The following is a 41,790-nucleotide window of genomic DNA, read 5'->3' as shown; positions in this document are numbered from 1 at the left end:
ACCCCGCAACCACCAATCTCACGAACCAAACGACATCCCCCAGGGAGGGACACATGAGCATGAAGACCGTCCTGTTCGCCGCCGGCCTCGCCGTGCTTGCCGGCCCGGCGCTGGCGCAGAGCTACCCCGACCGCCCGATCACGATGGTCGTGCCGTTCGCGGCCGGCGGCCCGACGGACACGGTGGCGCGCCTGGTCGCCCAGTCGATGAGCCAGACGCTGGGCCAGCAGGTGGTGATCGAGAATGTCGGCGGCGCCGGCGGCACGCTGGGTGCGGGCCGCGTCGCCAAGGCCGATCCGGACGGCTACACCCTGCTGCTGCACCACATCGGCCAGGCGACCTCGGCGACCTTGTACCGCAAGCTGCCCTACAAGACGCTGGAGGACTTCAAGGCGGTGGGTCTGGTGACGGACGTGCCGATGACGATCGTCACGCGCAAGGACTTCCCGGCGAAGGACCTGAAGGAGCTGATCGCCTACGTGAAGGCGAACAAGGACAAGGTGACGCTGGGCAACGCCGGCGTCGGTTCCGCGTCGCATCTGTGCGGCATGCTGATCCAGGAGGCGATCCAGACGCAGCTGGTGACGGCGGTGTACAAGGGCACGGGCCCGGCGATGAACGACCTCGTCGGCGGGCAGATCGACCTGATGTGCGACCAGACCACCAACACGACGGGTCAGATCAAGGGCGGGGCGATCAAGGCCTACGCGGTGACGACGCCCAAGCGCCTGCCGTCGATGCCGGATCTGCCGACGACGGCGGAAGCCGGGCTGCCGAACCTGCAGGTCGGCATCTGGCACGGCATCTACGCCCCCAAGGGCACGCCGGACGCGGCCATCCAGAAGCTGTCGGAGGCCCTGCAGAAGGCGCTGGCGGACGAGAACGTCATCAAGCGCTTCGCCGAGCTTGGCACGCTGCCGGAGCCGAAGGAGCGCGCCACCCCGGCCGCCCACCAGCAGCATGTCGCATCGGAAATCGCCCGCTGGAAGAGCGTCATCGAGGCCGCCGGCGTCTTCGCCGACTGATCCGCTGATCGGGACGCCTGAAAGCCGGTGCGGGGTCGCCCCCGCGCCGGCTTTTTTGCTTTTTGCATGCGTCCGCAGACAGACCACGGCGCGCCGACAATGCGCGGAAACAGAAAGGGCCTGGCCGCGTCGGCGGCCAAGCCCTTGGGAATTCTGGAAACTGGCGGACCCGGCGAGATTCGAACTCACGACCTCTGCCTTCGGAGGGCAGCGCTCTATCCAGCTGAGCTACGGGTCCCGCGACAGCGGAAGCGCACCATAGGGCAAAGCCCTGCCGATGGCAAACCCTTTAGTGAAGCTCCCGGTCGCTTTTTTGGATGGCCGGGTTCCGGCGCGCTCTTAGGTTGGCCTTAACGAATTCCCTGCAAGTTCGTGGGGAATCGTTCCATCAGCACGGCTCGGATGCGCTTTTTCCCCATGACATGGCGGCCGGTGTCGCGGCTCGGCCTGAGCGTCGGCGTGATGGGGGCGCTGCTGATCGCGGCTGTCTGGGTGGTGGTGACCGCGCTGATCAGCCAGCATCACGAGCAGGCCGTCGTCCAGACGCGCCGCGACGCCACCAATCTGGCCCTGGCCTTCGAACAGCATGTCATCGTCTCCCTGACCGCCGTCGAACAGGCGATGAAGCTGATGGAACTCGCCCTGCGCGAGGAGACGGAGACGCGCGACCTCAGCCGCTGGGCGGAGCGCTTCAATTTCCTGGGCAACGTCCATCTCCGGATCTCGGTAATCGGCCCCGACGGCCACCTCAAGGGATCGAGCCTGCCGCATGAGGGAGGGCGGGTCGACCTGACCGACCGGCAGCATTTCCGGATCCATGTCGAGCAGCCCGGATTCGGCACCTTCATCAGCCGTCCCCTTCTCGGCCGGGTGTCCGGGGAGTGGTCGATCCAGGTCACCCGGCGGCTGGAGCGGGCGGACGGCGCCTTCGCCGGCGTGCTCGTCTTTTCCATCGACCCCAACTATTTCGCGCGCTTCTACAAGACGGTCGATCTCGGCCGGCAGGGGGTCGTCACGCTGATCGGGCGCGACGGGGTCATCCGCGCCCGAAGCTCCGGCGAGGACCCCGCCGGCCTGCAGGGGCTCGGGAAGCTGATCAACCTCGGCGCCCTGTTCCATCGGCTGGCCGAACAGCCCTCGGGCAGCTTCATCACCAACGCCACGGTGGACGGCGTGGAGCGGATCGTCGGCTACCGGGCGGTGACGGGTTATCCGCTGTTCGTCATGGTGGGCTACGGGCTGGACGAGGTGCTGGCCGACCCGGGGCAGGACGCCGACCGCGTCATCGCCATCGCCATCGGGGTGACGCTCGTCCTGGCGGTCGTCCTGCTGCTCCTCGTCTCGGAGATCGAACGGCGCGGCCAGCGCGAACGCGAACTGGCCGCGGAGCGCGCCAAGCTGCGCTCCGCGAACGCCGAACTCGACCTCCGCCACTCCCGGCTGGAGCAGACCAACGCCGACCTCCTGATCAGCAAGGAGAGGGCCGAGGCGGCCACCCGCAGCCGGGCGGCCTTCCTGGCGATGGTGAGCCATGAGCTCCGCACGCCGCTCAACGCGGTGATCGGCTTCTCCGACCTCATGCGGCAGGAGGCCACCGCCGGGCATCTCGCGCCCTGGGCCGATTACGCCGCCTCCATCAACGAAAGCGGCCAGCACCTGCTGGAGGTGATCAACAACATCCTCGACCTGTCGAAGCTGGAGGCCGGGCAGACCGAACTGCTGCGCGAACCGGCGGACCTCGTCCCGCTGACGCGCACCGTCGTCCGCATGCTGGCGCACAAGGCCCAGGACAGCGGGCTTTCCCTGACGGTCGAGACGCCGGACGAGGCTGTCCTCTGCGACGCCGATCCCCGTGCGATGAAGCAGGTCCTGCTGAACCTCCTGTCCAACGCCATCAAATTCACGGTGAGGGGCGGCGCCATCCGCGTCACCGTCCGGTTCCAGGGGCTGGGCGCCGCCGTCACGATCGCCGACACCGGCATCGGCATCGCGCCCGAGGCGATGGAGCACATCTTCGAGCCCTTCACCCAGGCCGATTCCCGGGCCAGCCGACGGTTCGGCGGCACCGGGCTGGGGCTGACCATTGCCAAAAGGCTGGTGGACCTCCATGGCGGGCGGCTGACAGTCGAAAGCGAACAGGGCGTCGGCACCGTCGCCCGCGTCTGGCTGCCCACCGGTTCCGGAGCACTCCCGCAGCGGCCCGAAGCGCGGCGGCCCGAATCGCAGCAAAGCGCCGCCGTCACCGCGTGACGGCGGTTCCCGGACGGGCCGGGCCGGGCGCCGCCCTCAGCGCCCGGCGAAAGCGTCCAGGATCTTGTGGGCGACCAACTCCGACGACATGGGATTCTGCCCGGTGATCAGGTTGCCGTCCTGCACGGCGTAGGGCTGGAAGTCCGGCCCGCATTCATATTTGCCGCCAAGCTCGCGCAGACGCGTCTCCAACAGGAAGGGCACCACCTGCGTCAGTCCGACGGCCTCCTCCTCGCCGTTGGTGAAGCCGTTCACGCGGCGGCCCTCGACGATGGGCCGGCCGTCCTTGCGCTTCGCGGAAACCAGCCCGGCAGGCCCATGGCAGACGGCGGCGACGATCTTGCCGGCATCGAAGGCGTTGCCGACGAGCGTCGCCAGCGCCGCGCTCTCCGGCAGGTCCCACATGGTGCCGTGGCCGCCGGGCAGCATGATGGCGTCGAAGCCGGCCATGTCCAGCCCGTCCACCGAGGGGCTGTTCTTCGCCGCCTTCATCGCCTCCGGGTCCTCCAGGAAACGGCGGGAGACGGCGGGCATCGGCTCCTCCCCTTCGGGCGGCGCCTCGCCGGGGGTCTGGACGCTGCGCGGGTCGAATGGGATCTCCCCGCCCTTCACGGAGGCCAGCACGATCTCGGCGCCCGCGTCGCGCAGGACGTAATAGGGGGCGGCGAGCTCTTCCAGCCAGACGCCGGTGCGGTGTCCGGTCTGGCCCATCTCCGAATGCGACGTGGCGACGATGAGGATCTTGGGCATGGGATCTCCTGTACCGATGGGCTCTGTTCACGAATGAGAGCCCTAAACATAGGAGAGCCGCCGCCCGCGTCCACGGGGCAGCCTGCCGAGCGTCCGCCAGGCGTCCCCCAGGTGTCCCCAAATGTCCTAAGATCCCTGCCCTACTTCGCGGCGGCCAGCTCGCGCGGGGTCCGGTCGGCGCCGCTCGCCAGCGGCGTCCGCGGGTCCTCGATCCAGGAGACGATGTCCTTCACCACCACCCCGCCGTTCAGGTCGCGCAGCAGCATGTGGTAGCCGTCCGGATAGACCGCGACGACGTGCCGCCCGGCCGCCTCGAACTCTTCCATGGCGCGCCGGACCGGCTTGGGCGGCAGCACCTGCTCGTGCGCGCCGTAGAGCACCAGCGACGGCACCTCCAGCCGCTCGCAGGCCTCGAGCGCCGCGCCCATCAGGTCGGTCAGCCCGGCCAGCGCGTCGACGCGCGAGCCCTTGATGACCAGCGGATCGCGGGACAGCGCGCGCAGCATCTCGATGTTGTCGGAGGGGCGGATGCCGAGGTCCCTGGGCGGGTGAATCACCCAGCCCGGCACGAGGTTGTAGCTGAGCCACAGTGCCGCGCGCGGGACGAAGCCCATGGCCTGCCGTCCCCAGACGGCCGGCGCCACGAGGATCGTTCCCTTCACCGGCGGCGCGTCCGGCCCCGTCATGGCGGCCAGCACGACGGCGCCGCCCATGCTCTCCCCCATCAGGTAGACGGGGACGCCCGGATGCCGCTCGCGCAGCTGGGCCACCGCCGTCTTCAGGTCGGAAATCAGCGTCGGCGTGCCCGGCCAGACGCCGCGCACGCGCGTCTCCCCGAAACCGCGCTGGTCGTAGGCATAGGTCGCGATGCCGGCCCCGGCGAAGGCCTTGCCAGCCCCGTCGAAGGCGTTGGAGTAATCGTTGTAGCCGTGCAGGGCCACCAGAACGGCGCGCGGCTTCTCCCGGCCCGCCTCCACCGCCGGTGGCAGCCAGCGGCGCAGGGGCAGCTCGTAGCCGTCGGCGGCGATGATCGCCCGCTCGTTCAGCACCGGCGCCGTGGTGGCGGGACCCATGGGCTGATAGGCGGTGGAGCAGCCCCCGAGCGCCAGGCCGGCCGCGAGCAGCAGCCCGGCGGCCAGGGCACGCGGGGACCGGAGCGCCTCAGGCCGCATGTCCGGCGTTCCCCTGGGGCGATATCGCCTGGGCGTGCGCGCCACCCGTCAGCTGGAGGAAGATGTCCTCCAGGTCCGACTCCTCGGTGGACAGGTCGGCGATGCCGACCCCGGCGGCGGAGAGTGCGGCGAGGATCGCATCCACGCGCTGCCGGCTCGGCTTGTAGCGGACGCAGAGGCGGCGCGGCCCTGACAGTTCGGCGGTGAAGCCCGCCAGTTCGGGCGGCACGGCGGTCAGGTCGCGGTCGGTCTGGACCATCAGCGCCTTGTTGTCCACCCGCCGCAGCAGGGTTTCCGTCGGCTCGCAGGCGACGACGCTGCCGTGGTTGATGATGGCGATGGTGTCGCACAGCTCCTCCGCTTCCTGGAGGTAGTGCGTGGTGAGCAGGACGGTGACGCCCTCGCGGTTCAGCTTGCGCACATGGTCCCACAGCAGGCGGCGCAGCTCGATGTCCACGCCGGCCGTCGGCTCGTCCAGCACCAGCACGGGGGGCGTGTGCACCATGGCCTTGGCGACCATCAGGCGCCGCTTCATGCCGCCCGACAGCGAACGCGCGTAGGCGTCCGCCTTGTCGGCCAGCCCGACCGCTGCCAGCAGTTCCTCCGTCCGCCGCTCGCGCTTGGGCACGCCGTAGAGGCCGGCCTGAAGCTCCAGCATCTCGCGCGGGGTGAAGAAGGGGTCCATGTTCAGCTCCTGCGGCACGATGCCGATGCTGGACCGCGCCTGGCGCGGGTTCGCGTCGGTGTCGTTGCCCCAGATGGCGACCGAACCGGAGGTCTTGTTGACCAGCCCCGCCATGATGTTGATCAGGGTGGACTTGCCGGCCCCGTTGGGTCCGAGCAGGCCGAACAGGGAGCCGCGGGGAATCGCGAGGTCGATCCCCTTCAGAGCGAGCTTCTCGCCGGACTTGCCGGCGGCGGCGTAGGTCTTGGTGAGGCCGCGAACCTCGACCGCGTGGGCCGGCAGGTTGACGGAGGCGATCGGGGAGGCTGTGTCGACCATGGGCGTCGGTACCGTGACCTTCATGCGAGGACGTGCAATCCCGTTGATCGGCGGCACGCAATGCGTATCATCCCGCACGCGAACATGACCCGTCAGCGGGGGCTATCCTTCGGTTGGTAATCCTAGACGATGGCTGTGTCACGATCGTGTGTCAAAAGGAAGGATTTCTGCCATGCAGCCGGACCATACCCCAAGCGAGACGATCGAAGTCGAAACCGCCACGGTCGGATGCGACGGCGGCGGCGGCGCCCTGGGCCACCCGCTGGTCTATCTGCCGCTGAACCAGGAAGGACGCTTCGACTGCCCCTACTGCTCGCGCCGCTACGTCCTGAAGGAAGGCGTCAGGCTCGACGGCCACGGCCACTGATCGGGAATTCCCGATCGGGAGGCAAGGAACCGACAGGACCCTGCCCGCTTTTTGGGCGGACGCTTAAAAGAAAAAACAGTTCAGAAGGCTGCTATGCCCCCTCTCCTTTTAGGAGAGGGTTGAGGTGGAGGGGTTTGCCGGGGTCCCCATGAGGGCCGACATCCGCGGCCCCCTCACCTTCCCGGGGAACCCGCCCCGGGCGAAGAGGCGATAAAAACCCAGCCTTTCGACACCTCCTTCCTTGCCGAAGCCTGCCGCCACGGCATGGGGCACCGCGACGGCAGGCTGTCCGCCGGATCGCTGACGCCAATCCCGATCCTGCGAACGATTATCAGGATCATTCCAAACTGATGAGCTGTCAAGCCTGCGCTTGGCGAAGCGGCCGTTCATGACGGTTTGATGCCCGCCAAAAGGACAAATGCTCATAATACGTTCAGCATAAAGTCGAATGCAGATTCCCTTGACCAAAAGGATAGCAGTGGCGTCTACTCAGGATTGATGCCGAAGTGATTTCCGGTTCGGTGATTGGGTGTTCGGGTGCTTGCATGTTGTTGGCTGAAGGCATCGCCGTCGCGTCGGAAGGATCTGGCAAGATGAGCCAAGAGACGGAAGAACAGTACCGCAGTATCTTCGAGAACGCCGTCGAGGGCATCTACCAGACGACCGTGGATGGGCGCTACCTGCGCGTCAATCCGGCCCTGGCGCGGATCTACGGCTATGCCTCGCCCGAGGACCTGATCTCCAACCTGACGGACATCGAGGGGCAGCTCTACGTCGATGCCGGCAAGCGCGAGGCTTTCGCGGCGCTGATGCGCGGCCAGGACGTCGTCCAGAATTTCGAGGCGCGCGTCTACCGCCGCGACGGCTCGGTGATCTGGATCGTCGAGAACGCCCGCTGCGTGCGCGACCAGGCCGGCGCCATCCGCTATTACGAGGGCACGGTCCAGGACGTGACCGAGCGCAAGCGGAACGAGGAGAAGATCCGCCTGCTGGCGACCGTCTTCGACAGCGTCGCTGACGGCACCCTGATCGTCACCTCGGGCCTGCGCGTGCAGGCGGCCAACCCGGCCTACGAGAACATCACGGGCTTCGGTGACGAGGACATACTGGGCCGCCCCCTGACGCTTTTCGCCCCCGGCTCGCACGAGCGCGGCTTCATCGAGGACATCTGGCGCACCGCGCGCGACAGCGGGCGCTGGCAGGGCGAAATCACCAGCCTGCGGCGCTCCGGCGAGCCCTTCGCCGCCGCCCTGTCGGTGAACAGCGTGCGCGCGCCCGGCGGCGCGCTGGAGCATTACGTGCTGACGCTGGCCGACATCAGCCAGCGCAAGTACCAGGAACACCAGATCCGCTATCAGGCCAGCTTCGACCGGCTGACCGACCTTCCGAACCGCTGGCTGGTCTGCGAGCGGCTGGAGGAGGCCATCGCCCGCGCGCAGCGCTCGCGCACGAAGGTGGCCGTCGCCTTCCTGGACCTGAACCGGTTCAAGCAAGTCAACGACACCATGGGCCACCACGCCGGCGACGAGCTGCTGAAGCTGGTGGCCCGGCGCCTGCGCAACTGCACCCGCGTGACCGACACGGTCGGGCGGCTGGGCGGCGACGAGTTCCTGATCGTGGCCCCCGACGCGGCTGACCGCAACGCGGGCGCCCGGCTGGCCGAGAAGGTGCTCTATTCGATGAGCGAGCCCTTCGGCGTCTTCAACCAGGAGCTTTTCTGCGGTGCCTCCATCGGGCTCGCCTTCTTTCCCGACGACGGGGACACGGCCGACCAGCTGCTGCGCAACGCCGACTTCGCCATGTACCACGCCAAGCGCAACCCGGAGCAGCGCTGCGTCTTCTACGACGCGACGATGCGGGAAAGCACCAGCTTCACGCTGGGGCTGGAAAGCGACCTGCGCCGCGCTATCGGCAGCGACGAGTTCGTGCTGCACTACCAGCCCAAGGTGGACGCCACCGACCGCCGCATCGTCGGGGCCGAGGCGCTGATCCGCTGGGTGCACCCGACGCGCGGCCTGGTCAGCCCGGCCGAGTTCATCCCGCTGGCCGAGGAGACGGGCCTGATCTGGGACATCGGCGCCTGGACCCTGCGCGAGGCCTGCCGGACCTTGGCCGCATGGGACGAGCGGAAGCTGCCCATCGGCTCGGTTTCGGTCAACCTGTCGCCGCGCCAGTTCCAGGACCCGCGCCTCGTGTCGCTGGTGCAGACGGTGGTGCGGGAAACGGGAATCGACCCCAGCCGGCTGGAGCTGGAGCTGACCGAGAGCGCCATGATCGGCGACATCGAGAAGGCCGTAGGCGTGCTCTGCGCGCTGAAGGACACCGGCGTGCGCCTGTCGATCGACGATTTCGGAACGGGCTACAGCTCGCTCGCCTATCTGAAGCGCTTCCCCATCGACACGTTGAAGATCGACCGCAGCTTCGTGCGCGACATCGTGCAGTCCGCGACCGACCCCGCCATCGTCGGCACCATCGTGAACCTCGCCAACAGCCTCGGATTCGACACCATCGCCGAGGGGGTGGAGACGGAGGCGCAGCTCGACGTGCTGCTCCAGCAGCGCTGCCGCCGCATCCAGGGCTTCCTCATCAGCCGCCCGCTGGACGGCCGGTCCTTCGAATCCTTCGTGCGCGAGGCCAACGTCCCGGCCTGACGGGGTGCCTGGGCAAGGCGCATGCCTGCCCGAAGGGCGGCGCCCGAAAATCCCGCTGGCGGGAAGCCGGAGCGGGGCGGTAGGTTGGGCGACCGACAAGCCGGCGTGAAGGACGGGCAGGAAGCATGGCAGGCAAGATTGCCCTCATCGGCGCCGGGCGGCGCAAGCCCGCGGCCAAGGCGTCGGCACCGGCGGCCGGGGCCGACGCCCTGCCCACCTTGCCTGCGGCGGCGGCAGCCTATCCCGAGCTGCGCTACATGGGCTCCAAGAAGCGGCTGCTTCCCTGGATCCACCAGGTGCTCTCCACGCTGGACTTCGAGACGGCGCGCGACCCCTTCAGCGGCACGGGCTGCGTCGCCTACCTGATGAAGGCCATGGGCCGGCGCGTCATCGCGTCGGACTTCCTGAACTTCACGAGCGTCGTGGCCCGCGCCACGGTGGAGAACAACAGCCGCCGGCTGGACGGGCGCGCCGTGCGCCAGCTGCTCGACCATTCGCCGGACCCGCACGACTTCATCGAGCGGACCTTCGCCGGGGTCTTCTTCACGCCGGACGACCTGCGCTTCCTCGACCGCGTGTCGGGCAACATCCGGCAGCTCGACGACCCCTACCAGCAGGCCATGGCGATGGCCGCCCTGTTCCGCTCCTGCCTGAAGCGGCAGCCGCGCGGCGTCTTCACCGTGTCGGGCGACCTCAGCCGCTACGACGACGGGCGACGCGACCTGCGCCTGTCGCTTGAGGAGCATTTCATCGAGCAGATCGAGGTGTTCAACGCGACCGTCTTCGACAACGGCCGCCGCAACAAGGCGATGCGGTTGGACGTGTTCGAGATCGACGGCCCGCCGGTGGACCTCGTCTATCTCGACCCGCCCTACGTCCCGCGCTCCGACGACAACTGCTACATCAAGCGGTACCATTTCCTGGAGGGGCTGTCCTGCTACTGGCAGGGGCTGCCCATCGACATGAACACCAAGGTGCGCAAGATCGCCAAGCGCTACACGCCCTTCAGCTACCGCTCCAGCGCGGTGGAGGCCTTCGACCGGCTGTTCGCGCGCTTCGCCCGCAGCACCATCGTGCTGTCCTACAGCTCCAACGGCTTCCCCGACCTGAACCGCCTGGAGGAGCTGATGCGCCGGCACAAACCCTCCGTCCGTGTCTTCGAGCGGCCACACCGCTACCATTTCGGTACGCACGGCGGCGTCGGCCGCGCCCAGGTCACCGAATACCTCATCGTCGGCCGCTGACCCCGGACGCCAGGGCAGTTCTCCCATGGAAGTCATCAACCAGACGATCGACGCTCTCGTCGAGAGCCTGAGCCCCCTCCAGGCCGCCTGGCAGGACGCGACGGCGACCCGCGTCATCGCCATGCTGGCCGAGCTGCCCGCCAAACCCGCCTATGACTGGACCGACGCCAACCGCCTGCTGTCCCGGGACTTCGACGCCGCCCTGATCGCCTTCCAGCTCTTCCTGGAGCTGTCGCGCGACGAGCTGGACACGGCGCTGGCGGAGGAGCTGGGACCGGGCGGCATCGGGGTGAAGCGCTACCAGCGCGACCGCGACGACTATCTGAAGGCCTTGGAGACGCTCGGCCTGCTCGACGCGATGGCGATCGCCGTGAACCGCCCGGTGACCTGGAGCGACCTGCTGGTCGAGCGGCTGCGCAGCGGGCGCGGCAAGGCCATCCGCGGCCAGCTCCGCGGCCGGGGGCTGGAGAACTTCGCCGAGACCATCGTGCGCGAGGTCTTCGGCGACGCCTTCGACGTGCGCTGCCAGTTCACCGGCGCTGGCGGCAAGTTCGCCAAATGCGACCTCGCCATCCCCAGCCGCACGGCCCCCCGCATCGTGATCGAGGCCAAGGGCTATGGCGCCACCGGATCGAAGATGACCGACATCATCGGCGACGTGGACGCCATCATCGAGGCCAAGCGCAACGACACCAGCTTCTTCCTGGTCACCGACGGCGTGACCTGGCGCCGCCGGATGGCCGACCTGCAAAAGCTCGTCGAACGCCAGAACGACGGCCGCATCACCCGCATCTACACCACCCGCATGGCCGCCCAGTTCGCGGAAGACCTGCGGACGTTGCGGCGCGAATACCGGCTGCCGGGCCCGGAGGAGGCGCCGGGGGGTGATGGGAAGGTGCAGGGGGATTTGTTTGGGTGAGGCCCTGACGCTTTCCGCCAAAACCACCGATGCGGTTGTTTTCAGTTGCCCGCCCCCCATCTTCATGACAAGACAGGTTCATGAAGAAGCGGAAGCCAACCTATGATCTGGACAGCTTCAAAGCCGTGGTCGCTCGCGCGATCAAGAACCCGAATGACGCCGGCGTCATTGCAGGCAGCGCGCTGAAGGGTGCTCGTTCTATCGGGTTCGGCGTCGCAAAAATGGGAAAGGCCATTGCCTCGTTGGACCGGACGCACTTCAAGCATTCGGTGACCAGCCACGCCAACAGCCAGGAATGGCAGGACGTGTACCACCTTCCCCATGAGGATGGCCTGATCATCTACATCAAATTCCGCTCAGACAAGGTGTGTGAATTCCGCTTGTTGTCCTTCAAAGATAAGGACGAGGAGTGAACGGCATGATCGGAAGCATGAACAACAACGAACCGGATCGCCGAAGTGCCCCAAGCTGTGAATGCGGCAGCGATATGGTACGGGACACGCGGCCCATGGAGTTTCAGTATCGCGGCCATTCCATCACTCTGGAACAGCCGGGATGGTACTGCACCGCATGCGCGGAAAGCGTCATGTCGGTAGCCGATGCCCTTGTCACCGAACCGGCCTTCATGGACTTCAAGGCAACCGTGGACGGCTCTCTTCCTGCCACTGAGGTCAAGCGGATCCGCAAGAAGCTGAAGTTGACCCAGCAGGAGGCTGGGCGAAAACTCGGCGGAGGACCTGCCGCGTTCAACAAGTACGAAAAGCGGCGGGAAATCCCCAGCAAGGCAATGGCGAACTTGCTCCGATTGTTGGACCGCGACCCCGCGCGATTGCAGGAACTGGAAGCGGCTAGTCAACCGGTGTCTGGAGGAGAGCAGCCTCAGGCCGTAGGCCTTGATTGACTCCCGCACCCTGCCTCTCATTCAAGCCATAATGGCCACTTTGCGAGCGCACTATGGCGACGCGCTGGTTGCCGTCTACCTGTTCGACAGCCGCGCTCGCGGCGATCATCGGGAAGACAGCGACGTCGATCTTGCCGTGGCGCTGCGCGATCCGAAGCAGCCCTTGGTTTATGCCGACATGGAACTGGTCGATCTGACCTACGATCTGCAAGTCGAAGCCGGGCTCTATGTTCAGCCCTGGGCCTTGCCGCTGACTGCCATGGAAGGGCAGGACGACAGCCGGGCAAAGCTCGCCGCGACCGTCAAGGCCGAAGGGCGGCTGGTTGGATTGCCTAGGACTTCTTAACGGCCATGATGGGGCGGCTTTCCTCCTGTAGGGCTCTAAACAACAAAGGCCGCCTGAAAAGGCGGCCTTTGTTGAGTGTCGGCGCGTCGCCTATACCCCGCCTAAGTGACTGATGGTGCCAATCGGCCCCTCCTGGACGGCAGCGGGCGCGGCCCTATGGGCGCTTACCTCGACACGTCTCGATCATGGATCATGAACCGGGCCGGATCAACGGCATCTCTCGATCCAGACCATACGCATCCGAAAAGTCGACACATCGCGCATGGACTCACCCCCGCCACACCCGCCCCCTACCCCCTCGACTCTCCCCCGCCCATCCTCCATGTTACGGCCCCAAGCCCAGGGACGAGACCGACCATGACCGACACGACCGCCGCCGCCGAGAAGCCCGAGTCCGCCGCCAACGGGGGCGGCCTGTATCTGGTGGACGGGTCGGGCTTCATCTTCCGGGCCTTCCACGCGCTGCCGGTTCTGACCCGGCCGGACGGAACGCCGGTGAACGCGGTGCTGGGCTATTCCAACATGCTGCTGCGCCTGCTCGCCGACCTTAAGGCGGAGGCCGTGGCGGTCGTGTTCGACAGCAAGCGCAAGACCTTCCGCAGCGACTTCTACCCCGAGTACAAGGCGCACCGGCCCGAGCCGCCGGAGGAGCTGAAGCCCCAGTTCGCGCTGATCCGCGAGGCGACGGACGCCTTCTGCCTGCCCAGCATGGAGCTGGAGGGGTTCGAGGCCGACGACCTGATCGCGACCTACGCGCGGCTCGCCAACGAGGCCGGGCGCGAGGTCACCATCGTCTCCTCCGACAAGGACCTGATGCAGCTCGTGCGGCCGGGCGTGCGGATGCTCGACCCCTTGAAGAACAAGATGATCGGCCCCGACGAGGTGTTCGAGAAGTTCGGCGTGCCGCCGGAGAAGGTCATCGACGTGCAGGCGCTGGCCGGCGACAGCGTGGACAACGTGCCGGGCGTGCCGGGCATCGGCGTGAAGACGGCGGCCCAGCTCATCACCGAATATGGCGACCTCGATTCGCTGCTGGCCCGCGCGGGCGAGATCAAGCAGCCGGCCCGCCGGCAGAAGCTGATCGACTTCGCCGAGCAGGCGCGCGTTTCCCGCCGGCTGGTCACGCTGGACGACCAGGTGCCCGTGCCCAAGCCGCTGGAAGAGCTGCGCGTCCGCGAGCCCGACCACCAGAAGCTGATCGACTTCCTGCGCGCCCAGGGCTTCCGCACCATTGTCTCCCGCGTCGAGGCGGAGATGCGCAAGGACGGCACCATCGCCGACGGCGCGCCCGCCAACCGCACGCCCGGCCAGCGCCCGGCCCCCCAACGCCCGGCCGGCGAGCCGGTCGCGGCGCTGGCCGGTGCCGCCGCTCCGGCCGCGGAGGCTCCCGCGCGCCCACGCGACAGCTCCATGGATGCGGTCGAGGCGCGTTACGAGCTGGTGCAGGACGTGGAGGCGTTGCGCGCCTGGGTGCGGCGCGCGCGGGAGACCGGCCTGCTCGCCGTGGACACGGAAACCAATTCGCTGACCCCGGCCACCGCCACGCTGGTCGGCATCTCGCTGGCGACCGAGCCGGGGCTAGCCTGCTACGTCCCGCTGGAGCACAAGGCGCCGGGCACGGTCAGCGGCGAGCTGTCCTTCGACGCCCCCGCCGCCCCGGCGCAGATTCCCGTGGCCGAGGCCATCGCGGTGCTCCGGGAGGTGCTGGAGGATCCGGCCGTCCTGAAGATCGGGCACAATTTCAAGTTCGACCACCAGCTCTTCGCCCGCCACGGCGTGCGGGTGACGCCGGTGGACGACACCATCCTGATCTCCTACGTGCTGGAGGGCGGCAGCCACGGGCACGGCATGGACGAGCTGGCCGAGCTGCATCTCGGCCACAAGACCATCAGCTATTCCGAGGTCTGCGGCACCGGCAAGAACAAGATCACCTTCGACCATGTCCCGCTCGACAAGGCGCTGGCCTACGCGGCGGAGGACGCCGATGTCACCCTGCGGCTGTGGAAGATCCTGAAGCCGCAGCTCGTGACCAACCGCATGGTCACCATCTACGAGACGCTGGAACGGCCGCTGGTGCCGGTCATCGCCGACATGGAATCGAACGGGGTGCGGGTGGACCGAGCCGCACTCGCCCGCCTGTCGCAGGACCTGTCCGTCCGGCTTCAGGAGATCGAGCAGGAGGTGGTGGCGCTCGCCCCCCGCCCCTTCAACCTCGGCTCGCCCAAGCAGCTCGGCGAGATCCTGTTCGACGACCTCAGCCTGCCCGGCGGGAAGAAGGGCAAGACCGGCGCCTATTCCACCGATTCCAGCGTGCTGGAGGAGCTGGCCGAGAAGGGCCACACCATCGCGCAGAAGGTGCTGGACTGGCGCCAGCTCGCCAAGCTGAAGAGCACCTACACCGACGCGCTCCAGGCCCAGATCCAGGAGCGGACCGGCCGCGTCCACACCGCCTTCGCCATGGCGGTGACCAACACCGGCCGCCTCTCCTCCACCGATCCGAACCTCCAGAACATCCCCGTCCGCACCGAGGAGGGACGCAAGATCCGCCGCGCCTTCGTGGCGGAGCCGGGCAACAAGCTGCTGTCCGTGGACTATTCGCAGATCGAGCTGCGGCTGGTCGCGGAGATGGCGAACATCGCCGCGCTGAAGCAGGCCTTCCTGGAGGGCATCGACATTCACGCGGCGACAGCCAGCCAGGTATTCGGCGTGCCGCTCGACCAGATGACGTCGGAGATCCGCCGCAAGGCCAAGGCCATCAACTTCGGCATCATCTACGGCATTTCCGGCTTCGGGCTGGGCAAGCAGCTCGGCATCATGCCCGGCGAGGCCAACACCTTCATCAAGGCCTATTTCGAGCGCTTCCACGAGCTGAAGGACTGGATGGAGGAGACCAAGAGCTTCGCCCGCCAGCACGGCTATGTGGAGACGCTGTTCGGCCGGCGCTGCTACATGCCGGGCATCCAGGACAAGAACGCCGCCCGCCGCTCCTTCGCCGAGCGCCAGGCCATCAACGCGCCCATCCAGGGCACCGCCGCCGACATCATGAAGCGCGCCATGGCCCGCATCCCCGCGGCCCTGGCGGAGGCCGGTTCCAAGGCCCGCATGCTTCTCCAGGTGCACGACGAACTGCTGTTCGAACTGCCGGAGGATGAGGCGGAAAGCACCGCCAAGCTCGTCCAGCGCGTGATGGAGGGTGCGGCGACGCTCGGCGTTCCGCTGGTCGCCGAGGCCGGCATCGCGGACAACTGGCAGGAAGCGCATTGAAAGACGCTTGCTCCCAAATCGGGAGCAAGCTAATCTTGCCAAATGCGGATCATTTCGCGGCGAACGCTGCGTGAGCATTGGGAAAGGCCGGGACGCTCCGACAGCGAAGGACCGCTTTCGGACTGGTACAACATCGTGCGACGTTCGGAGTGGTCCAATCCGGCGACTTTGAAGGATCAGTTCCGTTCCGCATCCTTCGTCGGCGACCGGGTGGTCTTCAATATTGCAGGCAACAAGTACCGCCTTGTGGCGGGCGTCGATTACCAATACCGCACTGTTTACGTGAAATGGGTCGGCACCCACCGGGAATATGACGACATCGACGTGAAGGAGGTCTGACGATGGAGATTCGGCCCATTCGCTCCGATGAGGACCATGCCGCCGCTCTCAAGGAGGTGGACGAGCTTTGGGGCGCGTCTACGGAATCTTCGGAGGGTGCCCGGCTCGAAGTTCTTCTGGCGCTGATCGACGCTTATGAAGAAGCGAACCACCCGATTCCGGCGAGCGATCCGGTCAGCGCCATCGCGTTCATGATGGAGCAGCGCGGCATGTCCCGCCGCGACCTGGAACCGATGATCGGCAGCCGGGCGCGGGTCGCGGAAATCCTCAACCGCAAACGCCCCCTGACGCTGCCCATGATCCGTCGCCTTTCCGAAGGCCTCGGCATTCCGACGGACATCCTCGTGCGGGAATATCCGCTGGCTCGGCAGGCGGCCTGACGCCCTACCGCAGCACCGACGCGATGGCGTCCGCCACGGCGCGGGCGCCGGCGCGCGGGACGGTCAGGCGGTACCAGGATTCGTCGGCGCCCGTGGCCTCCAGCAGGAAGCCGCCGAAGCCGCGGGCGCTGCGGTCCACCTGGATCAGCAGGTCCAACCCGTGGGCACGCTGCTCGAAGACGATCTCGATCTCGTCGAAGCGCAGGTTGCGGCGGGTGGACGGACGGAACTCGAATTCCTGGACATAGCCGTGGCCGCCGTGCCAGCGCGGGCGGTGCTCGACGTCCGACTTGGCGAGGCGGAAGCCCAGCATCTCCATCGCGTCGAAGACAGAGGCCATGGCCCGGTCGGGATGAACATGGACGGCGTCCTCGTCCGTCGCGTCCACCGCCATGGGGATCGACAGGCTGGTGCGCAGCCAGACATGCACCGGGGCGCCCGGCACATGCAAGGGCGTGTGGTAGGGCACGTCGATGGAGAAGGCCTCGCCGACCGACTGGCCGGGCTGGAGCATCAGCTTGCGCCCCAGCGACCAGCTCGCGATGACGTGGGTGCGGTGCTGGCGCTGGTCGTTGACCTCATGCTCGACGCGCGTCAGCAGCTCCAGCCGGACGTCGTCCACCGCCTGCTCGACGCTGCCGCCGGTCATCGTGATCCGGCCGTCGAGCGCCTGCCCGACCTCCACGCTGTCCCTGTCGAGCACGGTCTCGACCGATGCGCCACCGATGCCGATGGCGGCAAGCAGACCCCGGAACGCCATGTCCTGTTCCCCCACATATCGCGCGGCTTTCGACCGGCCGTCCGGCGGCGCCCGGCCGTTCTTCCGCCCGGCCATTCTTCCGATAACCCGCGTCAAGCTAAGGGAGGCTTGGCCCTCCTGTCCAGATGGCCTTCCTGTCCAGATGGGCCGGCCCCGCGCGTCAGCGGATGAAGCGGTCGGCGTAACCGGCGCCGAGCCCGATCCGCTCGTAATGGCGGCGCACATTCTCCAGCTTGGTGAACACGTCCTCGTAGCCGAGCGCCTTGCCGTGCGGATCGACGTAGGTGTAGCCGCCCGTGACATGGAACAGCGTCGCCATCTCCTCGACCCCCTCCGGCACCACGAGCGTGTGGGTCTCGCCCGGCGGCTCGAAGGCGTAGTCGCCGGCCGTGGCGACCCAGTCATGCTCCAGGTAATGCCATCGGCCGCGCAGGGTGAAGGCGTGGACCGGGCCGCTGTGCCGGTGGCGGGACAGGATGCCGGAGGAGCGGACGCGCAGGATGTTGACGTAATAGCCCTGGCTGACGCTGAGGATCAGCGGCTTGAACCAGACGCCCTCGGCCTGCGGCACCCAGCTCTGTTCGTCGGCATCCAGGTCGAGCACCTGCCCCAGGAAGATGTCCGGCATCATCGCCGTGGGCTGCGGGAGCTGATAGGGGATGCGGCTCTGGTCGCGGGTGGCCGGCGCGTCGCCGGACTCGTTCCTTGGGTCGGCTGGCATGGGTGCATCTCCTGTGGATCGGCCATTCGCATCGGCCATGTGTTTTCGTCCGACATTAGGCGGTTGGGTCCGGATCTTCGATAGCTCAATATCCTGATGCACCGCCTAACGACCGGCCAGCCGGACAGGAACGAGGACCTTCATGCCGATTCGGACCTTGCTGCTCCCACTCTGCCTTGCCTTCGCCCTGTTCGGGCATCCGGCCAAGCCGCGGGCGGCGGAAGCCGAGCAGCACCTGTTCTACGAGGCGTTGCCGGGCGCCGGTCCTGATGTGCCCTACGAGGAGCGCCGGCGGCTCACCGAACAGGTCCGCGACGCGCTGGTGCCGGAGGTGCTGCGGCTGTCCGGCATCGCTCCCGGAGCCGCGGTGACGGACCTGCGCATGGGCGGCTATCTCCTGCGCACGAACCCGTCTCTGCACACCCGGTCCGCCCTGGCCGACGCCCCGGCGGACCGGCTCGGGGCGGCGCTGGCCCTGGCGCTGCACCAGGACAGCGTGCTGGTCGCCGACTTCGCGGGCGGCAACACCGGCTACGCGCTCGTGCGCTTCCCCGAAGGAGGGCTTACGCCGGAGCTGGCGCAGCGCTTCTTCCGCGCCGCAGCGGCCGTGCACAAGGGCTTGGGCGGCGGCTACACCGCCCTGGGCGACTCGCTGCTCTTCCTGAACCTCCGGGGGGAGGATGGTGCCCCCTACAGCGGGCTGGAGGATGCCTCCTTTCTCGTGGCGCTGAGCCGCGCGGCGGAACGCTTCGCCGAGGCGCCGGTCACCGTCGCCGAGACGGGCCGCGCCGATGCCCGGCTGGTCGGGGCGAACGGGCCGGAGGCCGCCGCCATCGGCGATTCGGGCCTGGCGGCGCTCGGCCCCCTGCGCGGCCGGTTCGACGCCCTGCTGAAGGGCCTCGGCGCTGCCCGCCATCCCTGACGGGATCAGCGCCAGGCGAGCCCGACGACGCCCGCGAGGTCGGCGCCGCGCAGGGTGTTGTCACTGGTCTTGATCCCGCTGAGATCGGCGCGGCTCAGCCGGGCGCGCGACAGGCTGGTGTCGCGCAGGTCGGCACCGGTCAGCATCGCCCCTTCCAGATTGGTCGGCCACAGCCGGCTTCCGTCGCCGGCCAAGTCCACCGGCTTGAAGCGGGCCCGCCACAGCTTCGCCCCGGCGAGGTTGGCGCCGCGCAGATTGCAGCCCGACAGGTCGGCGCTGGTGAAGTCCGCGTCCCGCAGGTCGCTGTAGGACAGGTCGGCCATGGCGAGCCGGGCGCCGGAGAAGTCGGCGCCACGCAGCCCACAGAAGCGCATGACGCAGCCAGGCAGCATCTGGTTCGAGAAGTTGCAGCCGCGCAGGTCGGCGCGCTGCAGCTCAATCCGCGTTCCGACCGCTCCCGAATGCTCGACCCAGAGCTGGTGCTGGGAAATGGCATCGGCCAGCCGTTCGGCGAGGCTGACGAGGCCAGTGCCGTCGATGTCGATCCCCCGCCGCTCCAGCCGGGCGCGCAGTTCCTCGTCCACCCGCGCGCCGCACATCAGCACCCCGTCCAGCACCGTCCGGTCCATCACCGCGTTGACGAGGTTGGCGGAGATCAGGATCGCGCCCGACAGGTCCGACCCGCTGAGGTCGGCGCCCGTCAGGTCGCTGCCGGAGAAGTCGCACTGGGCCATGCGGCAGTCGGCCAGGACGGCCTTCATCATCTGCGAGCCGACGAAGGTCGTGCAGCCGTCGGCGTTGCCGGCTGGCTGCCGGTTCCCCGCCTCCAGGATCAGGCCCTTGCGCAGGTCGGCGCCGCGCAAGTCGGCGCCCATCAGCCTCGCGCCGTTGACCCGGGCGCCGCGCAGGTCGGCACCCTGCATCCTGGCACCGGTCAGGTCCGCGCGCGAGAGGTCCACGCAGGACAGGTCGGCGTTGGAAAGCTGCGCCTCGGCCAGCCGCGCCCCGGTGAGGCTGGCGCCGGCCAGCTTGGCCTTGGTCAGGTTGATGCGGTTGAGGCCGAGGTCGGAGAGGTTCTGGAAACTGAGATCGGCGCGCCGCCCGGCCCCGGGTGGATCGCGTTTCAGCCAGCGCTGGTGCTGGACGAGAGCGTTGCGGATCGCCCGGAGATACCGTTCGTCAGGCATGGGACCATGTCTGCGCCATTACGTCCCGGCAGTGTGGTTACTTTCGTCCGCAAGTGGAACCGGATTTCCGCCCCATTGCCAGCAATAGAACCTAAATCATATTCGCGGCGCAAAGGCATAGCACCAAGGCCTCAGGTCCCGCACTCACGTCCCTGCGTTGCACGCCCCTGCCCCGCGGAAAAGGACTGCCGTCCTTGAAAGCCACGCCGCACGCACCGGCATGCCTCGGGACCGCATGACGGACGGCCTAGATCATACCCCGGAATGCAACCGAAAGCCTTATCACAGCACAAGGCTTCCTTCCTTACGCCTTTCGGTAGGATAAATTTCAATTGCCCATGGGATTGTTCCCTCACATTATTCCCGCGAAGCCCGATTGCAACCGAGGGTGCGCGGATGGTCATCACGGCCGAGTTCCTGGGCATGCTGCTGCTCGTCACCAGCCTTGCCGCGCTCGGCCTGTCGATCGTCGTCGACGTCGGCCAGGTCAGCACCGAAAAAGCCCGCGAATCCCTCCTCCAGCGCCAGCACGACAAGCGGCGCGCCGCACTCGCCGAATGGCGGCAGAAGACCGAGCGCAAGCGCGCCGATCTGACGGCGCTCCAGGCCCGCCAGACCGAATTCGCCGCCCGCAAGCACAAGGCGCAAACGGAGATCAAGGCGCTGGAGTTCACCAAGGTCGAACTCGTGCATGAACTCGGCGACGAGGAGGCGGGTGGCGCCGGCTTCTGGGCGCAACTCGCCGTGCTGCCGAACTTCCAGGAGATCGAACGGCGCGACGTCATCTTCTCCCGCCAGATCTGGGAATACCGCAACGTCGCCCACATCTGGGCGCCCACGGGCGATCTGGCGCAGGCGCTGCTCGCCTCGGCCTTCGCTGTGAGGAACGGGGTCCAGCCTTCCATGATGGTCCCCCTCGCCATGGCTCCGGAACCGGTGAGCGAGGCCGTCGTCGCATGACCGGCATGATGATGTATGTCGCCTTCGGGCTGATGGTCGTCACGGTCATCTCAAACCGCTACTGGCGCCGCCAGCTCGCGGCCACGCGCCAGTCGATCGTCAAGATGAAGGACCGGGTGGATGAGGTCAGCCGGGACCTGTCGGACCTGGCCGCCCATTACACCCAGCTGAACGGCCAGTGCAACGAGGCGGAAACGCGGACCACGCGGAGCGAACAGGAGCTCCAGGCGACCCTGCTGGAGCTGGAGCAGAAGAAAGCGGCGCCGATGGAGCGCTACTACATCTTCGACCGGCTCGAAAACCGCTCCGGCCGCTTCTGGGAAGCGGCAATCCGCAATCCGCCGTCCGGTGGGTCCGGCTGGGGCCGGCCCGGCGAGCGGGGCTGGATCGGGGTCCGGCGCTATATCCTGCTCGCGGAAACCGAGCAGGACGCCCGCGCCCGCCTGTCCGCGCGCTTCCCCGCGCGGTCCGGCTTCGAATTGGTGGAGCTGGTGCCCTGCCGGTTGAACGGGCTGATGGTCAACCGCGTCCCCGAATTCAGCACCTTCCGCCGCCCGTCCGCCGCCGAGGACGACTCCCGCACGGCCTCGCGCCGTTCCGCGCGCGCGCCGCGCGCCTGACCGGCGGAAATCTCATACGATTTTCATGAAGTCCTGACCTGCGGTCAGGACTTCCGTGGCGCGGGGGGCGGGGCGCGGGGCCGCAGTCGCGGCCCTATTCCGGGTTCGGAGGTCGGAATTTTCCGAACCCGGTATCACCCCTGCGAAAAAAGGCCCTTCCCCGCCGGGGAAGGGCCTTTCCTGTAGCCGCAGGCGTCAGTGGCTGGTGCCACCGTCGAAGGCCGGGGCGTCGATGCCGGACGCCCGGAGCTGGTCGATGATCATACCCTTCAGACGCTCCAGCCCGTCCGTGCTGAAGGCCTCCGCACGGGCGACCAGCACGTCCTGGGTGTTGGAGGCGCGGATGAGCCACCAGCCGTCCGGGGTGGAGACGCGCACGCCGTCGATGTCGTTGACGTTGGCACCTTCCGTCTTCAGGCGACCCTTCACCTCGTCCACGACGGCGAACTTGCGCTCCTCGCTGACCTGGAAGCGGGTCTCCGGCGTGTTCACCATGTCCGGCAGCTCGTCGCGCAGGGCGGCCAGCGTACCGCCGGAGCGGCTGACGAGGTCCAGCAGGCGAACGCCGCAATAGAGCGCGTCGTCGAAGCCGTACCATTTGTCGGCGAAGAAGATGTGACCCGACATCTCGCCGGCGAGCGGCGAGCCGGTCTCGGCCATCTTGGCCTTCAGCAGGGAGTGGCCGGTCTTCCACATCAGCGGCTTGCCGCCGTGCTTGGCGACCTCGTCGAACAGGGCCTGGCTGGCCTTGACGTCGGCGATGATCGTGCCCCCGGGATGGCTCTTCAGCACGTCGGCGGCGTAGATCGCGACGAGCTGGTCGCCCCACACCACGCGGCCCTTGTGGTCGATGGCACCGATGCGGTCGCCGTCGCCGTCGAACCCGATCCCGAGGTCGCAGTCGTTGTCCGCGACCGCCTTCTTCAGGTCGCGGAGATTCGCCTCGATCGTCGGATCGGGATGGTGATTCGGGAAATGGCCATCGATCTCGTCGAACAGCAGGATGTGCTTGCCCGGCAGCTTCGCGGTCAGGCGACGCAGGATCTCGCCCGAGGCGCCGTTGCCGTTGTCCCAGACGACCTTGAGGTCGCGCGGCCCGTTATAGTCCTTCAGCAGGCGGGCGACGTAGGCGTCGCGCACGTCGATCTGCTCGGCGCTGCCCTCCCCCCACTCGAAGTCGGCCGCCGCGGCCATGGGGCCGAGGTCCGAGATCATCTTGCCGTAGACCGGTCCTTTGCCCAGCATCATCTTGATGCCGTTGTATTCCGGCGGGTTGTGCGAGCCGGTGATCATGATCCCGGCGTCGGCCTCGCGGTCGCGCGTTGCGAAATACAGCATTGGCGTGGGGCCGAGGCCGATGCGCAGCACATGCAGGCCGGTGGAGACCAGCCCCTCGACCAGCGCCGCCTCCAGATCGGGAGAGGACAGGCGTCCATCATAGCCGACGCACACGGTCTTGCCGCCGCCCCGCACCACGACCGTGCCGAAGGCGCGGCCAACCGCGCGGGCATCCGCCGGGTTCAGGGTCTTGCCGACGATGCCGCGGATGTCGTACTCGCGCAGCACCGTGGGATGGAAGTTGTGTGCCTCGGTCATCGTTCCTCGCTTGTTGTTCAAAAAGCCCCGAACGGTGTCCCATTCGAGGCTTTCCGGAGCCGCTGCCCGGCCGGCAGCAATATTCCGGCGCGCGGGCCGAACGGTCAATGCCCTCAGGCGGTCCGGCCCGCCGGGTCCGGGCGTCCGATGGAGCTGTAGGCGAAGCCCGCCTGCGTCATCACCTCCGGCTTGTAGATGTTGCGCAGGTCGATCATGACCGGGCGCTTCATCAGCGACCTCACGCGGGCGAGATCCAGCGCGCGGAACTCGTTCCATTCCGTCAGGATGGTCACGCAATCGGCACCGGCCAGCGTGCCGTAGGCGTCCTCGGTCCATTCCACGCCCGGCAACAGCTTCTTGGCCTCGTGCATGCCGGCGGGGTCGAACGCGCGCACCGTGGCGCCGGCGCGCTGCAGGGCCGGGATGATGTCCAGCGCCGGGCTGTCGCGCATGTCGTCGGTGTTGGGCTTGAAGGTCACGCCGAGCACCGCGACCGTCTTGCCGTCAATATTGCCGCCGCAGGCCTGGATGATGCGCTCGGCCATCTGCTTCTTGCGCTTGTCGTTGATGTCGACGACCGTCTCGATGATGCGGAGCGGGCTGCCATACTGCTGTGCCGTGCGCACCAGGGCCAGCGTGTCCTTCGGGAAGCAGGAGCCGCCATAGCCCGGGCCAGGGTGCAGGAACTTCTTCCCGATGCGCCCGTCCAGACCGATCCCACGCGCCACGTCATGGACGTTGGCGCCCACCTTCTCGCAAAGGTCGGCGATCTCGTTGATGAAGGTGATCTTGGCGGCCAGGAAGGTGTTGGCCGCGTATTTCGTCAGCTCCGCCGTTTCCAGCGAGGTGATGACGATGGGCGTCTCGTTCAGGTAGAGCGGCCGGTACAGCTCGCGCATGACGTCGGACGCGCGGTCCGAGGTGGTGCCGATGACCACCCGGTCCGGGCGCATGAAGTCGCCGATGGCCGAACCCTCGCGCAGGAATTCCGGGTTGGAGGCGACGTCGAACTCGGCGTCCGGGTTGACCCGGCGGATGATGGCCTCGACCTCGCGGCCGGTGCCGACCGGCACCGTGGACTTGGTCACCACGACCATGTAGCGGTCCAGGTTCTGCGCGATCTCCTCCGCCGCTGCGTAGACGTAGGAGAGGTCCGCATGGCCGTCACCGCGGCGCGACGGCGTGCCCACCGCGATGAACACGGCGTCGGCACCCTTCATCGCTTCCCTAAGGTCGAGCGTGAAGGACAGGCGGCCGGCCGCCACGTTGCGGGCGACAAGATCGTCCAGGCCGGGCTCGTAGATCGGAATCTCGCCACGCTTCAGCCGCTCGATCTTGCCAGCGTCCTTGTCGACACAGCAGACATCGACGCCGAACTCGGAGAAACAGGCCCCGGACACCAGGCCGACATACCCTGTACCGATCATCGCAATGCGCATGCAAGGTTCCCCTGAATAGGCTAGGCCGGGATGGATGGACAACGCCGGGCGATCTGCAAGCATCCATTTCCCGGCATGCGGCGCCCGCCGCAGCCCTTGCGGGCGTTGCGGCGGGCGCCGGACTCACGACGTGCTTACGGCATGAACGCCGTTCAGCAATATTTGTGCAGCATCTCGCGCACTTTATCCGCCATGTCCGGCCGCTTCAACGCGTGGGCGATGGTCGCCTCGATGAAGCCGACCTTGTCGCCGCAGTCATAGCGGTTACCCTCGAAGCGCAGGCCGTGGAAGGGCTGTGTACCGATGAGCTTGGCCATCGCGTCAGTCAGCTGGATCTCGTTGCCGGCGCCGAGCTGCTGCTTCTCCAGATGGTCGAAGACTTCCGGCTGGAGGATGTAGCGGCCGATCACCGACAGGGTGGAGGGGGCTTCGGCCGGCTTCGGCTTCTCGACGAGGCCGCGCACGGTGGCAAGCCGTCCGTCGTCCTTCTCCACGTCCAGGATGCCGTAGCGGCTGGTGTGCTCGCGCGGGACGTCCACGACGGCGACGACGTTGCCGCCGACCTGTTCGTAGGCTTCCACCATCTGCTGGAGGCAGGGCTTGTCGGCCTGCACGAAATCATCCGGCAGGACGATGGCGAAGGGTTCGTCGCCGATCACGGCGCGCGCGCACCAGACCGCGTGGCCGAGGCCGAGCGGAACCTGCTGGCGGGTGTAGAAGCAGCGGCCCGGAGCGATCTCGCTGTGGCGCACGACATCCAGAGCGTCCGCCTTGCCGCGCTCCTCAAGGGTGCGGTTCAGCTCGGTGTCGGCATCGAAATGGTCCTCAATCGCGCGCTTGCTGCGGCCGGTGACGAAAACGAAATCCTCGATGCCGGCAGCCCGTGCCTCCTCGACCGCGTGCTGCAGCAGCGGCCGGTCGACGATCGGCAGCATCTCCTTCGGGATCGCCTTCGTGGCGGGCAGGAAGCGCGTGCCGAGACCCGCGACGGGAAACACCACCTTGCGCACCGGTTTTGGCATTGGGATTCTCTGCTTGTTGTAATCGGATGGACTGTGCAGGGCGTACAGGCTCTTTACAGCCAGCGCCCGTCCGGTGTTCTGCCATAGCCCCCCTACAGGCGCAACACGCCCTTCCGAGACCCAGCAAAAGGCTAGGTGCGGAGCAGCAAATCCTTCGCTTGGTTTATCTTTGCGGCTAAATAGGTGGAACCGCCGTGGTCCGGGTGAACTTTCATCATCAGACGTCGGTGGGCGCTCTTCACTTCCTCGGACGTTGCGCCGGGCGATATACCCAGGATTTCATAAGCCTCTTCGCGCGTCATGCTGCCGCCCGCCGGACGTTTCGCACCTCCCCCGCTTTCCCCCGAGGAATCCGGACCGGATCCGGAACGGTCCTTGCCAGCCCTTGCTTCATCCGCGCGGGCGCGCCAGTCCGGATGGGTCCGGTCCAGCCACCCCTCCAGCAGGCTCAGCGACTGCGGATCATTCCGCCGGCAGTCCTCCAGCAGCGATAGCCGCTCCTCCTCCTCCAGCGAGGCAAGCGTCCGGCCGCGAAACGGCCCGTGCAGCACCTCGCCTTCCAGCGTGCCGCTGTCATGGTCCAGCCGCATCCGAAGATACAGCGTCTCGATCTCGGAGCTTTGGCCGGCACCGGCACCGCCCGCCGACTGCCCGCTGGGGCCGCCCCGTTGGCCGCCCCGTTGCAATGACCGCCAGCGCATCAGGAGCGGGGCCGCCAGGCTGCCGAGCATGAGCGCTTGTCCGAGCCGTCCGGTCACCGCCAGGAAGGCGACCGCCAGCACCCCCGCCGCGATGCCGCCATAGCGCAATGTCCGCACCAGCGTACCCGGCGATGCCGAAAGGAAAGCCCGCATCAGAAGGAAGGCCGCCCCCAGGATGAGCGTGCCGACGAGGAGGTAGAGGATCATGCCCGTTCCGCAGGCGGCATCATGGGCTGAAAGACGGGCAAAATCATTGGCTCGGTCATGGAGAAGCCCGGCCGCCGAGTTGGCTGGTCAGGAGCCGCGCCGCCTCGCCTCCGTTCCGGCCGTAATCTTCCAGCGCGGCACGGCCGCCCGCGGCATAGACCGCGACCGCCGACAACAGGTCTCTCAACTGGCGCGCGGAGGAAGCATCGAAGGGGCAGTAGGCGCCACCGCTCAGCCGGGCGAAAGTCCGGAAGGCGCGGGCCGCGCGCGGCTCGCTTCCCTCGTGGAAGACGAACAGCGGCACGCCGAACAGGCCGAGCTGGCCTGCCTTGTGGGCCAGCTCGTCCACGTCCTCCTCCATGCAGTCGCCGACGAAGACCAGCGCGTTGACCCTCCTGTCCCGCGTCTGCTTCAGAGCGTGGGAGAACAGGCGGCCGATCTGGGTCCGGCCCGCCGCGCAGCGCACCGCCGCCATGCGGCGCAGCAGTTCGTCGGAGCGGCTGACCCACGGGCTGGCCTTGCATTCTCCGAAGCCCCGGTAATAGGCGAGCTGTATGTCCAGCCCGCCGAGACCCGCCGTGGCCGTGAACATGTCGCCCTGAATCCGGCAGGCCTGGTCCCAGCTCGGCTCCCGGCTCGCCGTCGCGTCCATCGCGAAGATCAGCCGGCCGCGCGGCCCGCCGGACACGGCGGCGGGTGCGGGAACGGCCGCCAGCCGCCGCAGGAAGGAATCGACTTCCCCCTGCGAGGCCTGCCGCGCCGGAAGCTGTTCATGGTCCGCCATTCATACCGCCCGTCATGCTGATGCCCTTCCGGCGGCACCGGCCGGAGTCGGGACATGAGGCGGAGCCGCACGGGCGGCCCCGGCCTGCTTCGCCCTCCCTCGCCTTCCGGATCGGGTGGGCGTCATGCCCGGCGCGGCGGCGCCTCACACGTCGTAGACGGGACCCGGCGTGTTCTTGTTCCGGCCGCCGGCCTCGTCCTCTTCCTTTTCCGTCAGGGTCTTCTCGCCGCCCTGGTCCTGGCCCGGCTTGTCCTTCTGGCCCTCGGGGTTCATCCCGTTCCGGTCTTCCATGTTCGCGCTCCCTTTGTTGAGACTCGATCCCCTCAACAGGAAGGTGGGGCGAAGCGTTGCGGCCCCAGCGGGTTGCCGCTTTCCGGATCAGGGCTCCACCGGTCAGGGCTCCGATGCTCAGGGCTCCGATGCTCAGGGCTCCAATGCTCAGGGCTCGACGCCGTCCGGCGATTCGCTGCCCTTCATGTATTTGAACATGCCCTCGCCCGCCGCCAGGACGAGCCCCGTGTCGCGCTGGATCACCTCGCCCGACACGCTGACGATCTTCCGCCCGCCGCCGCGCAGCCGACCGATGGCGACGAGGTTGCCCGAGCGCGCGCTGCCGAGGAAACTGCTGGAAAGCGACAGGGTGACTGCCCGGCGGACGCGGCCCGGCATCGGGCACCAGCAGGCGGAAAAGCCCATCGCCGTGTCGAGCAGCGACATCAGCACGCCGCCATGGACCAGGCCGGCCCGGTTCAGGTGATGGGGAAGGACGGACAGTTCCAGTTCGGCCCTTCCCTCCTCCCAGCGCGCCACCCGGTAGCCGAGAAGCTCCTGGTAGCCGGAGGGCGGCTCGCCTCCCATCAATTCCGGCGGCGGCCCGCCGGCGGCCTGCCTGGATCGGTCTTCGTTGCTCATCCTCATCCTTCGCCGGATCGTCCCAGTTGGGGGTGTGTCACGCGCGTTACAGGGGCGCTTGTGCCGGGACGCTTGTTCGTTTATGTCTACCGTGCTGACTAATTTGTAATGTTGAACAAACCCTCTTCAGGCAACCACACCAATATGGCTGACTTAAAAGCGGGCGTGAATCAGCTTTTCCTGCGTGAGGAGGAATTGCGCACGGGCATGGAGCTGCTGTTCTATGCCTACCGTGAGTTCACCGCCGAACCCGACGAGATCCTCGAACAGTACGGATTCGGCCGCGCGCACCACCGCGTCATCTACTTCGTCGGCCGTTACCCGAAGATCACCGTGTCGGAGCTTCTGGCGATCCTGAAGATCACCAAGCAGAGCCTGTCGCGGGTCCTGGGCGAGCTGGTGCGGCAGGGCTTCATCCTCCAGCAGACCGGCGTGCGCGACCGCCGCCAGCGCCTGCTGGAACTGACCGAGAAGGGCAACGAGCTGGAACGCCAGCTTTCGGAAACCCAGCGCCAGCGCATCGCGCGCGCCTACCGCATGGTCGGGGCCGAGGCGGTGGAGGGGTTCCGCAAGGTCATGCTCGGAATGCTGGAGGAATCCGATCGCGCGAAGTTCACCCCGCTCGCCCCGCCCCGCCTGACGGCGGTGAAGCGGTAGCCAACATCCCCTCCCGGGATTCGGCGACGGGGCCTTTTGTACCCGGCTGCCGGGCGCGCTATAGTCGGCCCATGACGGAGGACGACACCGAGCTTCAGCCGCACATCCTGGTTGTCGACGACGACACCCGGCTGCGCGAGCTGCTGAGCAAGTATCTGAGCGGGAACGGCTTTCTGGTGAGCGGCGCCAGGGATGCGGCCGCCGCGCGCGCCATGCTCGCCAGCCTCGATTTCGACCTGCTCGTGCTCGACATCATGATGCCCGGCGAGACCGGGCTGGAGCTGACCGAGTCGCTCCGGCACGAGAGCGACGTGCCCATCCTGCTGCTGACCGCGCGGGGCGAGCCCGACGACCGGATCGCCGGGCTGGAGGCCGGGGCCGACGACTATCTCGCCAAGCCCTTCCAGCCGCGCGAACTCCTCCTGCGGATCAACTCGATCCTGCGGCGCCAGGCTGTGCGGCCGGCCGAGCCCGCGGCCGGAACCGCTACGGCGGTGAGGCTGGGGCCGGTGAAGCTCGGCCGCTACCTCTACCTGCCCGACCGCGACGAGCTGCGCGCCGGGGAGGAGACCGTCCGGCTGACGACGGCCGAATCGGGGCTGCTGCGCATCCTCGCCGCCTCCCCCGGCGTGACCTTCAGCCGCGAGGAGTTGACCGAGCGCTGCCGGATCGCCGGGAACGCCCGCGCCATCGACGTGCAGGTGACCCGCCTGCGCCGCAAGATCGAGGCCGACCCGCGCGAGCCGCGCTACTTGCACACCGTGCGCGGCGAGGGTTATGTGCTGAGGCCCGATACATGACCGCCGGAACCGCGGGGCCGCCGCGGTCCCGGTGGCGCGCGCGGTCCGGCCCGGCAAGCTGGATCAAGCGTTTCCTGCCGCGCACCCTGTTCGGGCGGTCCCTGCTCATCATCGTGACGCCGGTGATCCTGGCGCAGGCCGTGGCGACCTGGATCTTCTATGATCGGCATTGGGACACCATGACCAACCGGCTGGCCAGTTCGGTGGCCGGCGACATCGCCATGATCGTCGAGTTCCTGGAGCGCGACCCGACGCCGGACGGGCGGAACTGGACGCTGGTCATGGCGGCGCGCACCACGAACCTGATCGTCACGCTGGAGCCCGGCCGCACCCTGCCGCAGACGCATCCTAGCCCGAGCGGGCTTCTGGAGCGCACTCTCAGCGACGCCCTCGACCAGCGCGTGCGGCGCCCCTTTACCATCTCTGGCGGCGTGCAGGACAACTGGTACGAAATCCGCCTGCAGATGCCCGACGGCGTGCTCTCCGTCCTGTCTCCGGAACGCCGCTTGTTCAGCCCGACCAGCTACATCTTCATCCTCTGGATGACCGGCTCCGCCCTGGTGCTGTTCGCCGTCGCCATCATCTTCATGCGCAACCAGATCCGCCCCATAAAGCGGCTGGCCGCCGCCGCCGAGGCGCTGGGCAAGGGCGGCGACGTGCTGGACTTCAAGCCCGAGGGCGCCACGGAGGTACGGCAGGCCGCCGCCGCCTTCCTGCTGATGCGCGAACGCATCCGGCGCCAGATCACACAGCGAACCGAAATGCTGGCCGGCGTCAGCCATGACCTGCGCACGCCGCTGACGCGCATGAAGCTCGCCCTGGACATGATCGGCGAGGGGCCGGAGGTCGAGGAGCTGGCCGCCGATGTCGCCGAGATGGAAACCATGATCGAAGGTTACCTGTCCTTCGCGCGCGGTGAAGGCACGGAAGCCGCACAGCCGACCGACCTGACCCGCCTGCTGAACGAGGCGGTCGCCAACGCCCGGCGCGAAGGGGCCGACGTCGAGGCGGAGGTGCCGCCCGATCTGCTGCTCCCCTTGCGCCCCATCGCCATGCGCCGCGGGCTCGCCAACCTGTTGGGCAACGCTCGCCGCCACGCCACCCTGATCCGGGTCACGGCGGAGCGGCGGCGCAACGCCGTCGTGATCACGCTCGACGACAACGGGCCGGGCATCCCGGCCGCGATGCGGGAGGAGGTCTTCCGTCCCTTCTTCCGGCTGGACCAGTCGCGCAACCGGGACACCGGCGGAGCCGGGCTGGGCATGACCATCGCGCGCGACGTCATGCGCGGCCATGGCGGCGACGTCACGCTCGACGACAGCCCCATGGGCGGCCTGCGCGTGCTGATCCGGCTGCCGGTTTAACCGTCCGGCGGCGGGCGGCGACCCGGCTCAGAAAAGCCGCCCGCCATCGGGAACGCCCTTCGTCGGGCCGATCAGCACCACCCCGTCCTCGCCGTCCGGCAGGCCGAGGCACAGCACCTCGCTCATGAAAGGGCCGATCCGCTTGGGCGGGAAGTTCACGACGGCCAGGATCTGCCGCCCGACCAGCTCCTCGGCCGTGTAGTGCTTCGTCACCTGCGCCGAACTGCGCTTCGTGCCGATCTCCGCGCCGAAATCGACGGTCAGCTTGTAGGCGGGCTTGCGCGCCTCCGGAAAGGCCTCCACCGCCACGATGGTGCCGACGCGGATATCCACCTTCATGAAATCGTCGAAACTGATGGTCATGCGCTCTCTCGTTTGGGGTTGGTCACCAGCCCCCAGTTTCGAGCCAGCGGTCCAGCATGTCCAGACGGTCCCACCCCCAGAAGGGCTCGTCGTCCACGATGAAGAAGGGGGAGCCGAAGACGCCGTGCCCGATGGCCTCGTCCACCTCGTCGCGCAGCCGCGCCTTGACTTGGTCGTCGCCCAGTGCCGCTGATACGGTCGCCGGGTCGTGGCCAAGCCGCCCTGCGGCCTCCACGACCCGTTCCGCCGGGCCGATGTCCAGCCCCTTCACCCAATGGTCGGAGAGGAGGGACTGGGCGAGTAGCTTCGCCTCTTCCGGATGCCGGTCGGCGAGCCACCAGTAGGCGCGGCAGGCCGCCAGCCCGTTGACCGGCATGGATTCGGGGAAAGTGAAGGGGGCGCCGGTGAACCGGGCGATCCGGCCGACGTCATGCGTCAGGTATTCGCCGCGCAAGGGCTGCGACAGGACGGGCTTCATGCCGGTGACCTTGAAGACGGCACCGAGCAGGATGGGGCGCCAGCGGACCGCCCGTCCGTGGCGCGCCGCCACCGCGTCGACCGTCAAGCTGGCGAAATAGCCGTAGGGAGATGCGAAGTCGAAATAGAAGTCGATGGCCCCGCCCATGCACCCTGCCCTCCCCGTTGCTCTTTCGGGAAAGGCTAGCGCGCGTCCCGGCCCCCGGTCCAGGGGATCACGGTCCCGAGGCTCAGACGGCGCGGACCTTGGCGTCGAAGACGTAGCCGGCCCCGCGCTCGGTCTTGATGATGCGCGGTTCCTTCGGGTTCGCCTCGATCTTGCGGCGCAGGCGCAGGATCAGCACGTCGATGGAACGGTCGAACACCTCCGTCCCGTCGGCGCGGGTGAGGTCGAGCAGCTGGTCGCGCGTCAGCACGCGCTGCGGCCGCTTCACGAAGGCGGACAGCAGGCCGAACTCGGCGCGGGTCAACTCCACGTCCCGCCCGTCCTGTCCGCGCAGCCGCTGGGCGGTGAGGTCCAGCTCCCAGCTCGCGAACTGGACGACCGCGCGCAGATCCTCGGCGTTGCGAGCCGGCCGGGCTTCGCCCGAGGCTCGGCGCAGGACCGCCTTGATCCGGGCCAGCAGTTCGCGCGGGTTGAAGGGCTTGGTCAGGTAGTCGTCGGCACCGAGTTCCAGCCCGACGATCCGGTCGATGTCCTGGTCCTTCGAGGACAGGATAATGACGGGAATATGCGACTCGGCGCGGATCTGGCGCACGAGCCCGAGGCCGTCGCCGTCCGGCAGGCGGAGGTCGCACACGACGAGATCGATCGGATCGCCGCCAAGGCACTGCTTCGCCGTGGCCGTGTCGGGCGCCGTGGACACACGGTAGCCTTCCGCCGCCAGATACGACGCGAGCAGCTCTCTTACGGGTTCGTCATCATCGACCGCGAGAATATGCATGAGACCCCACCTCCCGGTACCCTTCATAGCCCAGCAATCGGGTGCACGCAATTGGTTACAAGACGGTAACGCACTCCCTTGTAAATCGCCATCTCATAAAGATGCTGAAACAGTCGCGCCCTTTCGCGACACAAAAATACCCTCAAGGTGAAATCACCGGGTCACGCAACGATGGTGTTATGACCGTGCTGCGTGGGCGGGCATGACGGCCGGTCCCGATCCTCTCCCGATTCGGAAGACCGGAATGAACAGGGCCCTGAAGACCATCGGAGACGGCGAACGCCGGTGCGAGCGGCAGGCACGCCCCACCGCCGCGGCGCGCCGCACGGTGCAGGCGCGCCCGGTCTGCTATTGCGGGACCCGCTCCGGGGCGGAGGACTGCGCCGCCCCGGCGGGCCAGCCGGCCTCCGGTCAGCCGGAAACGATCTGGCGGGAGATGATGAGCCGCTGGATGTCGGACGTCCCCTCGTAGATCGAGCAGACCCGGACGTCGCGGTAGATCCGCTCGACCGGGAAGTCCTTCAGGTAGCCGTAGCCGCCATGAACCTGGATGGCGTCGGCGCACACCCGCTCCGCCGCCTCCGACGCGAAGAGCTTCGCCATCGCCGCCTCCTTGAGGCAGGGCACCTCCGCGTCGCGCAGGGCGGCGGCGTGCAGCACGAGCTGGCGCGCCGCCTCGATCCGCGTCGCCATGTCGGCGAGGCGGAAGGCGACCGCCTGGTGGTTCACGATGGCCGTGCCGAAACTCTGCCGTTCCTTGGCGTAGCGCAGGGCCGCCTCGTAGGCGGAACGGGCCATGCCCACGGCCTGGGCGGCGATGCCGATTCGCCCGCCCTCCAGGTTGGCGAGCGCGATCCGGTATCCCTCGCCCTCCGCGCCGAGCCGGAAGGCGGCCGGGACCCGGCAATCCTCGAACTGGATGTGGCAGGTATCCGAGGCGTTCTGGCCCAGCTTTTCCTCGATCCGCGCCACGCGGTAACCCGGCGTGTCGGTCGGCACCAGGAAGGCCGAGATGCCCTTGCGTCCGGCCACCGGGTCGGTCACGGCGAAGACCAGCGCCAGCTTCGCGGTGCTGCCGGTGCTGATGAACTGTTTGGAGCCGTTCAGGACGTAATGGTCGCCGTCCCTCACCGCGCGCGTCTGGATCGCCGCCGCGTCGGATCCCGCCTGCGGCTCGGTCAGGCAGAAGCAGGCCAGCATGTCACCGCGCGCCATCGGCCGCAGGAAGCGGTCCTTCTGCTCGTCCGTGCCGAACTTCAGCACCGACGCGCAGCCCAGCGAGTTGTGGACGGCCATGATGGTGGAGGTCGCGCCCTCGCCCGCCGCAATTTCTTCCAGGGCCAGGGCGTAGGCCACGAAATCGGTTCCCGAGCCGCCCCAATCCTCCGGCACGATCATGCCCATGAGGCCGAGTTCGCCCATTTCCGCCACTTCCGCGGCGGGAAAGGCGTGGTTGCGGTCGCGCTCGGCGGCCATGGGGGCCAGCCGGTCCTCGGCGAAGCGGCGCGCCATCTCGCGCACCATCACCTGCTCTTCGGTCAATCGCATCGGTCTTTCCGCCCTTTTTGCTTTCGGGGACCTTCGGTCTCCTCCCGTCCCGACATTGAAGCCGAGGACCGGCCATCCGGCAAGCCGCCCGCTTGGCAGGCCGAGGGGGTATGCCGTCCGGGCCCTTCCGTCCGGGCATGAAAAAGCCCCCGGTCCGCATGGGATCGGGGGCTTTCCATCAGGCATTCCGGTGGTCCGCCCTGCCGGGCCGGCCGGGGTCACTCCGCCGCCATCATCACCGGTTCGGGCCGGTAGGCGGCGACGTAGCGTTCCAGCGCCTCCAGGCATTCCGCCGTGGTGCCGGAGCCCACGGCCTTGCAGTCCTCGAAGGCGTGGGGTTCGGGCCGGAACCAGTGCGTGATGTAGCACTCCTCCCGCCCGTCGAGGCTAAGGGTCAGGGCGAATCGCCCGTTCCGCCCGATGCGGGCGTGCGCGGCGCGCAGGCGGGCCTGGACCTCCTCGATGGTCATGCCCTTCGCCGACACGCCGGTCTTCATGACCATTCTCGTCATGGCTGCCGATCCTTCTCGATCACGCCGCTTCGCGCAGCGGCCGTTCGTCCATATGCCGGGCCCAATCGGCGTCGCGCGCCAGCGACTCCACCAGGGCGCGGGCGGGGCCGGCCGTCTCGGCCGGCGTGTCCGGGCGCAGCAGTCCCGCCAGCCGCATGGCCAGCGTTTCCGCCTCCGCCTCGACCCAGCGGGCGTAATGCCGCCGCCGGGCCGCCGCGTCCCAGTACCAGCGCGGGAGCTGGGCGTGGGTCCGTTCCATCTCGCCCTCCCAGCTGCTCATGCGGAAGAGCCCGCTGGGGGAGCGTTCGCCGTGCTGTGGGCCCGCCATGTCGGCCTCCCTGGTGGAAACATCTTCTCGAAAAGGGCTCAGGCCGCCTCGCGGCCCTCGCCCTCCTCGCGCTTCAGGATCTCCGCCTTCTTCTGGGCGAAGAGCCCGGTGATGCGGTGCTGCGCCGCGCGGTCGATGGTCCCGATCTCGCGCAGCCGGGTGCCGACGCCGGCCCGCCAGACCTCTTCCAGGTCGTCCAGGTCCACGCAGGCGCCGAGCCGCTTCTTCACCTCGGCCTCGAAGGCCTCGACGGCCTCCGGCTGGAGGTCCGGGTTGGCCTTGGCCGCGTAGAAGGCCTCCGACTCCTCCCGGTACTTGCTGTCGTCGAACTGGCCCATGTAGACGTCGGCGGCCAGGCCGATCTGCAGCAGGCACTTACCCACGGCGTCGGTCATCGACATCTTGAAGCACTCGTCGTCGGGCGCCTCGATGCCGTTGCGGCGGCGGACCATCTCCGTGCCGCCCCACTGCGGGCCGGTGAAGCACTTCTCGCCGCTCTGCGGGTCGAGGTACCAGACGCGGGCGCAGATGAAGACCATGCGCTCGGCGATGGTCCAGTCCACCTGCTCGTAGCCCCAGCCCTTGCCGATCGGCCCGAACACTTCCGTCATCATCTGAAAGCGCCAGGTCGGGTCGATCTGCGTGCCGCGGAAGCCGCCGGAGCGGGTAAAGGGCTTGGTCGCCTTGGGGTCGGTCCGCTTCAGGCGGTTCCAAAGCTGCATCGTGTCGTAGCGGGGAGCCGGCCCCGCCGTCTCCGCCGCGGCCTTGGCGGCCGCCGCCGTGGTGGTTTCCGGCTTCTCGGTCTCGGCGACGGTGTCGGTCTTGCTCATGCGTCCCATGGTCGGGTCCTTTTACAGAAGCGTTTCGTCTCTCCCCTCACCCCAGCGGCCGCTCAGGGCGGCCTCCAGGCTCATCTCCTGGAATGGCGGGCTCGGGTCAGGGGACATCTCGAGGGGAGCCCCGGGTGCTTCCCAGGGCTCGGCGGTATCCAGCGCCCGCCGGGGCGGCGCGCCGTAACGGAGCGACAGGCGTCCCTCGCGGTCGCGCGCGAGATAGAGGCCGGCCGCGAAGGCCACGCGCGCGTCGGCCGGCATCAGGGCCTTCAGCGCGCCTTCCGCCTCCTTCACCGCCAGCGCGGTCGAGCGCTGCTCGACCAGCATCGCGGCGAGAGAGACGAAACGGTTGTGCCGGGCCATGTCGATCACCCGGCGCGATTCATAGACCGGAGCTTCCTGCGGCACCGGGTCGGACGGCTCCACGTCGTTGACGACGTGCCACCAGAAGGCCTCCAGGTTCTCCATCAGCCGCTCGCAGTCCTCATCGCTGCGGCGGATGCGCACCAGCGCGTGGCCGTTCGGGCGCAGGATCGACAGCAGCCCCCGCTCCAGCCCCATCACCATGAGCTGATGCTGGAGCTGCCAGTAGTAGCGCTGCGCCAGTTCCGCGTCGGACTGGTAGCCCCCGGTGAACTTCGCCTCCACCACCGTGTCGGGCGCCCCGCGATGGGCCGAGCCGTCCCAGAGCGGCGCGTCCCAGGTCAGGAAGTCCGGGTGCGCGACGATCCAGTCATGCCGGGGATGGACGTAGGTCCGGTCGGCGGCCATGCAGGGAACGCCGGTCGCGTGCTCCACGAAGCGGGGGTGCAAATGTTCGGTCGCGATGCCGATCTGTACGGCGGCCACGAGGTCGAGATCCGCCGGTTCGGCCCGGCCGGTCTTCTCCTGCCACAGAGACAGCCAGTTGCCCGCCATGATCCGGGTCGCATCGGAAGACCCGATCCGTCCCGCCCGCAAGGCGCGCTGCGCGTCCGTGATTGCCATGCCGCCCTATCCGCTCCCCTGTTCGTTCCGGCCGCCATTCACTGCGCGTTCGCTGCATGTTCGCAGTGCTGCTGCTGCGATCTTGCGGCCGGAACCGAAATATGGGCTGCGAAATCGCACATTTCAAGAACAAAAGAAGAACCGCAAGCTTGGCCATATGAGCGAAAAAGATGATTCTTTTCAGGCTTTTAGCGGCCGCGGCAAAGGGTCCGCAGGGGGGGTGCGGGAACGGCCGGAGAACAGCCCGGCGAGGGTACGTCTGGAACGAGCGAATCCGCAGTCGCCCCGCCCATTGGGGCAGGGTTCCGGAGGCTGCGCTATATGTGGTGAATCCGGTTGAGGTCCCGCCTGCCGGGACCTCGGCGGGGGATCAGGAAAGGGCTTCCTTCACCCGCAACGCGCGCGCCACATGGACGGCGACTCCCGCCACGGGAGCGCGGTCGATGTGGGTGGGCCGGCAGTCCGGATCGGTGGAAACGGGCAGCAGCATCGGTGGGAAAAAGCGGTAGCCGCAGACTGTGTCGTCGCACAGCGTGATCACCACGTCGCCCTCGCGTGGCGGAAGCTCGTCGGCCGGCTCGAGAACGACGCAATCGTCCGGCAGGACGCCGGCCGCGTTCAGGCTGCGCGAGCCGATGCGCATGGCGTAGGCGCGGCGGGACACTTGGGCGTCCACGGCGACCGAGGGGCCACCGTCCCGCAGGGCGGTGGCGACGAAGCTCTCCCCGGCCCGCCGGCCGAGGGTGCGCAGCTCCTTGACCTGCTCCAGGGACAGCAGGGGCACGCGGTGGACCGGGGGGTAGGCGGCCTCATCCAGGAAGCGCGGCTCCGACCCGGCGACCCGGGCAAGCCGCCCGATGGTGTCGGCTCCGGGCACGCTGCCGTTCTGCGGGTCGCGCAGGAAGCGCGTGAGGTTCGTGGGCGTCACCCCGGCCATCCTGGCCCAAGTGCCGGCGCTCCAATCCCGCGCCTCCATGACTCCGGTCATCCAGCGCAGGATCGCCCGCCGCGTGTCGTCCATCGCCTTGCCCCTTCCGCCTGTCCTCTCCCGATAAGAATCAAAGGCGATGCGAAGGCGCAAGACTTCTTTGATTCTGTCACGATTTCGTCCGGAATATCGTGCAATTTCGCAGGCACGACTCGGCGAGGGCCGCTGGTCCAGCTGTGTGCCCTTGCGCCTGAGGCCGACTCGGCCCCACCCTCGGCGGATCAACCAACCCTCCGGGAGAAGCAGGCCATGATCATCACCAGCACCGATTCCGTCGAAGGCCGCCGCATCGTCGAGTATCTGGGCGTCGTGGCCGGGGAGGCGATCCTGGGCGTCAACATCTTCCGCGACCTCTTCTCCGGCATCCGCGACATCGTCGGCGGCCGTGCGGGCGGTTACCAGAGCGCGCTCCGCGACGCGCGCGAGGCCGCCTTCGCCGACTTGGCCGAAGCCGCGCGTGCCCGCGGCGCCGATGCCATCGTCGGCATCGACATCGACTATGAGGTGCTGGGCAAGGAGAACGGCATGCTGATGGTGTCGGTCAACGGAACCGCCGTGAAGCTGGGCTGACGTCCGCCGGCGGGCCAAACGGGGCTCCCGCGCGCCGCCCCCGGCTTTCCCGAAAACACGGGGGATCATCCGGGCGGCGCGCCTGTTGTGGGCAGGACCATGAAGCAGGGAGAGCCCCCCATGAGCGATGTCGCGGACAAGCTGATCAACGCCCTGGTCCTTTCGGTGGACAAGCAGGCGAGCCGGTTCATCGTGGAGACGGAGGCCGGATGCAGCGTCTGCCGCTGCGAGGACGGCCCGTCTCCGTCGATCGGCGACACCATCATCGGCAACCTGAAGAACGAGGGCCGGGAACGGGTTCACAACGAGACGACCGCCGATGCCTTCCATGTGACGGTCGAAGCCGCCGCGCTGGGGCGCCAGGAAGCCGAGAAACGGCTCATGCAGCGTTGAGGCGCTGGCCGGCCCCGGTGGGCCTGAGGCCGGTTCAGGGGGCGATGTAGTGCTTTGACAGCAGGGCCTGGTCGCCGACATAGACCTTGCAGCGGCTGTCCTGCCCCTCGATGAAATAGGCTTTTCCCGGCTGGCGCCGGTTCTGGGGGTCCAGGAGGTTGGCGCCGCCGGAAAAGGCGACGCCATAGCGCCGGTCCTTGGCGCGCGCCCAGTAGAAGCCGTCCACCTTCTGGCCGAAGGCGCCGCGCTGGCACAGGCGCGACAGGGCCTTGTCGTAGCTGGCGAGCCCGTCCAGCCCGTCCGGCAGGCTGTAGACCGCCCGGCTTTCCGTGCGGCGGACGCGCGGCTCGAGGTGTTCGGGCTGGTCGTAGCCGCGCAGGGGGGCCTTCAGATGCGCGGGGTCGGTGCGGTCCACCCGCATCGGGTCGCCCTGCGCCAGCGCGGGCGGCACCCCGGAGGCCGCGATGGACGGCGCCAGGAATGCGACAGCCAAGGCGGTCCTCAGGCCAGCCAAGCCAGCGTCTCCCTCAGCCCGTCTTCCAGCGTCGTGTCGCAGCTCATGCCGAAGGCGGCCACGAGCCGCGCCGGATCACCGATGGACACGCGGATGTCGCCCGTGCGCGCCGGCCCATGGCTGCGGTCGAGCGGCTTGCCGGCGAGCCGCGCCAAGGTCTCGGCAAGCTGGTTCACCGTGGTCGGGCGTCCGGTGCAGACATTGTAGACCGGGGCGCCCGGCCGGGGCGCCTCCATGGCGGCGGTCAGGTAGCGCACGAGGTCCTTCACATAGACGAAGTCGCGCACCTGCTCCCCATCGCCGTTGACGGTGATCGGCTCCCCGCGCGCGATGCGCCCGGCGAAGATGGAGATCACGCCGGAATAAGGCGATTTCGGATCCTGGCGCGGGCCATAGACGTTGAAGAAGCGGAAGCCCGCCGTGGGAACGCCGTGCACGCCGTCGGCGACGCGGGCGTGCAGCTCGCAGGCCAGCTTGTCGGCGCCATAGGCCGACAGCGGTCGGGTCGCCGCATCCTCGGTCAGCGGCATGGCCGGGTTGTCGCCGTACACCGCGGCGGAGGAGGCGTAGACCACCGGCACCGGACCGCCCGCCCGCGCCCGGCGCGCCGCGTCGAAGACCGCGATGGTGCCGGTGAGGTTGGCCGCGTGCGTCTCCAGCCAGGCCTCGCGCGAGCGGTCCACGGAGGCGACGGCGGCCAGGTGGAAGCAGCCGTCCATCCCCTCCATCGCGCGGCCCACCGCAGGGGCGTCGGCCACGTCGCCGATGATGATGTCCGCGCCGCCGGGCAGGTTCTCCCGGCGGCCGGTGGACAGGTCGTCGAGCACCCGGACCTCGTGCCCTTGCGACAGCAGCCGTTCGACGAGGTGGGAGCCGATGAATCCGCACCCGCCGGTTACGAGATAGCGTGCCATGCTTCGCCGCTCCTGGATTTCTTCCGATCCCAGCCGGAAATGACTTCGGCCCTTTTACACGCGCAACGTGCCGCCGGATCACCCTTCATCCGGGCCGGTGCCGGGTTCATTGGGGGCAGGCGCGGCGCCGGCGGTCATATCACCGGGTGGCCTTCACGGCGCCTTTGGTGCTCCGGATGCCGAGGTGCCGGCCGCCGCCTGGTCGATCCACCAGGCGTCGAAGTCGAGCGAATAAGGCGGCAGCGGGTCGGGGCGCTTCAGCCGGTTCCAGTAGGCCACCCGGTAGGTGCCCGAATGCCAATGCGGCACGACGTAATGGCCCCATAGCAGCACCCGGTCCAGCGCCGCCACGGCGGTGCCCAGATCCTCCTCCGTGTTGGCGCGGACGATGCGCTCGATCAGCGCGTCCACCGCCTCGCTGCGGATGCCCGCGAGATTCTGGCTGCCCGGACGGTCGGCGGCGGCGGAGCCCCAATAGCCCATCTGCTCGTTGCCGGGCGACAGCGACTGGCCCCAGACATGGACGACCATGTCGAAGTCGAAGTCGCGGATGCGGTTCTGGTACTGGCTGGTGTCGACGGTCCGCACGTTGGCCTGGATGCCGAGCCGCTTCAGGTTCTCCACGAAGGGCAGCGTGACGCGCTCGAAGGTCGGGCTGTCCAGCAGGATCTCGAAGGCGAGCTTCTGCCCGGTGGCCTTGTTCACGCGCACCCCGTCGCGGATCTCCCAGCCCGTCTCGTCCAGCAGGCGCCGCCCTTCCAGCAGGCTGCGGCGGATTCCGTTCTGCCCTTCGGTCGTGGGCGGGACGTAGGTCTTGGTGAAGACCTCCTCGGGGATCTTGCCGCGCAGGGACTCCAGCAGTGCCAGTTCGGCCGGACCGGGCAGCCCCTTGGACTGGAGGTCGGAATTCTCGAAATAGCTGTCGGTGCGCTTGTAGGCCCCGTAGAACAGCGTCTGGTTCGTCCATTCGAAGTCGAAGGCGTAGCCGATCGCCTGGCGCACGCGCGGGTCGGCGAAGACCGGCCGGCGCGTGTTGAAGACGAATCCCTGCATGCCCGACGGCACCTGGTTCGGGATTTCCTCCCGCACCACCCTGCCCTGGCGCACGGCGTCCACGTCGTAGCCCGTGGCCCAGGTCCGGGCGACGTTCTCCAGG

46 protein-coding genes and 1 tRNA gene (1 of these 47 only partly in view) are annotated in these 41,790 nt (G+C 68.2%); 21 read left to right on the top strand and 26 right to left on the bottom strand.

The window, feature by feature from the left end; genetic code table 11:
* Positions 1–53: 53 nt before the first annotated feature.
* Positions 54–1,025 (top strand): tripartite tricarboxylate transporter substrate binding protein BugD, encoded by a 972-nt coding sequence (locus tag JUB11_RS10195; RefSeq protein WP_207458415.1) that lies wholly within the window; start codon positions 54–56, stop codon positions 1,023–1,025.
* Between the two features lie 161 nt (positions 1,026–1,186).
* Here JUB11_RS10195 and JUB11_RS10190 read toward each other — a convergent pair.
* Positions 1,187–1,263: transfer RNA gene (locus tag JUB11_RS10190), tRNA-Arg, on the bottom strand.
* A gap of 179 nt (positions 1,264–1,442) precedes the next feature.
* Between JUB11_RS10190 and JUB11_RS10185 the strand changes: the two genes are divergently transcribed.
* On the top strand, positions 1,443–3,275 hold the full coding sequence (locus JUB11_RS10185) for an ATP-binding protein (RefSeq protein WP_207458414.1): 1,833 nt from the start codon (positions 1,443–1,445) through the stop codon (positions 3,273–3,275).
* Positions 3,276–3,311: 36 nt separating this feature from the next.
* Here JUB11_RS10185 and JUB11_RS10180 read toward each other — a convergent pair whose 3' ends face one another.
* The 3 genes from JUB11_RS10180 to JUB11_RS10170 form a co-directional block, all read right to left on the bottom strand.
* Positions 3,312–4,025 carry a type 1 glutamine amidotransferase domain-containing protein gene (locus JUB11_RS10180; RefSeq protein WP_207458413.1) on the bottom strand — a complete coding sequence of 238 codons (714 nt, stop codon included), beginning with the start codon at positions 4,023–4,025 and terminating at the stop codon, positions 3,312–3,314.
* 140 nt (positions 4,026–4,165) lie between these two features.
* Positions 4,166–5,197, bottom strand: a complete 1,032-nt coding sequence (locus JUB11_RS10175) for an alpha/beta hydrolase (RefSeq protein ID WP_247886968.1) — start codon at positions 5,195–5,197, stop codon at positions 4,166–4,168.
* On the bottom strand, positions 5,187–6,200 hold the full coding sequence (locus JUB11_RS10170; protein WP_207458412.1) for an ABC transporter ATP-binding protein: 1,014 nt from the start codon (positions 6,198–6,200) through the stop codon (positions 5,187–5,189). Before JUB11_RS10170 ends, JUB11_RS10175 begins: the two co-directional genes overlap by 11 nt.
* A 172-nt stretch (positions 6,201–6,372) precedes the next feature.
* Between JUB11_RS10170 and JUB11_RS10165 the strand changes: the two genes are divergently transcribed.
* From JUB11_RS10165 to JUB11_RS10120, 10 genes are all read left to right on the top strand, one after another.
* Positions 6,373–6,567: a zinc-finger domain-containing protein gene (locus JUB11_RS10165; RefSeq protein WP_207458411.1), complete on the top strand. Its 195-nt coding sequence runs from the start codon at positions 6,373–6,375 to the stop codon at positions 6,565–6,567.
* 593 nt (positions 6,568–7,160) lie between these two features.
* Complete coding sequence (locus tag JUB11_RS10160; protein WP_207458410.1) at positions 7,161–9,218, top strand: EAL domain-containing protein; 2,058 nt, start codon at positions 7,161–7,163, stop codon at positions 9,216–9,218.
* 125 nt (positions 9,219–9,343) lie between these two features.
* A complete protein-coding gene (locus JUB11_RS10155) occupies positions 9,344–10,462 on the top strand; it encodes a DNA adenine methylase (protein WP_207458409.1) in 1,119 nt (372 codons plus the stop codon).
* Positions 10,463–10,487: 25 nt separating this feature from the next.
* Positions 10,488–11,381 carry a DpnII family type II restriction endonuclease gene (locus tag JUB11_RS10150; protein ID WP_207458408.1) on the top strand — a complete coding sequence of 298 codons (894 nt, stop codon included), beginning with the start codon at positions 10,488–10,490 and terminating at the stop codon, positions 11,379–11,381.
* 80 nt (positions 11,382–11,461) lie between these two features.
* Complete coding sequence (locus tag JUB11_RS10145) at positions 11,462–11,794, top strand: type II toxin-antitoxin system MqsR family toxin (protein ID WP_207458407.1); 333 nt, start codon at positions 11,462–11,464, stop codon at positions 11,792–11,794.
* A gap of 5 nt (positions 11,795–11,799) precedes the next feature.
* Positions 11,800–12,282: a type II toxin-antitoxin system MqsA family antitoxin gene (locus JUB11_RS10140; protein WP_207458406.1), complete on the top strand. Its 483-nt coding sequence runs from the start codon at positions 11,800–11,802 to the stop codon at positions 12,280–12,282.
* Positions 12,275–12,628: a nucleotidyltransferase domain-containing protein gene (locus tag JUB11_RS10135; RefSeq protein ID WP_247886967.1), complete on the top strand. Its 354-nt coding sequence runs from the start codon at positions 12,275–12,277 to the stop codon at positions 12,626–12,628. Before JUB11_RS10140 ends, JUB11_RS10135 begins: the two co-directional genes overlap by 8 nt.
* A 357-nt stretch (positions 12,629–12,985) precedes the next feature.
* The gene (polA, locus tag JUB11_RS10130; protein ID WP_207458405.1) at positions 12,986–15,892 is read left to right on the top strand and encodes a DNA polymerase I; all 2,907 of its coding nucleotides are present in this window, start codon (positions 12,986–12,988) and stop codon (positions 15,890–15,892) included.
* A gap of 42 nt (positions 15,893–15,934) precedes the next feature.
* Positions 15,935–16,231 carry a type II toxin-antitoxin system HigB family toxin gene (locus JUB11_RS10125; protein ID WP_207458404.1) on the top strand — a complete coding sequence of 99 codons (297 nt, stop codon included), beginning with the start codon at positions 15,935–15,937 and terminating at the stop codon, positions 16,229–16,231.
* Positions 16,232–16,233: 2 nt separating this feature from the next.
* Positions 16,234–16,611, top strand: coding sequence for a helix-turn-helix domain-containing protein (locus JUB11_RS10120; RefSeq protein ID WP_247886966.1), 378 nt, complete (start codon positions 16,234–16,236; stop codon positions 16,609–16,611).
* 4 nt (positions 16,612–16,615) lie between these two features.
* On the opposite strand, the gene JUB11_RS10115 is transcribed toward JUB11_RS10120, so the two are convergent.
* Both JUB11_RS10115 and JUB11_RS10110 read right to left on the bottom strand, forming a co-directional pair.
* Positions 16,616–17,371, bottom strand: a complete 756-nt coding sequence (locus tag JUB11_RS10115) for a sporulation protein (protein WP_207458403.1) — start codon at positions 17,369–17,371, stop codon at positions 16,616–16,618.
* Positions 17,372–17,531: 160 nt separating this feature from the next.
* Complete coding sequence (locus JUB11_RS10110; RefSeq protein WP_207458402.1) at positions 17,532–18,092, bottom strand: 2,4'-dihydroxyacetophenone dioxygenase family protein; 561 nt, start codon at positions 18,090–18,092, stop codon at positions 17,532–17,534.
* A gap of 142 nt (positions 18,093–18,234) precedes the next feature.
* Between JUB11_RS10110 and JUB11_RS10105 the strand changes: the two genes are divergently transcribed.
* Positions 18,235–19,014 carry a hypothetical protein gene (locus tag JUB11_RS10105; RefSeq protein WP_207458401.1) on the top strand — a complete coding sequence of 260 codons (780 nt, stop codon included), beginning with the start codon at positions 18,235–18,237 and terminating at the stop codon, positions 19,012–19,014.
* A gap of 5 nt (positions 19,015–19,019) precedes the next feature.
* Here JUB11_RS10105 and JUB11_RS10100 read toward each other — a convergent pair whose 3' ends face one another.
* Positions 19,020–20,201, bottom strand: coding sequence for a pentapeptide repeat-containing protein (locus JUB11_RS10100; protein ID WP_207458400.1), 1,182 nt, complete (start codon positions 20,199–20,201; stop codon positions 19,020–19,022).
* Between the two features lie 396 nt (positions 20,202–20,597).
* Between JUB11_RS10100 and JUB11_RS10095 the strand changes: the two genes are divergently transcribed.
* Positions 20,598–21,161, top strand: coding sequence for a hypothetical protein (locus JUB11_RS10095; RefSeq protein WP_207458399.1), 564 nt, complete (start codon positions 20,598–20,600; stop codon positions 21,159–21,161).
* Positions 21,158–21,781, top strand: coding sequence for a hypothetical protein (locus JUB11_RS10090; RefSeq protein WP_207458398.1), 624 nt, complete (start codon positions 21,158–21,160; stop codon positions 21,779–21,781). Before JUB11_RS10095 ends, JUB11_RS10090 begins: the two co-directional genes overlap by 4 nt.
* A gap of 195 nt (positions 21,782–21,976) precedes the next feature.
* On the opposite strand, the gene JUB11_RS10085 is transcribed toward JUB11_RS10090, so the two are convergent.
* From JUB11_RS10085 to JUB11_RS10055, 7 genes are all read right to left on the bottom strand, one after another.
* Positions 21,977–23,377 carry a phosphomannomutase/phosphoglucomutase gene (locus tag JUB11_RS10085; protein ID WP_207458397.1) on the bottom strand — a complete coding sequence of 467 codons (1,401 nt, stop codon included), beginning with the start codon at positions 23,375–23,377 and terminating at the stop codon, positions 21,977–21,979.
* A gap of 113 nt (positions 23,378–23,490) precedes the next feature.
* A complete protein-coding gene (locus JUB11_RS10080; protein ID WP_207458396.1) occupies positions 23,491–24,816 on the bottom strand; it encodes a UDP-glucose/GDP-mannose dehydrogenase family protein in 1,326 nt (441 codons plus the stop codon).
* A 152-nt stretch (positions 24,817–24,968) separates the two neighbouring features.
* Positions 24,969–25,838 carry a UTP--glucose-1-phosphate uridylyltransferase GalU gene (gene galU / locus JUB11_RS10075; RefSeq protein WP_207458395.1) on the bottom strand — a complete coding sequence of 290 codons (870 nt, stop codon included), beginning with the start codon at positions 25,836–25,838 and terminating at the stop codon, positions 24,969–24,971.
* Positions 25,839–25,969: 131 nt separating this feature from the next.
* On the bottom strand, positions 25,970–26,746 hold the full coding sequence (locus JUB11_RS32695) for a DnaJ domain-containing protein (RefSeq protein ID WP_247886965.1): 777 nt from the start codon (positions 26,744–26,746) through the stop codon (positions 25,970–25,972).
* A 55-nt stretch (positions 26,747–26,801) separates the two neighbouring features.
* Positions 26,802–27,530, bottom strand: a complete 729-nt coding sequence (locus JUB11_RS10065) for a VWA domain-containing protein (protein WP_207458394.1) — start codon at positions 27,528–27,530, stop codon at positions 26,802–26,804.
* A 144-nt stretch (positions 27,531–27,674) separates the two neighbouring features.
* Positions 27,675–27,821 carry a hypothetical protein gene (locus JUB11_RS10060; protein WP_207458393.1) on the bottom strand — a complete coding sequence of 49 codons (147 nt, stop codon included), beginning with the start codon at positions 27,819–27,821 and terminating at the stop codon, positions 27,675–27,677.
* 147 nt (positions 27,822–27,968) lie between these two features.
* The gene (locus tag JUB11_RS10055; RefSeq protein ID WP_207458392.1) at positions 27,969–28,442 is read right to left on the bottom strand and encodes a PaaI family thioesterase; all 474 of its coding nucleotides are present in this window, start codon (positions 28,440–28,442) and stop codon (positions 27,969–27,971) included.
* A 144-nt stretch (positions 28,443–28,586) separates the two neighbouring features.
* On the opposite strand from JUB11_RS10055, the gene JUB11_RS10050 reads away from it, so the two are divergent.
* From JUB11_RS10050 to JUB11_RS10040, 3 genes are all read left to right on the top strand, one after another.
* A complete protein-coding gene (locus tag JUB11_RS10050) occupies positions 28,587–29,099 on the top strand; it encodes a MarR family transcriptional regulator (protein ID WP_207458391.1) in 513 nt (170 codons plus the stop codon).
* A 71-nt stretch (positions 29,100–29,170) separates the two neighbouring features.
* Complete coding sequence (locus JUB11_RS10045; protein ID WP_207458390.1) at positions 29,171–29,899, top strand: response regulator; 729 nt, start codon at positions 29,171–29,173, stop codon at positions 29,897–29,899.
* The gene (locus tag JUB11_RS10040) at positions 29,896–31,263 is read left to right on the top strand and encodes an ATP-binding protein (protein WP_207458389.1); all 1,368 of its coding nucleotides are present in this window, start codon (positions 29,896–29,898) and stop codon (positions 31,261–31,263) included. Before JUB11_RS10045 ends, JUB11_RS10040 begins: the two co-directional genes overlap by 4 nt.
* A 27-nt stretch (positions 31,264–31,290) precedes the next feature.
* On the opposite strand, the gene JUB11_RS10035 is transcribed toward JUB11_RS10040, so the two are convergent.
* The 3 genes from JUB11_RS10035 to JUB11_RS10025 all read right to left on the bottom strand — a co-directional run bounded on the left by JUB11_RS10035 (position 31,291) and on the right by JUB11_RS10025 (position 33,047).
* Positions 31,291–31,626, bottom strand: coding sequence for a tRNA-binding protein (locus tag JUB11_RS10035; RefSeq protein WP_207458388.1), 336 nt, complete (start codon positions 31,624–31,626; stop codon positions 31,291–31,293).
* 22 nt (positions 31,627–31,648) lie between these two features.
* Positions 31,649–32,251: a 2-hydroxychromene-2-carboxylate isomerase gene (locus JUB11_RS10030; RefSeq protein WP_207458387.1), complete on the bottom strand. Its 603-nt coding sequence runs from the start codon at positions 32,249–32,251 to the stop codon at positions 31,649–31,651.
* A gap of 82 nt (positions 32,252–32,333) precedes the next feature.
* Entirely contained in the window at positions 32,334–33,047 is a 714-nt protein-coding gene (locus JUB11_RS10025) for a response regulator transcription factor (protein WP_207458386.1), read from the bottom strand.
* Positions 33,048–33,291: 244 nt separating this feature from the next.
* Here JUB11_RS10025 and JUB11_RS10020 point away from each other — a divergent pair, with 244 nt between their 5' ends.
* Complete coding sequence (locus JUB11_RS10020) at positions 33,292–33,519, top strand: hypothetical protein (protein ID WP_207458385.1); 228 nt, start codon at positions 33,292–33,294, stop codon at positions 33,517–33,519.
* On the opposite strand, the gene JUB11_RS10015 is transcribed toward JUB11_RS10020, so the two are convergent.
* The 6 genes from JUB11_RS10015 to JUB11_RS09990 all read right to left on the bottom strand — a co-directional run bounded on the left by JUB11_RS10015 (position 33,459) and on the right by JUB11_RS09990 (position 38,276).
* Complete coding sequence (locus JUB11_RS10015) at positions 33,459–34,595, bottom strand: acyl-CoA dehydrogenase family protein (protein WP_207458384.1); 1,137 nt, start codon at positions 34,593–34,595, stop codon at positions 33,459–33,461. The two genes, JUB11_RS10020 and JUB11_RS10015, sit on opposite strands and share 61 nt — an antisense overlap.
* A gap of 218 nt (positions 34,596–34,813) precedes the next feature.
* Entirely contained in the window at positions 34,814–35,107 is a 294-nt protein-coding gene (locus JUB11_RS10010) for a hypothetical protein (RefSeq protein ID WP_247886964.1), read from the bottom strand.
* A gap of 19 nt (positions 35,108–35,126) precedes the next feature.
* A complete protein-coding gene (locus tag JUB11_RS10005; protein ID WP_247886963.1) occupies positions 35,127–35,435 on the bottom strand; it encodes a hypothetical protein in 309 nt (102 codons plus the stop codon).
* 38 nt (positions 35,436–35,473) lie between these two features.
* The gene (locus JUB11_RS10000; RefSeq protein ID WP_247886962.1) at positions 35,474–36,265 is read right to left on the bottom strand and encodes a hypothetical protein; all 792 of its coding nucleotides are present in this window, start codon (positions 36,263–36,265) and stop codon (positions 35,474–35,476) included.
* A gap of 21 nt (positions 36,266–36,286) precedes the next feature.
* Positions 36,287–37,255 (bottom strand): YqaJ viral recombinase family protein, encoded by a 969-nt coding sequence (locus tag JUB11_RS09995; protein WP_207458382.1) that lies wholly within the window; start codon positions 37,253–37,255, stop codon positions 36,287–36,289.
* 370 nt (positions 37,256–37,625) lie between these two features.
* Positions 37,626–38,276, bottom strand: coding sequence for an XRE family transcriptional regulator (locus JUB11_RS09990; protein ID WP_207458381.1), 651 nt, complete (start codon positions 38,274–38,276; stop codon positions 37,626–37,628).
* Positions 38,277–38,492: 216 nt separating this feature from the next.
* Between JUB11_RS09990 and JUB11_RS09985 the strand changes: the two genes are divergently transcribed.
* Together JUB11_RS09985 and JUB11_RS09980 are read left to right on the top strand one after the other, a co-directional pair.
* Positions 38,493–38,813: a heavy metal-binding domain-containing protein gene (locus JUB11_RS09985; protein ID WP_207458380.1), complete on the top strand. Its 321-nt coding sequence runs from the start codon at positions 38,493–38,495 to the stop codon at positions 38,811–38,813.
* Positions 38,814–38,933: 120 nt separating this feature from the next.
* On the top strand, positions 38,934–39,206 hold the full coding sequence (locus tag JUB11_RS09980) for a hypothetical protein (RefSeq protein WP_207458379.1): 273 nt from the start codon (positions 38,934–38,936) through the stop codon (positions 39,204–39,206).
* Positions 39,207–39,240: 34 nt separating this feature from the next.
* Here the strand turns inward: JUB11_RS09980 and JUB11_RS09975 are convergent, their stop codons facing one another.
* The 3 genes from JUB11_RS09975 to JUB11_RS09965 all read right to left on the bottom strand — a co-directional run.
* On the bottom strand, positions 39,241–39,699 hold the full coding sequence (locus tag JUB11_RS09975) for a hypothetical protein (protein WP_207458378.1): 459 nt from the start codon (positions 39,697–39,699) through the stop codon (positions 39,241–39,243).
* A gap of 8 nt (positions 39,700–39,707) precedes the next feature.
* On the bottom strand, positions 39,708–40,634 hold the full coding sequence (locus JUB11_RS09970) for an NAD-dependent epimerase/dehydratase family protein (protein ID WP_207458377.1): 927 nt from the start codon (positions 40,632–40,634) through the stop codon (positions 39,708–39,710).
* Positions 40,635–40,787: 153 nt separating this feature from the next.
* Positions 40,788–41,790, bottom strand: partial view of an extracellular solute-binding protein gene (locus tag JUB11_RS09965; RefSeq protein ID WP_247886961.1) — the 3' portion only. The gene runs 800 nt beyond the window's last position; the window shows 1,003 of its 1,803 coding nt (coding positions 801–1,803); its start codon lies beyond the right edge, outside the window — the gene reads right to left on this strand; it ends in the stop codon at positions 40,788–40,790.

Origin of the sequence: Azospirillum sp. SYSU D00513 (assembly GCF_017356015.1) — a bacterium.
Classification (GTDB): domain Bacteria; phylum Pseudomonadota; class Alphaproteobacteria; order Azospirillales; family Azospirillaceae; genus Azospirillum.
Note: the sequence above shows the minus strand (reverse complement) of the source record. Positions and strands in the feature narration are given on the sequence as shown.

Bases quoted from the DNA above. Each gene is read 5' to 3' on its own strand.
- JUB11_RS10195 (WP_207458415.1), top strand. From the start codon at position 54: ATGAGCATGAAGACCGTCCTGTTCGCCGCCGGCCTCGCCGTGCTTGCC.
- JUB11_RS10185 (WP_207458414.1), top strand. From the start codon at position 1,443: ATGACATGGCGGCCGGTGTCGCGGCTCGGCCTGAGCGTCGGCGTGATG.
- JUB11_RS10180 (WP_207458413.1), bottom strand. From the start codon at position 4,025: ATGCCCAAGATCCTCATCGTCGCCACGTCGCATTCGGAGATGGGCCAG.
- JUB11_RS10175 (WP_247886968.1), bottom strand. From the start codon at position 5,197: ATGCGGCCTGAGGCGCTCCGGTCCCCGCGTGCCCTGGCCGCCGGGCTG.
- JUB11_RS10170 (WP_207458412.1), bottom strand. From the start codon at position 6,200: ATGGTCGACACAGCCTCCCCGATCGCCTCCGTCAACCTGCCGGCCCAC.
- JUB11_RS10165 (WP_207458411.1), top strand. From the start codon at position 6,373: ATGCAGCCGGACCATACCCCAAGCGAGACGATCGAAGTCGAAACCGCC.
- JUB11_RS10160 (WP_207458410.1), top strand. From the start codon at position 7,161: ATGAGCCAAGAGACGGAAGAACAGTACCGCAGTATCTTCGAGAACGCC.
- JUB11_RS10155 (WP_207458409.1), top strand. From the start codon at position 9,344: ATGGCAGGCAAGATTGCCCTCATCGGCGCCGGGCGGCGCAAGCCCGCG.
- JUB11_RS10150 (WP_207458408.1), top strand. From the start codon at position 10,488: ATGGAAGTCATCAACCAGACGATCGACGCTCTCGTCGAGAGCCTGAGC.
- JUB11_RS10145 (WP_207458407.1), top strand. From the start codon at position 11,462: ATGAAGAAGCGGAAGCCAACCTATGATCTGGACAGCTTCAAAGCCGTG.
- JUB11_RS10140 (WP_207458406.1), top strand. From the start codon at position 11,800: ATGATCGGAAGCATGAACAACAACGAACCGGATCGCCGAAGTGCCCCA.
- polA (WP_207458405.1), top strand. From the start codon at position 12,986: ATGACCGACACGACCGCCGCCGCCGAGAAGCCCGAGTCCGCCGCCAAC.
- JUB11_RS10125 (WP_207458404.1), top strand. From the start codon at position 15,935: ATGCGGATCATTTCGCGGCGAACGCTGCGTGAGCATTGGGAAAGGCCG.
- JUB11_RS10120 (WP_247886966.1), top strand. From the start codon at position 16,234: ATGGAGATTCGGCCCATTCGCTCCGATGAGGACCATGCCGCCGCTCTC.
- JUB11_RS10115 (WP_207458403.1), bottom strand. From the start codon at position 17,371: ATGGCGTTCCGGGGTCTGCTTGCCGCCATCGGCATCGGTGGCGCATCG.
- JUB11_RS10110 (WP_207458402.1), bottom strand. From the start codon at position 18,092: ATGCCAGCCGACCCAAGGAACGAGTCCGGCGACGCGCCGGCCACCCGC.
- JUB11_RS10105 (WP_207458401.1), top strand. From the start codon at position 18,235: ATGCCGATTCGGACCTTGCTGCTCCCACTCTGCCTTGCCTTCGCCCTG.
- JUB11_RS10100 (WP_207458400.1), bottom strand. From the start codon at position 20,201: ATGCCTGACGAACGGTATCTCCGGGCGATCCGCAACGCTCTCGTCCAG.
- JUB11_RS10095 (WP_207458399.1), top strand. From the start codon at position 20,598: ATGGTCATCACGGCCGAGTTCCTGGGCATGCTGCTGCTCGTCACCAGC.
- JUB11_RS10090 (WP_207458398.1), top strand. From the start codon at position 21,158: ATGACCGGCATGATGATGTATGTCGCCTTCGGGCTGATGGTCGTCACG.
- JUB11_RS10085 (WP_207458397.1), bottom strand. From the start codon at position 23,377: ATGACCGAGGCACACAACTTCCATCCCACGGTGCTGCGCGAGTACGAC.
- JUB11_RS10080 (WP_207458396.1), bottom strand. From the start codon at position 24,816: ATGCGCATTGCGATGATCGGTACAGGGTATGTCGGCCTGGTGTCCGGG.
- galU (WP_207458395.1), bottom strand. From the start codon at position 25,838: ATGCCAAAACCGGTGCGCAAGGTGGTGTTTCCCGTCGCGGGTCTCGGC.
- JUB11_RS32695 (WP_247886965.1), bottom strand. From the start codon at position 26,746: ATGATCCTCTACCTCCTCGTCGGCACGCTCATCCTGGGGGCGGCCTTC.
- JUB11_RS10065 (WP_207458394.1), bottom strand. From the start codon at position 27,530: ATGGCGGACCATGAACAGCTTCCGGCGCGGCAGGCCTCGCAGGGGGAA.
- JUB11_RS10060 (WP_207458393.1), bottom strand. From the start codon at position 27,821: ATGGAAGACCGGAACGGGATGAACCCCGAGGGCCAGAAGGACAAGCCG.
- JUB11_RS10055 (WP_207458392.1), bottom strand. From the start codon at position 28,442: ATGAGCAACGAAGACCGATCCAGGCAGGCCGCCGGCGGGCCGCCGCCG.
- JUB11_RS10050 (WP_207458391.1), top strand. From the start codon at position 28,587: ATGGCTGACTTAAAAGCGGGCGTGAATCAGCTTTTCCTGCGTGAGGAG.
- JUB11_RS10045 (WP_207458390.1), top strand. From the start codon at position 29,171: ATGACGGAGGACGACACCGAGCTTCAGCCGCACATCCTGGTTGTCGAC.
- JUB11_RS10040 (WP_207458389.1), top strand. From the start codon at position 29,896: ATGACCGCCGGAACCGCGGGGCCGCCGCGGTCCCGGTGGCGCGCGCGG.
- JUB11_RS10035 (WP_207458388.1), bottom strand. From the start codon at position 31,626: ATGACCATCAGTTTCGACGATTTCATGAAGGTGGATATCCGCGTCGGC.
- JUB11_RS10030 (WP_207458387.1), bottom strand. From the start codon at position 32,251: ATGGGCGGGGCCATCGACTTCTATTTCGACTTCGCATCTCCCTACGGC.
- JUB11_RS10025 (WP_207458386.1), bottom strand. From the start codon at position 33,047: ATGCATATTCTCGCGGTCGATGATGACGAACCCGTAAGAGAGCTGCTC.
- JUB11_RS10020 (WP_207458385.1), top strand. From the start codon at position 33,292: ATGAACAGGGCCCTGAAGACCATCGGAGACGGCGAACGCCGGTGCGAG.
- JUB11_RS10015 (WP_207458384.1), bottom strand. From the start codon at position 34,595: ATGCGATTGACCGAAGAGCAGGTGATGGTGCGCGAGATGGCGCGCCGC.
- JUB11_RS10010 (WP_247886964.1), bottom strand. From the start codon at position 35,107: ATGACGAGAATGGTCATGAAGACCGGCGTGTCGGCGAAGGGCATGACC.
- JUB11_RS10005 (WP_247886963.1), bottom strand. From the start codon at position 35,435: ATGGCGGGCCCACAGCACGGCGAACGCTCCCCCAGCGGGCTCTTCCGC.
- JUB11_RS10000 (WP_247886962.1), bottom strand. From the start codon at position 36,265: ATGAGCAAGACCGACACCGTCGCCGAGACCGAGAAGCCGGAAACCACC.
- JUB11_RS09995 (WP_207458382.1), bottom strand. From the start codon at position 37,255: ATGGCAATCACGGACGCGCAGCGCGCCTTGCGGGCGGGACGGATCGGG.
- JUB11_RS09990 (WP_207458381.1), bottom strand. From the start codon at position 38,276: ATGGACGACACGCGGCGGGCGATCCTGCGCTGGATGACCGGAGTCATG.
- JUB11_RS09985 (WP_207458380.1), top strand. From the start codon at position 38,493: ATGATCATCACCAGCACCGATTCCGTCGAAGGCCGCCGCATCGTCGAG.
- JUB11_RS09980 (WP_207458379.1), top strand. From the start codon at position 38,934: ATGAGCGATGTCGCGGACAAGCTGATCAACGCCCTGGTCCTTTCGGTG.
- JUB11_RS09970 (WP_207458377.1), bottom strand. From the start codon at position 40,634: ATGGCACGCTATCTCGTAACCGGCGGGTGCGGATTCATCGGCTCCCAC.